Annotated in this window: 50 protein-coding genes and 1 pseudogene; 25 read left to right on the plus strand and 26 right to left on the minus strand. The window is 70.2% G+C overall.

Going from position 1 to position 56321, the window contains the following annotated elements; translation table 11 throughout:
• Window positions 1-306: 306 nt before the first annotated feature.
• Genes ACSDR0_RS24875 through ACSDR0_RS24885 form a run of 3 tightly spaced genes read right to left on the minus strand, consistent with a single transcriptional unit; the run spans window position 307 to window position 2594 of the window.
• The gene (locus ACSDR0_RS24875) at window positions 307-1530 is read right to left on the minus strand and encodes an IS701 family transposase (RefSeq protein ID WP_435291281.1); all 1224 of its coding nucleotides are present in this window, start codon (window positions 1528-1530) and stop codon (window positions 307-309) included.
• Between the two features lie 28 nt (window positions 1531-1558).
• Window positions 1559-1765, minus strand: coding sequence for a hypothetical protein (locus ACSDR0_RS24880; RefSeq protein ID WP_435291282.1), 207 nt, complete (start codon window positions 1763-1765; stop codon window positions 1559-1561).
• Window positions 1766-1799: 34 nt separating this feature from the next.
• Window positions 1800-2594, minus strand: a complete 795-nt coding sequence (locus ACSDR0_RS24885; RefSeq protein WP_435291283.1) for an alpha/beta hydrolase — start codon at window positions 2592-2594, stop codon at window positions 1800-1802.
• Between the two features lie 107 nt (window positions 2595-2701).
• On the opposite strand from ACSDR0_RS24885, the gene ACSDR0_RS24890 reads away from it, so the two are divergent.
• Window positions 2702-3307, plus strand: coding sequence for a TetR/AcrR family transcriptional regulator (locus tag ACSDR0_RS24890; RefSeq protein WP_435291284.1), 606 nt, complete (start codon window positions 2702-2704; stop codon window positions 3305-3307).
• A 478-nt stretch (window positions 3308-3785) separates the two neighbouring features.
• On the opposite strand, the gene ACSDR0_RS24895 is transcribed toward ACSDR0_RS24890, so the two are convergent.
• Window positions 3786-4616, minus strand: coding sequence for an alpha/beta fold hydrolase (locus ACSDR0_RS24895; protein ID WP_435291285.1), 831 nt, complete (start codon window positions 4614-4616; stop codon window positions 3786-3788).
• A gap of 195 nt (window positions 4617-4811) precedes the next feature.
• On the opposite strand from ACSDR0_RS24895, the gene ACSDR0_RS24900 reads away from it, so the two are divergent.
• From ACSDR0_RS24900 to ACSDR0_RS24910, 3 genes are all read left to right on the plus strand, one after another.
• On the plus strand, window positions 4812-5057 hold the full coding sequence (locus ACSDR0_RS24900) for a hypothetical protein (RefSeq protein WP_435291286.1): 246 nt from the start codon (window positions 4812-4814) through the stop codon (window positions 5055-5057).
• A gap of 112 nt (window positions 5058-5169) precedes the next feature.
• Entirely contained in the window at window positions 5170-5730 is a 561-nt protein-coding gene (locus ACSDR0_RS24905; RefSeq protein WP_435291287.1) for a carboxylesterase family protein, read from the plus strand.
• Window positions 5731-5752: 22 nt separating this feature from the next.
• A complete protein-coding gene (locus tag ACSDR0_RS24910; protein WP_435291288.1) occupies window positions 5753-6694 on the plus strand; it encodes a carboxylesterase family protein in 942 nt (313 codons plus the stop codon).
• 13 nt (window positions 6695-6707) lie between these two features.
• Here the strand turns inward: ACSDR0_RS24910 and ACSDR0_RS24915 are convergent, their stop codons facing one another.
• From ACSDR0_RS24915 to ACSDR0_RS24945, 7 genes are all read right to left on the minus strand, one after another.
• Window positions 6708-7808, minus strand: coding sequence for an MBL fold metallo-hydrolase (locus ACSDR0_RS24915; protein ID WP_435291289.1), 1101 nt, complete (start codon window positions 7806-7808; stop codon window positions 6708-6710).
• A 382-nt stretch (window positions 7809-8190) separates the two neighbouring features.
• Entirely contained in the window at window positions 8191-8694 is a 504-nt protein-coding gene (locus ACSDR0_RS24920; RefSeq protein ID WP_435291290.1) for a MarR family winged helix-turn-helix transcriptional regulator, read from the minus strand.
• Window positions 8695-8776: 82 nt separating this feature from the next.
• Window positions 8777-9205, minus strand: coding sequence for a CRISPR-associated endonuclease Cas3'' (locus ACSDR0_RS24925; protein WP_435291291.1), 429 nt, complete (start codon window positions 9203-9205; stop codon window positions 8777-8779).
• Window positions 9206-9207: 2 nt separating this feature from the next.
• Complete coding sequence (gene cas5, locus ACSDR0_RS24930) at window positions 9208-9915, minus strand: CRISPR-associated protein Cas5 (protein WP_435291292.1); 708 nt, start codon at window positions 9913-9915, stop codon at window positions 9208-9210.
• Window positions 9912-10949, minus strand: a complete 1038-nt coding sequence (gene cas7i, locus ACSDR0_RS24935; protein WP_435291293.1) for a type I-B CRISPR-associated protein Cas7/Cst2/DevR — start codon at window positions 10947-10949, stop codon at window positions 9912-9914. Before cas7i ends, cas5 begins: the two co-directional genes overlap by 4 nt.
• Window positions 10950-12437, minus strand: coding sequence for a hypothetical protein (locus ACSDR0_RS24940; RefSeq protein WP_435291294.1), 1488 nt, complete (start codon window positions 12435-12437; stop codon window positions 10950-10952).
• Between the two features lie 32 nt (window positions 12438-12469).
• The gene (locus ACSDR0_RS24945) at window positions 12470-13162 is read right to left on the minus strand and encodes a CRISPR-associated endoribonuclease Cas6 (RefSeq protein ID WP_435291295.1); all 693 of its coding nucleotides are present in this window, start codon (window positions 13160-13162) and stop codon (window positions 12470-12472) included.
• Window positions 13163-13729: 567 nt separating this feature from the next.
• Between ACSDR0_RS24945 and ACSDR0_RS24950 the strand changes: the two genes are divergently transcribed.
• From ACSDR0_RS24950 to ACSDR0_RS24995, 10 genes are all read left to right on the plus strand, one after another.
• Entirely contained in the window at window positions 13730-14944 is a 1215-nt protein-coding gene (locus ACSDR0_RS24950) for a hypothetical protein (protein WP_435291296.1), read from the plus strand.
• On the plus strand, window positions 14929-16524 hold the full coding sequence (locus ACSDR0_RS24955) for a Cas10/Cmr2 second palm domain-containing protein (RefSeq protein WP_435291297.1): 1596 nt from the start codon (window positions 14929-14931) through the stop codon (window positions 16522-16524). The genes ACSDR0_RS24950 and ACSDR0_RS24955 overlap by 16 nt, the downstream gene beginning before the upstream one ends.
• Window positions 16521-19073, plus strand: coding sequence for an RAMP superfamily CRISPR-associated protein (locus ACSDR0_RS24960; protein WP_435291298.1), 2553 nt, complete (start codon window positions 16521-16523; stop codon window positions 19071-19073). Before ACSDR0_RS24955 ends, ACSDR0_RS24960 begins: the two co-directional genes overlap by 4 nt.
• The gene (locus tag ACSDR0_RS24965; RefSeq protein WP_435291299.1) at window positions 19073-19855 is read left to right on the plus strand and encodes an RAMP superfamily CRISPR-associated protein; all 783 of its coding nucleotides are present in this window, start codon (window positions 19073-19075) and stop codon (window positions 19853-19855) included. The genes ACSDR0_RS24960 and ACSDR0_RS24965 overlap by 1 nt, the downstream gene beginning before the upstream one ends.
• Window positions 19855-20679 carry an RAMP superfamily CRISPR-associated protein gene (locus tag ACSDR0_RS24970; RefSeq protein WP_435291300.1) on the plus strand — a complete coding sequence of 275 codons (825 nt, stop codon included), beginning with the start codon at window positions 19855-19857 and terminating at the stop codon, window positions 20677-20679. Before ACSDR0_RS24965 ends, ACSDR0_RS24970 begins: the two co-directional genes overlap by 1 nt.
• Window positions 20680-20710: 31 nt before the next feature.
• The gene (gene csx19 / locus ACSDR0_RS24975; protein WP_435291301.1) at window positions 20711-21310 is read left to right on the plus strand and encodes a type III-D CRISPR-associated protein Csx19; all 600 of its coding nucleotides are present in this window, start codon (window positions 20711-20713) and stop codon (window positions 21308-21310) included.
• Entirely contained in the window at window positions 21310-23562 is a 2253-nt protein-coding gene (locus tag ACSDR0_RS24980; RefSeq protein WP_435291302.1) for a TIGR03986 family type III CRISPR-associated RAMP protein, read from the plus strand. Before csx19 ends, ACSDR0_RS24980 begins: the two co-directional genes overlap by 1 nt.
• A 182-nt stretch (window positions 23563-23744) precedes the next feature.
• Window positions 23745-25988, plus strand: a complete 2244-nt coding sequence (locus ACSDR0_RS24985) for a hypothetical protein (RefSeq protein WP_435291303.1) — start codon at window positions 23745-23747, stop codon at window positions 25986-25988.
• A 163-nt stretch (window positions 25989-26151) separates the two neighbouring features.
• Window positions 26152-27216 (plus strand): hypothetical protein, encoded by a 1065-nt coding sequence (locus ACSDR0_RS24990; RefSeq protein WP_435291304.1) that lies wholly within the window; start codon window positions 26152-26154, stop codon window positions 27214-27216.
• 106 nt (window positions 27217-27322) lie between these two features.
• A complete protein-coding gene (locus tag ACSDR0_RS24995) occupies window positions 27323-28192 on the plus strand; it encodes a TIGR02452 family protein (protein WP_435291305.1) in 870 nt (289 codons plus the stop codon).
• Between the two features lie 144 nt (window positions 28193-28336).
• On the opposite strand, the gene ACSDR0_RS25000 is transcribed toward ACSDR0_RS24995, so the two are convergent.
• Entirely contained in the window at window positions 28337-28978 is a 642-nt protein-coding gene (locus tag ACSDR0_RS25000; protein ID WP_435291306.1) for an NAD(P)-dependent oxidoreductase, read from the minus strand.
• 90 nt (window positions 28979-29068) lie between these two features.
• Here ACSDR0_RS25000 and ACSDR0_RS25005 point away from each other — a divergent pair, with 90 nt between their 5' ends.
• Entirely contained in the window at window positions 29069-29701 is a 633-nt protein-coding gene (locus tag ACSDR0_RS25005; protein ID WP_435291307.1) for a TetR/AcrR family transcriptional regulator, read from the plus strand.
• A gap of 223 nt (window positions 29702-29924) precedes the next feature.
• On the opposite strand, the gene ACSDR0_RS25010 is transcribed toward ACSDR0_RS25005, so the two are convergent.
• The 6 genes from ACSDR0_RS25010 to ACSDR0_RS25035 form a co-directional block, all read right to left on the minus strand.
• Complete coding sequence (locus tag ACSDR0_RS25010; protein ID WP_435291308.1) at window positions 29925-30599, minus strand: alpha/beta hydrolase; 675 nt, start codon at window positions 30597-30599, stop codon at window positions 29925-29927.
• 192 nt (window positions 30600-30791) lie between these two features.
• The gene (locus tag ACSDR0_RS25015) at window positions 30792-31874 is read right to left on the minus strand and encodes a sigma-70 family RNA polymerase sigma factor (protein WP_435291309.1); all 1083 of its coding nucleotides are present in this window, start codon (window positions 31872-31874) and stop codon (window positions 30792-30794) included.
• Window positions 31875-32092: 218 nt separating this feature from the next.
• Window positions 32093-32392, minus strand: a complete 300-nt coding sequence (locus tag ACSDR0_RS25020) for a hypothetical protein (RefSeq protein WP_435291310.1) — start codon at window positions 32390-32392, stop codon at window positions 32093-32095.
• 233 nt (window positions 32393-32625) lie between these two features.
• Window positions 32626-32871 (minus strand): hypothetical protein, encoded by a 246-nt coding sequence (locus tag ACSDR0_RS25025; protein WP_435291311.1) that lies wholly within the window; start codon window positions 32869-32871, stop codon window positions 32626-32628.
• Between the two features lie 62 nt (window positions 32872-32933).
• Window positions 32934-33254, minus strand: coding sequence for a hypothetical protein (locus ACSDR0_RS25030; RefSeq protein ID WP_435291312.1), 321 nt, complete (start codon window positions 33252-33254; stop codon window positions 32934-32936).
• Window positions 33255-33504: 250 nt separating this feature from the next.
• Window positions 33505-34542: a CPBP family intramembrane glutamic endopeptidase gene (locus ACSDR0_RS25035; RefSeq protein ID WP_435291313.1), complete on the minus strand. Its 1038-nt coding sequence runs from the start codon at window positions 34540-34542 to the stop codon at window positions 33505-33507.
• A 383-nt stretch (window positions 34543-34925) separates the two neighbouring features.
• Here ACSDR0_RS25035 and ACSDR0_RS25040 point away from each other — a divergent pair, with 383 nt between their 5' ends.
• Window positions 34926-35327: an SRPBCC family protein gene (locus ACSDR0_RS25040; RefSeq protein WP_435291314.1), complete on the plus strand. Its 402-nt coding sequence runs from the start codon at window positions 34926-34928 to the stop codon at window positions 35325-35327.
• A gap of 66 nt (window positions 35328-35393) precedes the next feature.
• Here ACSDR0_RS25040 and ACSDR0_RS25045 read toward each other — a convergent pair whose 3' ends face one another.
• Entirely contained in the window at window positions 35394-36554 is a 1161-nt protein-coding gene (locus ACSDR0_RS25045; protein WP_435291315.1) for a Glu/Leu/Phe/Val dehydrogenase dimerization domain-containing protein, read from the minus strand.
• Between the two features lie 108 nt (window positions 36555-36662).
• Here ACSDR0_RS25045 and ACSDR0_RS25050 point away from each other — a divergent pair, with 108 nt between their 5' ends.
• Window positions 36663-37142 carry an Lrp/AsnC family transcriptional regulator gene (locus ACSDR0_RS25050; protein ID WP_435291316.1) on the plus strand — a complete coding sequence of 160 codons (480 nt, stop codon included), beginning with the start codon at window positions 36663-36665 and terminating at the stop codon, window positions 37140-37142.
• A 134-nt stretch (window positions 37143-37276) separates the two neighbouring features.
• Here the strand turns inward: ACSDR0_RS25050 and ACSDR0_RS25055 are convergent, their stop codons facing one another.
• Window positions 37277-38164 carry an SMP-30/gluconolactonase/LRE family protein gene (locus ACSDR0_RS25055; protein ID WP_435291317.1) on the minus strand — a complete coding sequence of 296 codons (888 nt, stop codon included), beginning with the start codon at window positions 38162-38164 and terminating at the stop codon, window positions 37277-37279.
• Between the two features lie 34 nt (window positions 38165-38198).
• On the opposite strand from ACSDR0_RS25055, the gene ACSDR0_RS25060 reads away from it, so the two are divergent.
• Window positions 38199-38639 (plus strand): Lrp/AsnC family transcriptional regulator, encoded by a 441-nt coding sequence (locus ACSDR0_RS25060; protein WP_435291318.1) that lies wholly within the window; start codon window positions 38199-38201, stop codon window positions 38637-38639.
• Window positions 38640-38913: 274 nt separating this feature from the next.
• Window positions 38914-39738, plus strand: coding sequence for an NAD(P)H-binding protein (locus ACSDR0_RS25065; protein ID WP_435291319.1), 825 nt, complete (start codon window positions 38914-38916; stop codon window positions 39736-39738).
• Window positions 39739-39775: 37 nt separating this feature from the next.
• Here the strand turns inward: ACSDR0_RS25065 and ACSDR0_RS25070 are convergent.
• Both ACSDR0_RS25070 and ACSDR0_RS25075 read right to left on the minus strand, forming a co-directional pair.
• Window positions 39776-40732, minus strand: a pseudogene (locus tag ACSDR0_RS25070) (RNA polymerase sigma factor); the annotation flags it as partial.
• A gap of 357 nt (window positions 40733-41089) precedes the next feature.
• Window positions 41090-41605, minus strand: coding sequence for a hypothetical protein (locus tag ACSDR0_RS25075; protein WP_435291320.1), 516 nt, complete (start codon window positions 41603-41605; stop codon window positions 41090-41092).
• A 248-nt stretch (window positions 41606-41853) separates the two neighbouring features.
• On the opposite strand from ACSDR0_RS25075, the gene ACSDR0_RS25080 reads away from it, so the two are divergent.
• Window positions 41854-42999, plus strand: coding sequence for a sensor histidine kinase (locus ACSDR0_RS25080; RefSeq protein WP_435291321.1), 1146 nt, complete (start codon window positions 41854-41856; stop codon window positions 42997-42999).
• Window positions 42990-43634: a response regulator transcription factor gene (locus ACSDR0_RS25085; RefSeq protein WP_435291322.1), complete on the plus strand. Its 645-nt coding sequence runs from the start codon at window positions 42990-42992 to the stop codon at window positions 43632-43634. Before ACSDR0_RS25080 ends, ACSDR0_RS25085 begins: the two co-directional genes overlap by 10 nt.
• Window positions 43635-43763: 129 nt before the next feature.
• On the opposite strand, the gene ACSDR0_RS25090 is transcribed toward ACSDR0_RS25085, so the two are convergent.
• The gene (locus ACSDR0_RS25090; RefSeq protein ID WP_435291323.1) at window positions 43764-45374 is read right to left on the minus strand and encodes a serine hydrolase domain-containing protein; all 1611 of its coding nucleotides are present in this window, start codon (window positions 45372-45374) and stop codon (window positions 43764-43766) included.
• A gap of 420 nt (window positions 45375-45794) precedes the next feature.
• On the opposite strand from ACSDR0_RS25090, the gene ACSDR0_RS25095 reads away from it, so the two are divergent.
• Complete coding sequence (locus ACSDR0_RS25095) at window positions 45795-47633, plus strand: discoidin domain-containing protein (RefSeq protein ID WP_435291324.1); 1839 nt, start codon at window positions 45795-45797, stop codon at window positions 47631-47633.
• A gap of 146 nt (window positions 47634-47779) precedes the next feature.
• Here ACSDR0_RS25095 and ACSDR0_RS25100 read toward each other — a convergent pair whose 3' ends face one another.
• Complete coding sequence (locus ACSDR0_RS25100; protein ID WP_435291325.1) at window positions 47780-48640, minus strand: aldo/keto reductase; 861 nt, start codon at window positions 48638-48640, stop codon at window positions 47780-47782.
• Between the two features lie 108 nt (window positions 48641-48748).
• On the opposite strand from ACSDR0_RS25100, the gene ACSDR0_RS25105 reads away from it, so the two are divergent.
• Window positions 48749-49648, plus strand: a complete 900-nt coding sequence (locus ACSDR0_RS25105) for a LysR family transcriptional regulator (protein WP_435291326.1) — start codon at window positions 48749-48751, stop codon at window positions 49646-49648.
• On the opposite strand, the gene ACSDR0_RS25110 is transcribed toward ACSDR0_RS25105, so the two are convergent.
• Together ACSDR0_RS25110 and ACSDR0_RS25115 are read right to left on the minus strand one after the other, a co-directional pair.
• On the minus strand, window positions 49641-51584 hold the full coding sequence (locus tag ACSDR0_RS25110) for a serine/threonine protein kinase (protein ID WP_435291327.1): 1944 nt from the start codon (window positions 51582-51584) through the stop codon (window positions 49641-49643). The two genes, ACSDR0_RS25105 and ACSDR0_RS25110, sit on opposite strands and share 8 nt — an antisense overlap.
• Window positions 51581-53524 (minus strand): protein kinase domain-containing protein, encoded by a 1944-nt coding sequence (locus ACSDR0_RS25115; protein ID WP_435291328.1) that lies wholly within the window; start codon window positions 53522-53524, stop codon window positions 51581-51583. Before ACSDR0_RS25115 ends, ACSDR0_RS25110 begins: the two co-directional genes overlap by 4 nt.
• Window positions 53525-54084: 560 nt before the next feature.
• On the opposite strand from ACSDR0_RS25115, the gene ACSDR0_RS25120 reads away from it, so the two are divergent.
• Together ACSDR0_RS25120 and ACSDR0_RS25125 are read left to right on the plus strand one after the other, a co-directional pair.
• Window positions 54085-54909 carry a helix-turn-helix domain-containing protein gene (locus tag ACSDR0_RS25120; protein WP_435291329.1) on the plus strand — a complete coding sequence of 275 codons (825 nt, stop codon included), beginning with the start codon at window positions 54085-54087 and terminating at the stop codon, window positions 54907-54909.
• A 330-nt stretch (window positions 54910-55239) separates the two neighbouring features.
• A complete protein-coding gene (locus ACSDR0_RS25125; protein ID WP_435291330.1) occupies window positions 55240-56196 on the plus strand; it encodes a cyclase family protein in 957 nt (318 codons plus the stop codon).
• Window positions 56197-56321 lie beyond the last annotated feature (125 nt).

The raw sequence follows: 56321 nt of genomic DNA on the forward strand, positions 1-56321 counted from the left end.
TGGCGGTGCTGCGACCCCTCGTAGGGGCGATGAGGACCGCCGTAAAGGCGCTCCAACTCGCGGGACAACACTCGTTGCGACCCCTCGTAGGGGCGATGAGGACCAGTCCCAGGTACTACATCCGTAGATCGCGTGGTAGCGGGTCGCCTCGTCGGCGGTAGTGACTGATCAGAGCGCGGGTTTGGTGGGCTTGCCGGAATCTGGACCAGGTCAGGACGTGCTCGATAGCACTGGTGGCGGGCACGATGAGGCGGGCGAAGACACGGCGGATCTCAGCCACGGATGGCCGGATCAGCCGACCTGGAGTCAGCTGAGACTGTCCCGGTGTTGTGGGTCTTTTCCCTGATCAGCAGCGGGCGGAACCGGCTCGGGGGTGGTCTGGCCATCCAGGTCAGCGCGGCTGGCGGCGAGAAAGGCCAGGGCGAGCATGGCCGTGGTGACATGGCGGTGCCAGCCGTCCCACTTGCGGACCTGGTACTCGGTCAGGCCGAGCAGGTCCTTGCCGGTCTCGTTGTTCTCCTCGATCTTCCAGCGGAGCCCGGCAACGGTGATGAGCTCGGTGAGGGGCGTGCCGGCCAGGGCGTGGGCCAGGAAGAACTCGACGTCGGCAGGATCGCTGACGCTCCGGCGAATCAACAAGGTGTGCGTGTGACCGTCGGCCGGGAGCTGCCCCGCCGAGACCACCGCGACCGCCGCCCAGTCGTAGGCGCGGGTGCCCTTGGTGCCCTCGCCGCATGAGCGGCGCTCCCACAGGCTCGCACCGGCGTGAGCCGGCAGCCGGTCCAGCACGTGTCCGGCCGGCTCGCCACCACCGCGGACGGCCAGCAACGGCAGATCCATCGGGACGGCCATCACGTAGGCGATCTGATGGGTGTGGCAGTAGGCGCGCAGGCCCGGATCACGGCCGTAGCCGGAGTCCGCGGCCAGATAGCGAAACGGTGTGCCCGCCCGCCGTTCCTCCTCCAGCATGTCGATCACCTGTTGAGGCTTGGTCGCGAACGCCACCTGCTGCGGCACGCCCGCCACCCTGCGCCGTTCCGCGTCACCGGCCCAGTCTTCGGACAGGTAGAGCCGCCGGTTGATGAAGGCATGCCCGGTTGCGGAGGCGTAGGTGAGCATCGGCATCACCTGGCAGTTCTCGACCTGGCCGGTCAGCCCGCAATACTGGCGGGCCACCCCGACCGATCTGCCACCTTTCTTGATCGCTCGCGTGTCATCGGCGATCAGCACCCCATCCGTACTGCCCAGATGCTCCAGGACATAGGCGCGCACGTCATCGCGTAGCGCGTCGGCGTCCCACTTGGCCCGTGACAGCAGCCACTCAATCGGGTTGGCGGTCGGATGCCCGACGTGGTCGGCCAACTGCCAGGAGTTCTTGCGCGGCACATCGGCCAGCAGCCCGCGGACCAGGTCGCCGAAGGTCGCCTTCGGCTCAGGCCGTTTGAACAGTCGATCAGCGATCCTCGAGGTCACCGCCGTGAGCTCGGTATCCCAGGACACGACGAGATCGTAGGTGAGGCACAAGGTCACTCGCAGACCATCGCCGATAAACCCGCAGTCACGCAGGTGAACGGCTCAAAGATCTACCGATGTAGTACCGGTCGTCGATGTTTCCGCGGAAATGCCGCAGGAAGACGAGCGGGATCGTGCCAGCGTTCTGAGCGCCGAAACGGCGGTAGGCGTACCGGATGCCGTTGGCGGCCTCGACGAAGCGGTTGGACGCCGTCAACTGCGACGCCGCCGGAACGGCACTTGTGCCGGTCATGTTGTCGCGTTTTCCTCGTCGGGTTGGCGGGAGATCAAAGGTTGTTCTTCTTGAGCCAGCCAAGGGTGTAGTCGGCGATGTCGCGCCAGCCGCGGTCGATGACGAGGCTGTGTCCGCGGTCGGGGAATGACTTGAAGTTCGTAACCGCGGGCGACTCGGAGTACAGGTCGAACGCTGCTTTGGCCACTTTTTCGGGAACGGTATGGTCTTTCCCTCCGCTGATGAACAGGAGGGGGCCGCGATCACCTCGGCGGGTATCAACGGCTGCCGGCGATTTCCTGCTGAAGTTCGCTGCGGTCGCCTCGAAGAGGGGTTTTCCCGGTCCCGGGATCGTCCACTCGTCGAAGAGCGCATCGGACTCCTCTTGCGTGATCGCGTTACCGAAGCTGTACCGGAACTGCTTTTTGGTCAGGCTGACGGACTTGCGCTTGTTGCTGGGATTACCGAGGACGGGAAGTCCTGAGCGGACCTGCGCGAAGGGGACGGGTTTGACGCCTTTGATCTGCCCGGGGTCGATCGCCACTGCGGCGATCGCGGTCTTCGAGGCGAGGAGCTTCTGGGCGATGAGGCCACCGAAGGAGTGACCGATGACAATGGGGGGCCGGCCCAGCTGTCGAATGTGGGCGGTGTAGGCGGAGACGATGTCGTCGATCCCCTTGTCGGCGACGGCAGCGCTGTTCAGGCGGGTGGCGGCGACGGTGTCGGAGTCGCCGGGCCAGCCAGGTGCGGCCGCGGCGTAGTCGTGTTGGCCGAAGAGATCGATCCACGGGCTCCAGGCGCTTGAGTGGATCCAGAGACCGTGGATGAAGACAACGGGGGTGGTGGGCATACCCTGCTCCTTGGTAGACGTACTAGTTACTCTACTTGTTGCTTCCGTGTCGGCGCAAGGACCGTCCGGGTGCAACGTAGGATGCGAGCAACCATTTGGAGGGCAGCATGGACGGCATCGATCTGACACCGGCGGTCGCGGGGACGCGGAAGGTTCCGGCGCGAGAGCGAATTCTCATCACTGCGTCTGAGTTGTTTTATGCCGAAGGGCTGAGGGCCGTCAGTGCGGACAAGATCATTGCGCGTGCGAGCATCACGAAAGTCACTTTTTATCGCCACTTCCCTACTAAGGACGACCTCATTGTCGCCTACCTCGAGCGGCGGGCCGCGTGGGAACGTGAGGCAGTTCGTGGCGCATGGGAGGCCTCGAACGGGGACGTGTCCGGGACGCTGAAACTGATCGCTGACGGCATCGGGACAGAAAGCTGTTCGGCTGGATTCCGTGGCTGCCCGTTCATCAATGCGGCCGCGGAATACGCGGACGGCGAGAATGCGGTTCGCAAAGTCGTGGGCGCGCATCGAGCGTGGTTTCATGCCAAGCTCGCCGAACTCGTGGCAAACGCCGGAATCCCCGACGCCGAGACGACAGCCGACGAACTGGTGATGCTCCGCGACGGGGCGATGGTGTGCGGGTATTTGGGCGATCCGGCGGTGGTCTCCCGAGCGCTCTATCGAGCCGGCATGGCGATTGTCGGGCTGCCGGTCGCACTGTAGGTGCGGCTAGCGGTCCTGGGAGACGTATTTCACTTGTTCGTACTTTCTGCGACGAGTTCCGGGAAACCTGCGCCAGGCTGCCGGTGATCCTCAATGAGGCCGCGAGCGGCACAGTCACCCGGGACGTGGTGACCTGCCATCGGGCGGAGAGCGGGCGGCGTGACTTCGCGCAGCTGGACTGCTTTCCCGCGCGTCTGGCCGGCGTGGGTGACGCTGCGGCGTCGTTCGATCCGGTTCACGGACAGGGCATGAGTTCGGCCGCGCTGCGTGCTCCTGCCTGTCTTCCCGCCTCACCGGTGACCCCGACCTCCCACCGCGGCCACCGGCTTCTTCCGCCTTCGGCGGGTGGCGTGGGCGGCATCCGCCGGGGAAAACTCTGCCCGTCTCGATGCCGTGAACGGTGCGGCCGTGCCAGACGGAGTGCGCCGGCAGGATGGGTGGGGTGCGCGACGTCCCGCGACTCGCGCACCCCGGTTCTCTATCGTGCGGCCTTCGCCGCGGCCTCGATGACCTTGGTCACCGCCGCGGGCTTCGAAAGCATGGAGAGATGCGACGCCGACACCTGCGTGATGGACGCGCCTGCCCTCTGCGCCATCTGCGTCTGCGTCCTGGCCGGGAGCACCTTGTCCGCTGTGCCGACCACCGCCCAGCTCGGCGTGGTCTTCCAAGCGGGAACGCCCGAAGCCTCACTGACGGCACTCAGCGCGATTGGCCGCTGGCTTGCGGCAAGCACGTCGCGCACCTTCTTCGGAAGATCCTGAGCGACAGACGTACTGAAGACATCCGGCTTCACGTACGCGTCGGCGTCGCCACCGGGGAACCCGACGACGTTGTAGACCGATGTCGGCTCCTGCACGTTCAGTGCCGATTTTGAGCCGCCGACAATCTGACCGAGGGTTTCACCTTGATCAGGGATGAAGGCGTCGACGTAGACGAGGCCCTTGACGTCTGGATCGCTCACATTCGTTATGACGGAGCCACCGTATGAGTGGCCGACGAGGATCACCGGCCCCGTTGTGGCCTGTTGAAGATAGGCGGACAGGTACTCGGCATCGGAAGCGAGGCCGCGAAGTGGGTTCGCGGGGACGGCGACCTTGTATCCGTCCTGCTGGAGGAGAGCACTGACGGCTGCCCAGTTGGACCCGTCCTCCCACGCGCCATGCACCAGGACCACCGTTGGTTTGGCGCCGCCCTTCGAACCGCTGTCGGCTGATTGCGCTGCCGTCGCCGGCGACACCCCTGCAAGAGCGACGAGCGCGCCCGCGGCGACCGTGGCGGCCCCGCCACGAAGCAGTGCGGAAACTCTCATGATTCTCCTTCTCGGTGATAGCTCTCCGAACGATCACCATTTAAGTAGACGTACTAGTTCGTCTACTAGGAGTATCGACCTGAACCGGTCCGGGCGCAAGTGGACGGGTGAAAGTTCGCTCCGGCGACGCCTCGCTCGCTGATCATGTGTCAGGAGTTCCGAGCCGGGACTCTGCCCGCGCTGCCAGCGGGCGCCGTGCTCCTGTATGACCAGGCGCATAACGTGGAAGGGGCGGTCGTCAAGCATGCGTCCTCCGGATTGACCGTTCGTATACGAACGATTAGCGGACCGTCGAGTGAACTCATCACCGACAAGCTCGTCATCGACGCCACCACGCCGGTCGCGCCCGGCACGCGGGGCCACTACAGCCGGCAGGTCTGCGACCTCCCGGAGACCGCCGCGTGGACCGCCAAGATCACTGCGATGTTGAGTGCCCGGTGAGCACCGCGGCACCACGAAAGGAGAACGCCATGCGCTGCCCGCGCTGTGACCACGACGACATCATCGTCGCGGCGCCGGAGTCCCCCTCGATTCCGCCGCTTCGGGGCCGGTCGTGAGCGGCCCCGAGGTGACGACCCGAGGCGGACGCGTCCGGGGTACGGTCGACGCCGGGGTGAACATCTTCCTCGGCATCCCCTTCGCCAAGCCACCGATCGGCGCGCTCCGGTTGGCCGCCCCCGAGCCCGTCGAGCCGTGGCAGGGTGTCCGGCCCGCGGATTCGTTCGGACCGCCACCCCCACAGATCGTCTCCGCCGTCGCGCAGCCCGTGCTGGGGCAGCCCCGGAACGACGCGGCCCGCGAGACCGACCCGGGGTGGCTGACCGTCAACGTATGGACACCCGACCTCGGTGCGGCGCGACTGCCGGTCATGGTGTGGATCTATGGTGGCGGCTACCTGCAAGGCCATACCGCTGATCCGACCTACGACGGCGCCCGGCTGGCGAGAGAGGGCGGCCTGGTGGTCGTGACGCTGAACTATCGGGTGGGCGCGGAAGGTTTCGGGCTGTTCGCCGGACCTCCGCTCCGACGCCCTCGTCGCCGCGACCACCCGGATCGAGGAACAGATCCGGAAGGATCCAGGGCGCTGGAGCGCGGAAGCCAACCGGCCGGTTAGCCCGGTCGTCGACAGTGACGTGGTGCCACGGTCGCCCTGGGAGGCCCTGGCCGCCGGCCAGGGCTGCGACGTCACACTGATGGGCGGGCACACCCGCAACGAGTGGCGGACCATGATGGCCATGGCCGGTCGGCTGCGGGGAATCGCCGACTCGGCCGTCGACGCCGACCTGCGGGCGCTGACCCCGGACGGGGGCAAGGCCTACCGGGCCGCCTTCCCGGAAGCCGTACCGTGGCAGCTCTACGAGATGCTCATGACCGACTGGTCATTCCGGATCCCGATCCTGCAACTGCTGGACGCGCAGGTGACCGGCGGTGGCCGGGCGTTCGCCTACGAACTGGCCTGGACGGTGCCGGAGCTGGGCGGCACCCTTGGCGCCCCGCACGCCTCCGATCTGCCGCTCGTCTTCGGCAACTTGACGAAGGGAGCGGCGACACTCTTCCTCGATGGGAACGTGGACGAGGCGGAACGGCTCTCCGCACGGATGCGTGGTGCTTGGACGTCGTTCGCGGCCACCGGCAACCCCGGCTGGGACCCCTACGACACGACACGGCGTATCACCAGGGTCTTCGACTCCCGGCGAGGTGCATCGCCAGCTCTGGGCCGACTGCCCCTGTCAGCCGGTGCCGCTACCGCCAAGGTGACGCGAGCTTCACCTTGGGCACGGCGGGCATCTGTCCCGGCGACCAAGCGGGCGAGCAGCACCGGCGACTCCGCGACTCGCCCGCCGGATGCCCGCTACCGTGCCCGCACCGGCATCGAAGGCGTCGTCAGCCGGGCCTGCGCTTGTAGAAAATCTCATCCGTGCGGGTCAGGCGGCATAAGGGACAGCCCAGCACCATCAGCCGCGACCAACGTCCACGACACCCCACACACCGAATCTCACGTGGAGCGCGCCCCGGATCAGGTGGGAGACGGCTGTGACGATCGACGTGACCCTTGCCGCCATCGTGAGTTCCCTTGAGGTCTGGTTCCTTCTATTGGCGGATGCTGAACGGGCCCAGGACGCCGGCGTCGATGCGCATGGAGTTGACCATCGCCGCGGCGTTGTCCAGCGTGAAGACGTCCGCGGCCGCGAGCTTGCCGGTGTATTTGGCGACTACCGGGGCGGCGGCCATCTGGGTGACGGCGTCGAGGTAGGACTTGAAGATCGCCCAGGCGTTGCCGGTCGCACCGTATTTCTGGAAGAACGATGTTGGGTCGAGGGTGCTCAGAGCGGTGCGGGTGCTGGCCTTGAGATCAGTCATGTAGGCCTTCTGCAGCTGTACGTCGGTACGGGTACCGAGTCGGCCCAGGTGCCCGCCGACAAGCGTCTTCCATGAATAAGTCATCGCTGTGTCGTGTGCGGCCACCCAGCGGGGGATGTCCTGCGATTCGGCGAGGTTCTTGAAAGGTGTCCACCCCGGGAAGATCACGTCAACCACCATCAGGGTGGCGTAGTCCGGTGCATAGATGAAGATGTTGTCCGGGCTGTGATTGGGGCCGTGGTAGTCGAGCTCCAGCCGTTCGCCGCCCACGCGAAGCACGTAATGACTGTCGAAGGTCACCGTGGGCAGCGGCCGGTTCGGGTCGGCGGCCACCTTCAGTAGGCGGCGGGTCTCGGAGTGCGCGATCCGCTCGACGTTCTTGCCGAACACCGACGCGGCACCGATATGGTCAGCGTGGGAATGCGAGTAGACGAGGTGCGTGACCTTGGTCGGCCTGCCCTTGGCCCTGGCGACGTCCTCGATGGCGCGGAGCAGGTTCTTGCCGATGGTGGGAGGGGCGTCGACCAGGACGACGCCGTCCCTGGTGGTGAGGAACATGGCCTGGTAAAAAGTGTCGGTGACCCAGTAGAGGTTGCCGCCGATATGACCGACGTAGTAGCCGGAAGCGTTCGGAGTCGGCCCGAGCGAGCTCGATGGAACGGGCGCGTAGTCGGGCAGCTCGGCCGGTTCGGTCGCACGCGCGACACCATACGCCGGTGCGCCCAGCAGGCCCGTGGTTGCTGGTACCACGGCCAAGGCGGAGGCTTGACGCAGAAATTTGCGCCGATTCGTACTGCTAGAGGGCATTGGGTCCTCATGGTCTGTTGTCATGGCGATTCCCCTTGACGGTGTCGGATCCGGATAAGAGCTACTTCCACGCGAGGCAATATAAATTGCGTCTGCACGCAACTATCTGGTCGAGACAATCGGGTCATGGCTGACGCTTGCGGCTTCGGAGCGCCTGGGTCCCCATTTCGAGAACCAGCGTGTCCTGCTGTGGCAGGGATGTCATGAGACGTGCTCCGTTTTGCGGGCCAACGTGGACCGACAATGGTTCGACGGCTTCAGCATGACAGAAGTAAGTTGTGTACGCAAGCAACGATTTCTATGTGCCAACCATCCGGTTTCTGCACCGAGCGGACACCATCGGACGGCATCGATCGGAGGCGGAACACTCCGAGATGATCAACTAGGGACGGCTTGACTGGGCGACTCAGTCGCCGGCGAGGTCGCCACGCAGCACCTCGGCGACCCTGCCGAACGCGTGAGTGAACGTTCGGACCTCGGATTTGGTGAGGTGGTCAAGAACCAACCTGCGCACTCGTGCCAAATGGCCGGGGTAAGCCGACTCCAGCGCGCGCAGGCCATCATCCGTCAACACGGCGAACGAACTGCGCGCGTCGGTCTGGCACTTGCGCCGGGTCACCAGCAACCGCCGTCCCATGTCGTCGACGACACGACTGATCCGACTGCGGGACAGTGCGGTTACGTCGGCCAGTTCAGAGATTCGCAACTCGTGATCGGCCGCCTCGGAGAGAGCGACGAGCACGGAGTACTCGGTCATCGTCAGGCCGGTCTCGCGATTGAACTGCTCGTCCAACGCCCGCGGAAGCCTGGTCAGCACCTCGACGAAGGCGCGCCACATGGCCTCCTCTTCGCCACTGAGAGCCTCCGTCGCCACCACGGTGTCAACGTAGCTGAAGTTGCTTGCGTGCACAAATGCTCAATCACCGCAGTCGCCCGGCTCGCCGACCTGGAGGAGATCGTCCATGAGCGGCTCTCCTCACACGATGTGGCTGTCAGCGGCCTGCCCCGGGCCGCTCCCGCCACTCCTCCTCGGCAACGCCGCCGTACGCCAGGGTCAGCGAACCGCGTTCCCCCTCCAGCGACCGGTGATGGGTGGCCACACCGGTGGCCACCCAGCGCAGTAGCGACTCATCGCCGATCAGCCCGGGCAGGAAGCCCAGCGAGACGACCTCGTGCCGCTCGCCCCAGGACCGGACAGCTCCCCTGAGTATCGCCTGGAACCCGTCAGGGATCTTCCCGGCGTCGTGACACAGCCCGGCCAGGCAGGCGGCGGGCCAGAACAGGCCACCGGTGGCCCGCTCCAGCAGGGCGACCTTTCCGACGCGCCGCCGCAGGACGACGGCGCCCGCGAGCGTGGCCGCCAGGTGAGCGGTGAGCCTCTCCTTCGGCGCGCTCTTGGCGAGCATTTCCCGTAGCTCCACGCTCACGCTCCCACGGCGGCGGTGGCGAGCTGAGCGGGATGAACGGGCGGCAGGAACGCCACCGTCTGACCGGCTTCGTTCACCCGGTCGCCGGCGATCGGCGTCTCACTTCGCCCGGAGGGGTCGAAGCGGTAGCCGTCCCAGCGGGTCCGGGAACGGTCCAGGGAGACCGCCGTCGGCAACCGGAGCAAGGTCCCGCCGGACGCGGAGGTGATTCCCTCGGGCAGGACGGCATGCCCCTGGCGGCCGGGGCCGGTCCGCAGCGTGACGCGCCGGGTCGCCACCCCGACGAGATCCTGGCTCCGGCCCAGCCGCAGCGGCCACACCGGCCTGCGCAGCCTGCGTTCCCACAATTCGGCGTCGGCGACGAGCCAGACCGTCAGCGTCACACCGGCCAGGAACTCCCGTTCCCGGGGGGTCGGATCGGCCTTCTTCCCGGTGGCGTCCAGCGGATGGTAGGTCTCCAGATCGACCCCCTTGTCGCGCGCCCGGAACGCCATCGCGAACCGCGTCCCCGGGTCGACGGCGTCCCACCCTCCGGCCGCCGCGGCCAGCATGCCGCCCACGGTCGCCGGGGGAGGGCAGGGGAGGGCCACCTGCACCCCGGCGTACAGCGGGTTGCGGAAGGAGACGATCGGCGCGGTCACCGTCACCTCCAGCGCCTCGACGGCCCGCCCGTCCTCCTCCTCGAAAGGCCCGGCGGCGGTCATGCCTTGGGATCCTCGAACCAGGTGTCGTGCTCGCCACGCTCGATCCGCTCGGCCAGGCCGCCCAGCAGTACCCGAGGATGATCGATCACCAGGTGCTCGGCCTTCACCAGGTCGGCCAGCTCGGCGTGCACCTGGTCCCGCTGCTCCCCGAGGAACCCCGGCGCCCAGCCCAGCAACACCGGACCGTCCAGCTCGTCGGCCCAGGCCTCGATCTCGGCACGCAGCACCCCGGCGTCGAACCGCGCCCGCTCGCCCCGGACACCGACCACCCGCGTGAAGGGGTTGACACCACCCCTGACCGGCGCGAGCAGGATCAGCGCCGGAGCCCGATCCCCGTAGTGCATCGACTGCTTGGCGCCACCGCGCACCGCCGTCAGAGTACGCAGCAGCAGCAGCGCCGCCCGGCGGCGACGCTCGGCGATCGCCAGCCGCAGTGCCGAGGACCCCCGGAACGTCACCGGCTCCGCGCCGTTCTCCCGCGCCTCCTTGGCGGCCGGTTCCGGAAGGGCGACCTTCAGGCCGGTCCCGTCGGTCTCGAAGACGCCGATCCGCGGCAGGTCCAGTAGCACATCACCGGCCAGCTCCGCGCTGTAGAACTCGTGCCCGTGCAGCACCGGGTTCTCCCCGGCGCCGAAGCCTCGGCTCATCGTCCCGAAATCCCGCTCGGGACGGCGCGGGGCCACCGACACGAACGTGCCGGTGGCCAGCACCGTGTCCCGCTGGCAGGTCTTGGCCTTGTCGCCCTTGACCGCGACCATGTAGCCGAACAGGTCGTCGTCGAGATATCGGTCGGGACGGCCGTGCGTGTACGCCTGCTGCTTCTGACCGCTGCCCGAGCGCACCACCGGCGACACCGGCTCCGACGCGGGCAGCGAGTCGCGTACCCAGCGGCGGAACGCCTGCGCCGAGACGTACGGATGGACGTCACGCCCGACGCGCAGCTGCTTCACCCGGGCGACGTTGTCCTCGCCCAGGCCGTTGTTCGGCGCCCCGGCCACCACGTCCAGGACGATCTTTCCGACCAGGTGGCTCATCTACGACTCCTCGCCTTTCATGTAGCCGATGTCCTCGGGATGTTCCTTGTCCTCGTCCGCCATCGCGGCGGCCACCTCGGCGCGGTCCTCGGGCTTGAACCCCAGCTCGTGGAGCCGCTGCACCACCGACACGACGAGCAGCTGCCGGTGGAGCCAGGACTGCTCCACCTCCGGGTCGAAGAGCAGCCGGAACTGCTCCTCGGTGACCAGCGGGCCGTCGATCCGGTCCGATGTGTCCAGCAGGGCGTCGATGTTGCGGCGCATCAGCCAGTGCCGCATCCGCTTCTGCTCCTTCAGCGTCGCGTTGAACTCCCGGAGTCTTCCGGCGGAGTTCTCGGCCTTCAACCAGGCCGCCACCTGTGCCCCGGCGGTTTTGATCTCGTCGACCTCGTTCTGGTTCATCCGCATCACCTCGATCGTCAGTGAGAAGCACAGCTCGGCCAGTTCGGCCGTGTCGTCACGGATCACGCCCCGGTCGAGGCGCGCGGTCAGATAGCGGCCGCACGCTCCGACGATCCGGTCCGGCGACCGGAAGGCGTTACGCGCCAGCCCGACCACGCCCGGCCTGTCGGGCGTCGCGTGCGCGCGCAGCAGAGCGGGGAAACCCCGCTTGCGCGGAGGCCGCGACGAGTGCCGCAACCACTCGGCGACCGGCTGCTCCATCGTGTGGATCTCCAGCGTCTGGCCCCGGTTGTTGTTGCTGAAGACCAGCAGCTCCACACCCGCGGTCAGCCGGTCCTCGTGGTCACGCAGGGCGTGCAACGCCAGCACCTCCCGGGCGGGAATCCCTCGCGGGTCGGCCTGGCCCAGGGCGATCAGCTGCCGGTTGCGTTCCACCCGCCGCGACAGCGTCCGCGCCATGAAGGGCTCGTCCCAGCTGTGCAACGCGATCGACGGCCCGCCCGTCAGGCGGCAGCCGTACGGCAACGCGTGGAAACTGCACAGGCACGGCCAGCACAGGGCCATCCCGGCGTGCCCGCGCGGCGTGTTGTTGCGATAGAGATCGCTTTCGGCCAGCGGAACGTCGACCTTGCCGAAGAACCCCACCGCGCCGCGCCCGCACAGCACGCAAGCCACCGCCGGCCGGGCTTGCGGCTTCGGAAGCCGACGCCATTCCCGTACGGCATCGCCAATGGTGTCGGCGTCCTTCTTCGCGTTGCTGAGATGGTTCATCTTGGAGTTCGGGAAGAAGGACAGGCTCGACTTGAGCCAGAAGCCCTTGTCGCTTTTCGTGTCGCGTACCAGAGCCGCCCGTACGGCGTCCTCGGTGACCCGGTGCACCGCCTTCTCGAACGCGTCCGGCGCCAGCCGCTCCGGTGACGGTGCCTTTCCCAGGTGGGCCAGAGCGTAGGCACCGACGCGCTGCAGCGGATGCGCGCTCAGCACCAACCGCGACTGCTCGCCGTCTTCACCCACCTGGCCGTCCGGCCTGCCCGCTTCGCTCACCGGGCCGTCCGCTTCGCTCACCCGGCTGTCCGGTTCGCTCACGCGGCCACCCAGCCGAAGCCGGCCGCGTTGGCCTATCCCAGACCCCAGCTCCAGATGGCCTGGAGCGTCTCCGGCGGCCCGGTCAGCTCCACCTCGACCGGCGCTCCGGGTTTCGCGCCCTGGCTTACCGAGAAGGAACGCTTGGACCCCACCCAGGAGATCTCCGTCAGCGACACCTCCGGGTCCAGCCCCAGCGTCTCGGCCTTCCGCCGCAGGTTGCGCTGGAAGAACACCGGAAACTCCTGGTCCGTCGGGAGCAGCCAGGCCTGCCTGGTGGTCCGCTGCCCGGACTCGTCCCGGCCGGTTCCCTTCATCACCACCGGCGTACTCGTCCGGAACCGACCTCGCCCCGACTCGAACCCCGGGGGCTCCACCGCCACGACGTTCAGCACCCGGAACGCCACACCGCCCCAGTCCAGCAGCTCCCGCTGCTTGATCCCCTGCGCCAGCACGGCCACCACGTCGAAGAGCGGGCTGCCCAGCTCCACCCAGCCCCGCCCGCCGACCGCGTACGCTCCCCGCTGCCTCTTCGCCTGAGGAAACACCGGAGCCCCGTGCCCCAGCGGCACCATGCCGTACGGCCCCGCTCCCTGGTTGTGCAACTGCCGCCCGAGCGCCGGAGCCTCCCGGGCGAGCACGTCGTACGCGAGCGACCGCCCCGGCGCCAACACCTTCGCCCACGCAAGCTCGGTAGCCGCCGTAGCGACCTCGATCCGCAACCTCACCTTTTCCCTCCCGCCTTGGTTCGTCTCTCACCTACTACAGATGGACGACGGCTCCGGCGGGGAAGCTTCTGATGCATTTGCGCAGCTCAGGCGATTGACAGGCACTCGGGAGCGATGGCTCGTAACCTTGGGTGGCAAGCCTGGGCCAATCTGCGCTCGACACGGAGGGGCCGCCTCCAGATGAAGGCCTTTATGATCATGCTTTTGCGGCAGACCTCCGGAGTTTTCCGCACGACCGGAGGTTCGCTGCAAAACACTGGCTTCGGTCTTCGATATTGTGCTGATTCACCTGCGGCTTTACCGTGGGTTCTCATCGCCCCTACGAGGGGTCGCAACCCCGTGTTCAGCTTGTTCCACTGGTCGGCCTTCGTGGTTCTTATCGCCCCTGCGAGGGGTCGTAACCGGTGTGGGTCTAGCAGCTCCCGGGTGCGCTGGAGCGTCCTCATTGCCTCTGTGATGGGTTCTACCTGCTGTTTTTCCGTCGTCCATCTGTATTAGGTGAAGGCGAAAAAAGAGCAGGAAGGGCGGGCGGATGGGGTTTGCAGGGCTGGGGCGGGGACGGGCGGGGTGAGAGGGCTGTGGGAAGGCGCCTCGCGGTGGATGGTGGCGGCGGTGGCCGGGGTGGCGGCGGCGGTGGCCGCCGGGACCGTGCCGGATGTGATCAAGGGGTGGCTGGGTGACCAGCGGCTGCTTCTGACGGTGCTGTGCGTGGCTGCGGCCGTGATGTTCGCCGGTATCAACCTGTGGCAGCAGCGCAGTAAGGGCGTGGGCATCGTCATCGCCCTGCCGCGAGCGAACTGGCGGGCGCCGTGGAGCGCCCAGTGGATCGGCGCGGCCACCGATCACGCCCGACGCAATCACGACTCCTGCTTCGTCGTACGACGTGATGTCGAGGGGGTGGGGCCCGGGGCCGACGCGGACGAGAGGGCGGCGGCTCGGGAGGCTCGCAGGGACACCCTGGATCTGGCCTACGAACTGGTGACCGCGCGGCTGACCGAGCTGTCGGAGGCCGACCCCTCCACGCCGGTGTCGCTCTACGTCAACGCCGCGCTGCCCGATGCCTTCGAGCTGGGTACGCGGTTCAAGTTCAACGTGCAGCGGGAGTTGCGGGGGGTCAGCGCCACTCGGGGGGAGCGGGCGGGGGGAACGGAGACGGCCATCGCTCCCGTGCTGCCGCAGCGTTCGGAGAGTGGCCGGTCCGACTTCTTCACGGCGGTACGGATCAGCGGACGGATGAAGGAACCGTTGAGCCTGGCGGAGGCCGCACGGGCGGCACGGCTGGCCAGGGTGGTCGAGGAGCCGGAGTTCGAGGGGGACGAGGAGGGGCGGGCGGTCGCCTTGGTGGTGCACCTGTCGGACAACCCGATGATGGTCGCCCAGGCGCTGCGTGCGGCGGGTGACGGCTGCGCGGACACCGATGGACGCTGGGAGCGGTGCCGGGCGGCCCTCGTCGTCGACGGGGGGCCAGCCAACCTTCCGGAGGCGGCCGTCGACTTCGAGCCGGCCGTCCGGCATGTCTACGCGGCGTGGCAGGCGTGGGTGGCGGCCAGGCCGCAGTACGCCGCCCTGAGCCCCCGGTTGTTCATCGCGGCCCCGGCCAGCGTCGCCTTCGCACTGGGCTGGCTGCTCGGCCACGCGATGAAGGCGGTTCCGCATCCGTATGAGACCGATTCACACGAGGCCGGGCCGCGCGGGGCCGAGCTGTCCGGGACGGGCACGGACGGGAGCGAGCCGCGTGAGGGCGGTACGGACGAGACGGGAGAGTCATGTACGTCGTCATGATCGGTACGGCGGGCAACCAGCGCTACATCTTCTCCTCGGGGAAGCGGCAGGAGATCGTCGGAGCGTCCGATCTGATCGCCAGGGTGGACGGGACCTGGGCCGACGAAGCCCTGGAGAAGGTGTTCCGCGGGTTCGTGAAAAGCGAGTGGCGTATCGAGAGCCACGACGCGGAGCTCCTGGTCGCGGGAGCGGGCGGGATCACCGTGCTGGTCAGGGACCAGGAGGCCGGGCGGCGGCTGGTGACGGAGCTGACCCGGCGCGCGCTGAAGGAGGCGCCGGGGCTGGACGTCTGTGGTGTCGTGGTCGAGTACGTCCCGGGTGAGCTGGCCGACGCGATCGGGAAGGCGCGGACGGAGCTGGCGGCCGTGCGAGAGGCCAGGCCGGGACCGCAGGCGCGGTTCCTGCGGTTGCCGCTGGTCGAGGACTGCGCGTCGAGCGGGCTGCCCGCAGAGGCGATCCGCTTCGAGGGAAAGGGAGAGCCCGCGCAGCCGAGGTCGGCGGCGGCGATGGCGAAGCTGGCCGCCTACCGGCCCGCCCTCGACCGGTTGGCCCCGGTGAAGGACGCTCACACCGGCTGGCGGGCGATGCGAGGGATCGTCGACGAGCTTGGCCTGAACGCCGAGTGGGTCGCGGTGGTGCACGCCGACGGCAACGGGCTCGGAGAGCTCTTTCGGACGTTGGGCGAGTCGGTGCGAGGTGAGGGCGACCGCGCCTACGCGGACGCGCTGCGAGCGTTCTCCCTCGGGGTGGACCGCTGTGGGAAAGGGGCGTTTCAGGAGGCGCTGCGCCGTACCGCCGAGGAGCTGGGAAGTGAGGATCCGCTGCCGATTCTTCCGCTGGTGCTCGGTGGCGACGACCTGACCGTGGTGTGCGCGGGTGAGGTGGCGTTGCCCTTCACCCGGCACTACTTGGAGGCGTTCGAGGAGGAGACTGCGACCGAGCCCCTACTCGGCCCGATGCTGGCCAGAAGCGGTCGTACGAACCTGGGAGCGGGCGCCGGTGTGGCGATCGTCAAGCGCAATTACCCGTTCCACTTCGCGTACGAGCTGGCCGAGAAACTGACCGAGGTCGAGGCCAAGGGGGTCAAGAGCTGGGGATCCGCGCTGGCCTTTGTCGTGCTGTTCGAGAGCGCGGCCCCCGACCTGAAGCGGATCCGCGCGTCGGTCACCCTGTCGGGTGGTTCGGGAGGAACGGCCTCGCCGTACCTGGTGGGGGAGGGCAGCAAAGACGGCCGGGCGCGGGGGCGGCGCTGGGCGGATCTGCAACGGCGGATCGATGCGCTGAACCTGTGTGAAACCGGGTCGAAGGAGCCGCTCATTCCCCGGAGCGCGGCCCATGACCTCCGCGAGGGGGTGTGCCTGGGCGAGGAGGTCGCCGCGTCCCGGTTCGGCCTGCTGCTGCGGCGGTTCGAGAAGGACCGGGAGCGCAGGGAAGCGCTCATGAAGCTGACGGAGGAGGGCGAGCTGCTGTGGACCGATCACGTTTACGGCGACCACGCCCACGGAGCGAAGAAGGTGACGGGCCTGCTGGACGCGATGACGGCGCAGCGGTTCCTGAAGGTGAAGGAGGAGGCGAGGTGAACGAGACCGGGAGTTTCGCGATCTCGCTGTTCATGGTCAGTGACTGGCGGGTGGGGACCGGGACGGGGATTCAGGGATACGCCGACCGGCTCGTCCAGCGGGACGGTGAGGAGGCGAGCCGACCCGTCCTGCCCGGGAACAGGGACAGGAACGAGAACGGCGACGGGACTGTCCGGCAGGACGGTCTGGACGGTACGGAGGCGTCTCCCGCTCCCGCCGCGCCGATCGTGCCCGCCAAGACGCTGGTCGGGGTCTGGCGCGACTCCTGCGAGCTGGCGGCGCACGCTCTGGACAGCGGTCCCAGCGGTGTCTGGCACGACTGGGTGGGCTTCCTGTTCGGTGGCAGGTTCGACGGGAAGGCGCCCCGGCCCGCCGCGCTGGTCGTCGAGGGCCCGCTGCGGTTTCCCGTAAAGCTCGCCCGGCTCCTGCGGGCGAGGCCGCAGGTCGCCTGGGCGGCGACGTTCCGCAAGCCGGGGGTGGCGATCGACGTCCGTACCGGCACCGCCGAGGCGGAGATGCTGCGATTCGAGGAGATGGCCCGCGCGGGGGTCACGCTGACGGGCCGAGGGCGGATCGAGGGCTTCGCGGAGCTGGACCAGGGCCAGCGGGACGTCGCCGTGGCGCTGCTGGGGGCGGGGGCACGGCTGCTGGAAGGCATCGGAGGCAAGCGCCGCCGGGGATCGGGGCGGTGCGCGATGACCGTCGAAGGGGCAGGGTTCGCTCCCGTCTGGTCGATGCCGCCCCCCGAGCGGGTGGTGCCGCCCCCGGCGGGCCCGGCGTACGCGGTCGCGGACCGGCCCGTTCCCGTGTCCCGGCCGACGCGAGCAGGCTGGGAGCGCGCGGAGCTGGTCATCACGGTGCAGGAGGCGGTTCTCGCCGCGGCCACCGTCCTGGGCAATGTCGTGAAGGGCGCGGGCCACGTTCCCGGCTGGTGCCTGATGCCGGAGGTGGCCCGGCGGCTCGGTGGCGGCGCGCACGCCCTGGTCCGTACGGGGGATCTGTTGGTTACGGCCGCCACCCCGGAGTCGGCCGGGGGCGCCCGCACGCTGCCGGTGCCCAAGGTCTTCGTCCACGAGAAGGGGAAGCCGGGCACAGTGACTGGAAACCGGATGGCCGGCGCCGTGTCGTCCGGCAAGCCGTACCGGGGCGGATACGTCGTACCGGACGGTGAGGACGTGCACGAGGTCGTCGATCCTCCGTCCATGCTGCGCATGCACAACAGCATCCGTGACGACGTCCAGCGACCCACCCGGGACATCGGCGGTGTCTACGTCTACCGGGCACTGGCCGCCGGGACCGCGCTCCGTGCCGAGGTGCGTGTCAGGGCGGGCGCGCTGGAGGAGGGCTGGGAGGAGAGGTTGAACGGACGGTGGCGGGTCGGCCGGTCCTCCAAGGACGACTACGGACAGGTGGAGGTCGTGGCCCGGCCGGTCGCCGAGGGGCGGCGAGCGGCGGGGGGTGGAGATCTACTGCGGGTGTGGTTGCTGTCGGAGCTGCTGGTCCGTGACCTGAGACTGCGACCCAGTACGGAGGTCGAAGACGTGAAGCGGGCACTGGAACAGGCTCTGGCCAAGGCGGGGGCCTCCGGAGTGAGCCTGACACCCGTGATCGGACGCCGGGACGGGCGAGTCGGTGTCGCGCTGGGCGTCCACCGGACGGAGAGCTGGCACCGCGGCTGGGGCCTGCCCCGCCCCACCCTGTACGGCCTGGCCGCCGGGAGCTGCCTGACCTTCGAGGTGACCGGCGGCCCCATCGCCCCGGACGTCCTGGCCGAGGTCCGGGCCGCGGGCGTGGGGGAGCGCAGGGCCGAGGGATTCGGGCAGGTGGAGTTGGATCACGATCTCCTGCTGCTGCCCGTCGAGGCTGCGGGTTCTCATGGCATCCGGTCTTCGGCCGTCGCCCCGATCGAGGACAGCCCCTCCGGCCCGCTCGCCGTCGCGCCGGACAACGCGTCTCCTGCGGAGCTCACCGTCGCATCGGACGAGATGCTCTCCGCGGCGTCCCAGGTCGCGTCCGCCGGAACGTCCGTGCCCAGACTCCTCACACCGGGCGAGGACGGCTACGACACCGCGAGGATCTTCGAACGCGCCGCCTGGCGGGCAGAGATCCACCGGGCCTGCGAGCGGATCAAGGGAGACCGGGAGAGTCGGTCGCGAGTCGTTCCCACCGGCGTCCCCAGCACGCAGCTCAACGCGCTGCGCGAGATCGTCCGGGAGCCGTCGCGGGAGCGCGCGAAGAGCCGCCTGCTCTGGCTCACCCGGACCAGGGCAGGTCGACCTGACTGGCCCCGGGAGGCGGTGACGCGGCTGCTTGACCTGCTCACCACTACGGATCCGGTCTGGGCGCTGCTCGCCCTGCCGGAGGAGAGACTCGTCGTGACCGGGGACGGGGTCGCGACCCTGCGGGCCGAGCTCCACTGCGAGGCGGTACGGGTCCTGGTCAGCGCCTGCCTGGCCGCGCACAGCCGCGACGAGGCGGCGGGCAGCCGCGAAAGAACCACACGGAACGGTGACGCCGGGACCGTCACGGCGACCGTGGGGAGAGAGTGATGAGCGCCAGAGTGGGACGGCACGTGACCAGCAGGATCCGGGCGCGCGGCTGGCTGCGTACGGAGTCACCGCTGCACGTCGGAGGTCTCGGCCACGACCCTTCGGAGCCGCTGCCGATCGCCCTGGACGGCCTGGGCCGTCTCTACGTCCCCGGCACCACGCTGGCCGGGGTCCTGCGGAACTGGTCGCGCGGGACCGGCGAGGCCTCTCCGCTCCTCGACAGGCTGTGGGGTTTCGTATCCAAAGATGACTCCGAGGAGGGCAGCGCCAGTCGGATGATCGTCGCCGACGCGCTGGTCACGACCGATCATCGTCTGGACGAGCGAGGGCTGCCCGCCAGCCCTCTCGACCCCATCGGACTGGAACTCAGGCAGTCGGTGGGCATCGACCGGGTGACGGGTACGGCGGCCCAGGAGTTCCTGTACGGCAGGACCGTCGTGCCCGCCGGGTGCTACCTGCGGCTGGAGATCGACGTCGAGTCGCGCACGGACGACGCCACCGGTGACGAGGCCCGGCTGGGAGCCCTGCTCGCCGCGCTGAGCGCGGGGGAGGTGCGGATCGGCGCCGCGACCGGCCGGGGGCTGGGGCGGTACGACTGCTCGACGACCCGTTCGAGCTGGTCGTGGACCGGTTCGACTCCCCGGCCGGCCTGCTGGCCGTGTTGCGGGACGACCCGGCCCGAGCCCGGACGACGGCGTCGTTGCGGTCCGCCGACGCGGGGCTTCCGCGACGCCGAGAGGTTCTCGACGTCCGCGTCACCTGGACTCCTCGCGCTCCGGTGATGGTCAGGTCAGGCTCTAGGGGCCTGGTCGTCGACACGCTGCCGCTCACCACGCGCGTCGACCGCCGTCACGTCACGCTGGTCCTGCCGGGCGGGTCCATCAAGGGAGCGCTGCGCGGCCACGCCGAACTGGTGGAGCGCACCGCGCGGAACGACATCGACGCTCCGTCGGCCGAGCCGGGTGCGTCCCCCAATGAGCACAGCGCCGCGTTCCGGGCGCAACTCGACCAGCTGCGCGTCGTACGGGCACTGTTCGGCTCCGCTCGCGACGACGCCGATGACCGCCGGGCGGGAGCGTTGCGCGCCGAGGAGTGCACCGCCCTGCTGACCGTCCCGGACACCCTCTGGGAGTCCGCCACCACGGGGGCCTCGCTTTCTGGGGAGGACGGAGACGGGGACGAGCGCTTGCCCGTGCTCAGCGACTCCGTACGTGACCGGTTGGAGGATCTGGGCATGGCGCAGGCCGACCACGTCGCGCTCGACCGCTGGACCGGCGGGGCGGCCGATGGGCGTCTGTTCAGCGTGCTGGAGCCGCACGCGGTGGAGTGGGAGCCCATCCGGCTCTCGGTGGACCTCACCCGGCTGGGCGACGAGCGAGACAGCGGGCTCACCCTGCTGCTCCTCACCCTCCGGGACCTCGCGGACGGGCGGGTCCCGCTTGGGGCCTTGGTCAACCGGGGGTTCGGCGACGTCGACGTCACCGAGATCACCCTGACCGGCGGTCCCTGGTCCGAACCGGTCACGCTGCCCCGGGCGATGAGCGGGCCGGAGATCTCGCCCATCACCCGGGCCTGGGCCGACTACCTGGCAAAGGAGTCGTCATGACCTTCTCCCCACGAGCTCTGGAAGGAGTGCGATGACCTTCCTGTACGGCGCCGCGACCACCGGGGTCACCTTGGCGGATGCGCTGGAGGCGACCGGCGTCGCCGGAGGATGCGCTCTGCTGACCGCGCCCTCGGCGTACCACGTAGGCCGCGTCGAAGGGCGCGGCTGCGTCACCTCGGCCGGTCTTGTCGATCTGTCCACCATTTACGAGGCGAGGGTCTTCACCTCGGAGGTGGAACTGCGCTGGGTGGAGGCCGGGTACGCGGTGGTGCTCACCGAGGACGAGAGCCTGCTGCCCGCGTCCTTCGGCGATTCGCTCGACGCGCTGCCCGTCGAGACGACGCTGGAAGCCCGCTACCTCGTCTGGGGCAAGGTCACCGCGCCGCCCCCCACCTCACCGGCCGCCGCGTCCGTGCCCGGCTGGGTCACGCTCCGCTCCGCCCGGATCGGCGCCGTCACCGTACCGATGACGACCCCCGCCACCCAGGACCGGGTGCGGCTGACCGCCCGCGAGTACGTCGTCACGGACCGGGTCCACGGCAACGCCTACGTCGCCGAGGAACGCCTGACCGGGTTCGAACCCTACGCCCCGGAGACCGGGCTCGAAACCTACGCGGAGGAGGTCGCGTGATGAGCGGCGACGCGAAATTCCTGAACCCCTACACGTTCGTCCCGGCGTTTCCCCGGGACGGCCTGCCCGAGCCGCTTCGCGACGGGCCGCCCCCCGCCCGCGACCGATTGCGTCCCGGCTGCTGGACCGGTCGCGTCGGCGTCACGCTCACCGTCGAGACGCCGCTGCTCCTCCTGGACACGGCACGAGGGACTCCGCCCGCCGAAGGTGTGGACGGTCACCTGGTCTACCCCGTCCGGCTCAGAGACGGGCGACCGCACCTGCCCGCCACTTCGGTCAAGGGCATGCTGCGCGCCGCCTACGAGGCCGTCACCAACTCCAGGTTCGGAGTCTTTGACAGCCACGACGCCCCGCTGGGATTCCGTCGCAGTGCCGATTACGCCCTGGACATGGTCCCCGTACTCGTCGGGGCGGGAGGAGTGATGTTCCGGTTCCAGCATGCGGCACTCAAGATGTACGACCCGAAAACTGGAGAAAGCCTCTATCCACGCCAGGGTCAGGAAGCTCCCCGCCATCTGGAACGAATTCAGGCACTGATCAGGAGTGAACGGGGGAAAGCGACCAGCGTGGTCGGATTCGCGCGCAAGGGCACCACCGAAAGGCTGATCCCGGAGAACGGGGAGCGGCTGGTGGAGGGGATCGCCTACGTCACCGGTCCCAACATCGAAGGCAAATCCTCGGAACGCCTGTTCTATGTGGAGTCGGGCAGAGAACCCGCGAAACTCCCGCTGGCCAGACCGTGGAGTGAGCTGGAGAAGCAGTGGAACGACCTGATCCGCGACTACAGGAATGCGCACGACGGCGCGGAACTGCACGAGCGGCGGCGCCCGGACGGTTCTGTCGCCGGGCCGGGGGAGCGGGTCGGCGCCGGTCCCGGGCAACTCGCCTGGAGCCCCCACCTGTACGACAAGACCTGGCAGGTGCTCAGAGGGGGGATGCTCTGCTACGCCCGCCTCGTTGACGGCCGCGTCGACCGCCTTTACCCGGTCCTGGTGCCGCGGGACATCTATCCCGTCGCCCCTTCGGAGCTGCTGCACCCCTCACTGGCTCCGGCGCCCCGCTACGACGAGCTCTCCCCCGCGGACCGAGTGTTCGGCTGGGTCGCTCCCCCCAACGGCTCCGGCGTACGCCCGGCCGCCTATCGCGGCAGGCTGCGTATCGGTCCCGTCACCTGTGAGCAGGACGCGGAGCGGGCTGTGGAGCGGTTCGGCGGCGACGGCCTGCCGCTCGCGATCCTGGGCCGGCCCAAGCCTCAGCAGGGACGCTTCTATCTCGCCGAGTCTCCGGTCAGGCCCGATCTGCCGGTGAGGGACGGGACGCCCAAGGAGAAGCTGTACCAGCCCGGTCAGGGACTGCGCGGCCGGAAGGCGTACTGGCACCACGCCGGGCTGGACCGGAGCCAGCACTGGAGCGAAGGTCAGGGCAAGCTCGACCCGGCGCAGGTTCGCATCAGCGGCTACTACCGCGAATACCGGCGGTCCCGCACCTCACCCGGCGACAGCGGCGATCCGGATCCCGACGGGAAGCGTTACCTGACGGAGCCCCCCGAGCAGCGCGACACGCAGAACCGTTCGATCGGCGGCTGGGTGCGCCGCGAGACGACCTTCCGGTTCACCGTAGAGGTCCACGATCTCGACGACCACGAGCTGGGAGCGCTCGCCTGGCTGCTCAGCCTGCCTCAGGGGCACTTCCACCGGCTCGGCTTCGGCCGGCCCCTCGGGTTCGGCAGCGTGCGGCTCGACGTCGACGCGGAGAACACCGAGCTGCACTCCGGAGCGGAGTACGTCGCCTACTACCGCGACCTCTCCGGGACGTTGCCGGACACCGATGGCCTGAAAATCCTGAACGGTGCACGCGAGACGTTCGAGCGCATGGTGAACGGTGTGCCCGACCTGTCCACGGTCCGCGACGCGATGCTCGCGGTCTTCCAAGGCGATCCGGAACTCCCGGTGCACTATCCCCGTACGCGGCCGGAGTGGCTGAACGAGGGCGTTCCTGGGCCGCCGGATCCGCGCGGCAGGAACTACGAGTGGTTCACCGAGAACGAGAAGCAGGAGAGCAACAGGATCGTTCCGGGACGTGGGCGCTCGTTGCCCCGCCCGGTGGACCCTGTCGCACCGCTTGGCGTTTACCCATCAAGGAAGGGGGAGGACAACACGGGCGGTCGTAAACCGCCCGCAGGTTCTTCCCGTCGTGGACGTGACGGAAAGGGACGGGGAAACGAACGCGGAAACGGCGGAAAATCACGATAGTTTCGCTGTTTCATCGAGAATGTCACTGGCGTGGGTTACCGTCGGCGCGATCGGTCGCGTTTCGGTAGCAGCGGGAGGACGCAATTCTGGAAAGGACGGTTCCGGGAAACACGGTTCCGGAGAAGACGGAGGGCACGCTGCTTGTCCATGCGGTCGGTGGCGGTGATCTGGGGTTCGCCGGGATGCGCGCGGACGACCCGGAGATCGCGGGCTCGTGGACTTCCGACACGGCGGTCTTCGAGGGTGACCCGAGGGCGACGGGCAAGGACCGTCGCCCTCTGCGCAAGATCTTCGAAGGCCTGGCCGCAGGCGACACCCCGATCTCCCTACTTGTCCTGCTGGGGACGACCAATCCCGGCGCGCCCGGAGGCGGGACGTTCGCCGACCACGCCGACACCATGCGGAGGCTGCTCACCTCCGAGGCCGGGATGTGCGGGGCCCGTTTCGAGCCGGGCGCGGTCTCGGTGGTCAGGCTCGGAGACCCCGCGCTGAGGGACGCCGCGGGTGCCATGAGCCGGTGGCTGGCGGAACACCACCCCGACGACATCCTGATCAGCTGTGGTTCGGGCGCGTTCGCGCTCAGCGTGGGAGCCCTGTGCGCGGCGCTGGAGACGCGCCGCCCCACGCGGATCGTCCACCTCGACACCCCGGACCGGCCGTACTCGCTGGACAGGCCACGCGACATGGACGCCCATCTGGCGGCCTGGCTGCTCCGCTACCGGTTCTGGGACGGTCTCGCCGAGGTGGACCCGGCCAACCAGATGCTCTGGGAGCTGCTCGCCGCCCGGCAGGCCGGAAACCTGGAGGTCGCCGCACGATTGCGGGACCGTTCCCGGACGGCCGAGATTTCCGGCCTGACGCCGGGGAAGGCCGACTGGTTCACGAAGGAGTGGCCCACCGTGCAGGCCGCTCTGTTCGAGCGGATCGGGCGGGGAGAGGCAGCCGACTACGGTCTGCTACGAGCATGGTTCGCGGAACAACTCCGCAGGTCGTTCGAACGCGACCAGGACAAGAAGGTTCTGACGGCACGCACCGAACGCGAGATCGGGAGACTCGTCGCCGCGTTCGGTGACCGGGCCGGTGGAGCCGGCAGGCTGTCCGCGCTTGTTCGTGCGGCCGCCCGCACCGTCGAGATGGGCGGTGACGCCGCCTGCGTTCAGATGATCAGGGACGACGCGCTGACCGGCCTTTACACGGCGGCCTCCACCCACCGGGCGCACCTGATGCCGGAGCGTCTGGAGCCCGGGCCACTGCCGCAGACCCTGCTCAGGGCCGCCGACCGCTGGGAGAAGGACGACCCCGGATTCCAACTGGTCGCCGCCACCGGCAGAACCGGATGGCCCGTCCTGGGCAGCGGTGACGTTCTGGGGCTGCTGGCCGTCGGACTGGATCGGGAAGGCAGGGACGTCGAGGATCAGACTGCGCTGGAGACGGTTCTCGCCGGGCTGCGGGAACGGCGTGGGTTGCTGTCCCGCCGCGGGATTCTGCGGCTCAGGCTGCTCGCCAGCGAGGAGACACGGGAGCGGGCACACCGGCTCGCCCGGTGGGCGGCCGAGACCTCCGGAGAGTCGGTGGACGCGCGAGTGATCGAGGGCGTCTCGGGTGACCTGCGATCGATTCACGATGTCGTCGTCACCGCGCTGCGGGCCGAGGCGCCGCCGACCGGTCGCACGGGGTCGGGCAGCCCGCGCGATGTCGACGAGGTCGTCCTCGTGCTCAATCCCGGGCCGCCGATGACGAACTACGGCATGATCGCGGCCGGGGTGGAGTGGTCGCTGACCGCCGCCTGCCCGCTCTGGGTGACGGAACTGGTCCGCGTGCCGGGTGCCGCCCCCCAACTGCGCACCGGCCGGCCGGTGGCGGCGCGTCTCGGTGCCGACCGGGTGCTGGCAGGGCTGGCGATGAGCGCCGTCAGGCGTCTGGACCTGCGGACGGGGCGTCGGCTGGTCGAGCGCGGCTCCGGCCTGCTGCGTGCGGCGCTGCCCGGTCTGGCTGCCCTCGAAATGGAGCTTTTCGGCCCGGCCCCGGACGACTGGACGATGAAGGAGCGCTGCTCCGCCGCCAAGCGGCGCCTGCTGCTGGTCGCCGAGGCATGCGGCGAGCATCGCGAACTCGCTGCCTACCTCGCGGTGGAGGCGATCCGTCCGGCGCTGTTCACCTGGCGAATCTGGACGGAGCTGCGTGCGGGGCATCCGGCACTGGACGCTCTCGCGAAGCTGGCGAATTCCGCTCTGCAGGGACACGCTCTCGATCAGCGGGATCGCGGAGGGCGCCGCCAGGTGGGGGGTGACCGTGGTGATGTGCGGAAGCTGGTCCGCGGTGCCGCGGATGAGCTGGACGGAACGCGTAGAAGCGATGACGAGCTTATTAAGCACTACAAATCAGTCATAAATGGACTTAGTCGAGCGTATCGCGAAAGCGGTTGACGCTGATCATGCCTCCTGCCACTCTGGTTCCGTTCAACGGCTGTCGCCTGCGAGCTTGAGCGATTCATGTCGCTCCTTCTGAGGGCCTCGGACTTCGAGGCCGATGTCGAGAGACCGTCCTATTCGGACGCGTTCTCCTGTCATGCCTTGGAAGGACGCAGCCATGAACCTCGCCGCCGTCGCCGCAGCACCCGAGCCGGTCGCTTTCCTCGCCTATTTCTCGCTGGTCTCCCCGGCTATGAGAGACGTCGCGCGCGGACCGCTACGCAGGGCCCGCCACGGTGGCAGACCTTGTAGTGGAGCCGACGGGACGCGCTGGTGCGACGAGTGTGAGCGGACGATCGACGACCATCTCCTCGGCGGATACACCAGGCTGCGCGAAGCCCTGGCGGGAACGCCTCCCCGGACGAGGGCGGGGGAGGCGGTCCGCGAGATGGACACGGTCGCCCGCTGGGTGACCTCGCCGGAGGCCGCCGTCAACGAAATCGATCTCATGGCGCGTCTGATCCGGCGGCGGCCCAGCGGCGGGGAACCCGCCGGAGTCCGCGCGGTTCGTGCCCAGCTCGTCCATCACCCGCTGCGCAACATCGAGGCGCGAACGTGCCGTGAGGACGCGATGGGGCGCGGCGCCTCCGCGCAGCCGCTGCGCGACCTCGGGAAGTCCGACTGGGCGCGGCCACTCCGCGACGAGGAGACGTCCTTCGCGCTGCTGGCCGACGCCGTCACCCGGCTGCGGAACGGGGCCCGCGACCCCTACGACATCCCCGCAGATCTGCTCGACCGCCACCACCTCGACCCGCTCGCCGCTCGCCGCTCGCTCCGCGCAGCCCTGGACCGGCTTTGTGAGCTGCGGCCCGGCTTCTTCATGGCCAACGTGACCATTCACCTGGAGCAGGGGGAGTTCTTTCCCGAGCTCTTCCCCACACTGGATCACAACCCCGAGGACCTGCTCATCCTCGGTGAGGAGAGGGAGTTCGCCCGCCGCACCCTGTCCACGCTGATCGCTGGTGAACGTACGGCGAACCGAAGCGTCCACCACCGGGTGCTGCTGGCCGGTATCTGCGCGGACGTCCCGACGGGCGGCGCCGAGCTGGTGGCCCGCGCCGCGCGCGACCTCGGAATCGGTCCCAGGGCCGCTGACAGGTTCGTACGAAGGCTCATCTCGCTCGTCTCCCTCGTGGGCCAGGACTGGGTCGCCCGCCGCTTGCCGGGGGCGGAAGACTCGTGATCCGGGCCAGGAGGCCAGAGGACGCCCGGATTTTCCATGTCTTTCTCGTATTGAGAATTTCTCACTGTGAGGATAACTTGGGCCCGGAAGGAAGCCGGGAGGAAAGATGACGCAAGCACGCCGGGCGCTCGCCGCGCAGACCGTGGAGATCCTGGAGCGCGGCTGGTACGACCACCCTTCGGAGGGGCGGGTGTCCATCGCGGGAGAGCTCGCCGGTGCCGTCGCGGGCACGCGGTCGTGGGGAGCCGGGGAGCCGGTCGGCCCGCTCGCCGCGTTTCCGGCCGTCGCGACCTCGGTGGAGGTCGTCAACGAGACGTCCCTGTCGGCCGCCCGCCGCATGGTCGGGGCGGAGAGGGACGGCGGAAGCGGCGAAGGCCGCGAAAGTGGCGGGGGTGCCGTCGGCTGCCTGAACTTCGCCTCGGCGAAGAATCCCGGGGGCGGTTTCCTGCGGGGGACCCAGGCGCAGGAGGAGAGCCTGGCGTACGCGTCGGGGCTCTACCGCTGCCTGCTCGAGGCGCCCGACTTCTACGCCTTCCACCGGAGGCGGCGCGATCCCCTCTACAGCGATCGCGCGATCTTCTCGCCCGGGGTCCCGGTGTTCAGGGACGACAGGGGTGGCCTGCTCGCCCGTCCGTACCCCGTCTCGTTCCTGACGGTGGCCGCGCCGAACGCGGGTGCCATGGACGAGAACGACGAGCGGCGCGCCCTCCTGCCGGAGGTGCTGTTCGAGCGTTCGGGGAGAATTCTGAGCCTCTTCGCCGCCTCGGGGCTGCGCGGCCTCGTGCTGGGGGCGTGGGGGTGCGGGGTGTTCCGCAACTCGCCCGCGCTCGTGGCGGCCTGCTTCGCCACGCACCTCGGCCCCTCGGGGGCCTTCCGCGGGCGCTTCGAGCGGGTGGTCTTCGCCGTGCTCGACGACGCTCCAGGAACGCCCACTTACGACGCGTTCGCGCGGGCACTCGCCGACGAGCCCGAATAGGGCACCGGGCCCGGCGTCCTGGACGCCGGACCCGGTGCCATCCCCCCGGGATGGTCTGGTCGGGTTCGGATGAGCGCGAAGAACGCCCGGCGCCGGTGGCGCCCCTCCCGGCGCCCGTATCACGGAGGGGCGGGCGGCGGGGGTTCAGTACGCGACGCCGACCACCTGCTCCACCGTCGCGGGGTTGTCCAGCAGGGCGAGGATCGCGTGGGCCAGGTCGGAGCGGGCGATCGTGTGCCCGCCGGGGACGTTGCCGCCGATGGCCAACCGGTATTTCCCGGTGAGCGGCTTGTCCAGCAGGCGGGGCGGCCGCATGATCGTCCACTCGGCGTTGCTGCCGCAGATGCTCTTCTCCATCGCCCTCAGATCGGTGTAGACGTCACGCAGGGCCCGCCGCACCAGCGGGGTCACGATCCTGCGGCCGAGGAAGGGTTCGCCCTGCGGCGACGGGCCGACCGGGGCCGCGCTCACCACGACGAGGCGGCGCACCCCGCAGGAGTCCATGCTGGCCAGGACACTCCGCGTCGCCGTCGCGACGACGCCGTCGCGGGCGATTTTCCTGCTGCGCGGGCCGATGCCCGAGATCACGGCGTCCCGTCCCTCCATCGCGGAGCGCAACGACTCCGGGGCGGACAGATCGGCCGTCACCACCCGCACGCCGGTGAGGATCTCCGGCAGCCGCGCGGGATCGCGCACCACCGCCGTCACCTCGTGCCCCGCTTCCAGCGCCTGCCGCACGACCTCCTGCCCCGTGCCGCCCGTCGCTCCGCAGACGGTCAGCTTCATCGCGTTCTCCCGTGGCTGGGTTGGTAAATGCTTACTAACCACTATAGTGAGTGTTCACCCACCATCCGTCAACCCCAAGGAGCGCCCAGTATGAAGCCGACGCGGGTCCGGATCCTGGATGCCGCCGACCAGCTGATGCGGACCATCGGTCTGGCCCACACCACCACCAAGGAGATCGCCCGCGCCGCTGGATGCTCGGAGGCCGCGCTCTACAAGCACTTCGAGAGCAAGTCGGAATTGTTCGTTTTCGTCCTCAAGGAACGGTTGCCCCGGTTCGCCCCTCTCCTTGTCGAATTGGAGACCGGAGGGCCGAGGGACGCGGACGACATCGAGGAGACCCTGGTCGAGATCGGCCGGCAGGCCGTGGCGTTCTACATGTCGACTTTCCCGATCGGCGCCTCCCTGTTCTCCGATCCGGTGCTGCTGCGGCGGCACGGTGACGAGCTGGCCAGGCTCGACATGGGCCCGCACAAGCCGCTCGACGCGCTGACCGCCTACCTGCTCCGGCAGCGCGCCGCCGGGCGTGTCCGCGCCGGCGCCGACCCCGCGGCGGCGGCGGCCCTGTTCCTCGGGGCGTGCTTCCAGCGCGCCTTCCTGCACTCCTTCGCCGGGGAGCGCCCGCAGCTGGGCTCGGCCGCCCAGCCGATCGACGAGTTCGCCGCCACCCTGGTCAGGACCCTCCTGGAGGGCATCGGGGAGCCGGAGCCACCCGCCCGGCCGTGATCACCGCCTGGCTGTGTACGTGATGACGGGCAGCCGGTCATCACGTACACGGGGTGCTCGGTCCGGACCGCGCCACACCGCGCGTCCAGTGTGGCTCGGTCCGGACCGCGTCACGCCGCGCGTCCGGTGTGGCTCGGTTCGGGACGCGCCACGCCGCGCGTCCGGTGCGTCGCGGCTCGGCCCGGTGCCGGATCGCGCCGGCGTCACGGCGCACCCGGCCGGCTCACCTCCGGCGATACGCCTCCAGACGGTCGGCGAGTTCCCCGGGACGGCTGAGGGCGACGTTGTGGCCCCCGCCCATCTCCTCGGGGACCACTCCCAGGCGTTCCCTGACGAGGCGGCGCATGAACTCGGCGGGAAGATAGCGGTCGTCGCGGCACAGGAGGAACGCAGTCGGCACGGACGGCCAGGCGGCGAGCGGCCACGGGTCGGCGAAGGGGGTGGACGACTGGTCACGGACCCTCTTCCCGGCCTCCACCACCAGGCCGGGCGGGACGTCGTGGAAGAACAGGGCGGTGTCGTCGTCCGGTGCCCGGCCGTCGTGCTCGTCGCGCTCCCGCCTCGCCCGCTCCCAGCCGGTGTTGGCCCACCAGTCGCCCGGCGGTTCGCCCGGCGCCGGGATCATGGCCGTCACCAGCACGAGGAGTTCCACCGGTACCCGCCGGCACACCAGCGGCGCGGTGAACCCGCCGAAGGAGTGGGCGACCACGACGAGGCCGGTACGGTCGCCGACGGCGTCGACCACCGCGTCGGCGTACTCGGAAAGCCCGGCCGAGTCGTCGTCGCAGGGCAGGTCGGGCGTGACCACGCCATGACCGCGCGCACGCAGCTCGGCGGCCGTCAGATGCCAGTACCACGAGTCGGCCGCGGCGCCGGGTATCAACACGTAGGTGGTCATGCCGAGCGGTCCTCCCGGCGGGTGTCCGCGAGCGGGCCCCGTGCCACGCCGCCGTCCGGCGGGCGTACGTCGCCCGGCGGCGTCACCACGGCTTCGTGATCGTCGATCGTCATCGTGCGTGCTCCTCAACGGCGGTCGACCGCGCTCGTCGCGGTCGTTCACCGTTGAGACGGGAGAGGTTCCAGAAAGGGGTCACTGTCCGGCGACAGGGTTGGCGGCAGTGCCGGTGGGGGTGCCGGTGGGGGGTGCCGATGGCAAGGTCGGCGGCAACCCGAACGCGGCCAGCAGGCGCGGTTCGAAGACGACGATCTCGGTGATCCTCCCGTCCGCGATCCTCAGCACGTTGAGCACCTGGGCCCGATAGGCGGACTCGCCCGGCAGCCGGATGTAGCCCGCCACCGCGGGCTGCCGGTTCGCCCGGGTGGGCACGCTCCGCCACCGCCCCCCGTGCAGCGGCGAACCGGGGCCGAAGGCGTGTACGGCGAAGGCCTCGACCGCGTCGCGACCGGAGAACCAGAACGGAAGCGGAGGCATCGTCATCCGCACGTCCTCGCTCAGCAGCTCCGCCAGGGCGGCGGGGTCGGCTCTGTCGTGGGCGTCCATGAAGCGTCGCAGCAGCTCACGCTCCTGAGCGGTCGGAGCCGTCGACGGCGCCCATTCGAGACGTCGTTCCGGAAGGTGGGTCCTCAGGGTCGACCGCGCTCGTTTCAGGGCGCTCTTGACCGAGTCGACACTGGTCTCGAGCTGCGCGGCGGTCTCCCCGGCGGACCAGCCGAGCACATCGCGCAGAATCAGCGCGGCCCGCTGCCTGGGCGGCAGGTGCTGGATGGCGGCGAGGAACGCCAGCTCGATGGTCTCCCTGCCCACCACGGCCGCGTCCGGCTCCATGCCGTCGGACGCGATCGGCTCCAGCAGCCGATCCGGGTAGGGCTGCAGCCACGGGACATCCGCCGGCGGCGAGCCCGGCCGCGGGCGCCGTACCGGTCCCGCGTCATGAGGCCGGGGGTGGCGGGGGTGCCGGTCGAGGAAGTCCAGGCACGCGTTCGTCGCGATCCGGTAGAGCCACGCGCGGACGGTGGAACGGCCCTGAAAGGTCCCGCGCCCGCGCCACGCCCGCAGGAACGTCTCCTGCACCAGGTCTTCGGACTCCTCGAAGGAGCCGAGCATCCGATAGCAGTGCACCCGCAACTCCCGCCGGTGGCGCTCGACGAGCCCGGTGAACGCCCGGTCGTCGCCCGCCAGGGCAGCCGCGACCAGCGCGCCCTCTTCGGTCATCGCCTCGTCCACGCTCCGCCCGAGTACATGGACGACACGTTAGCTCCACCGGGTCGGGGGCGCTCTCCCGAACGTGGCCCCATCCCCGGCCTCGTCGGTGACAGGGCGGTCCGGGACCGCCTCCACCGCGCGGGGGCCCTGAGCGCCGTGCCTTCCGCCACGTTCCCGGACGGTGGCCGGTGACGGGCACCTCCCTGACGGCGCCGGACGGCCAGGCGTCAGCCCAGGCGGCGCTCGTACAGCTCGCGCAGCTCCTCGACGCGGCCCTCGGGCCGGGGCCGGGGCTCGCCCTGGACGGTCGCGAAGAACACCTCCAGGTGCGCCTGCCAGGCGGCGAGCGCCCTCGCGCGGAGATCGGCCGGTCGCGCGGGAACCGTCCGCGTCAGCACGACCCGGGTGCCCCGCGCGGGGTCGTGCGCGAGCTCCCAGCGCACCCGTCCCGCGGGCTCGCCGTCATGGAGCCACTCGTACTCCAGGACGTGCGGCGCCCCGGCCTCCGTGACCGGGCCCGCGGGCACCTACGAGTTCGTGAACCGCGCCGGATACGGAAGTGCCCGGATGTGGACGTCCAGAAGGTCCGGGTGATCCGTGGTGTGTGAAGTTGTCGTCGCCAACCGGTGGACGCGTCGTTCGTCCGGCGAGGGAGATGGGAGTGCGGGACGCCGACCGGTTTTCCACGCGGCCGACAGGGCGCCGACACGGAAGGCGGGCGATCGCGGGGCGGATCACTCTGACGCGGTGCGCCTGTGGGTCAGGGGTGGTGGTAGATCGAATGATCGCCGACCCGGCGCCACAGTAGGACGGGCTCACCGTCATCAGCGGTTTCGAAGCGGAAAGTGGCGCGCCCGTCCGGGGAGGTGAAGTTCCATGTCAGCGAATAGACGTCGGTGTCCGTGAGTTTGTGGACGCGTAGCCTCGCAGGCCATGGCACACGGCCGGTGTGTGCCCCCTGCTCGATGGCGGGGAGAAAGTATTTGTAGACGGCGTCCTTGAACATGGCGTAGTGCTCGGGGGGAAGCCGTGACGCGTCCCGCAGAAAGGACGCCGTGCGCGCGTATCTCACCGTGGGTCGTCTCCGCGGACGGCGTCGATCTCGGCGAACATGTCGTCCGTGCTGTCGAACGTTCGCACGCGGCCCTCCCGGGTGTCCGCGTCGGCCTCGGCCTCGGCGGACTGCCAGCCGGAGGTCCAGTACCAGGCTTCGTCGGCGGGGACGATCGCCGCCACGCGGCGGCCATGATCGGTGAGGTAGGCGATGGCGTTGCGCTCGGCCGCGGCACTGATGACATCGGGCAGGTGACCGTCTGCCTCGTCCAACGGGACCTCGAACGCGTTCTCGCCCATGCCGTGAGTGTAGGTCGTCACCTGGGTGGGGGGCATGCCCTCAGAGTAGTGGAATGAATGCGTTGAGTAATCGTCTTTCTTGTTGGAAAGTCGAAACACGCTGCGCCCTGTGAGATGCCTCCCCGCCGGCCCTCTCAGCGGGTTTTGCCGGACCCGCGATCTAGGGTGGGTCTCCCTCGCTCCGGGGATGGGCGATTCCAGGTGGCCGTCGCCGGTCCGCCGTGGGTGATTTCAGGAGGTGGCCATCGCTCCGCCGTGAGCGATCCGAGCGGCGGTCGCCGGGGCGTCAGCGGGAGATCGTCTCGATTCTCCGCCTTCTGACCATGACCAGCACCACGATCGCGTAGAGGCCCAGCTGCACCACCGTGCCCGCCAGGGTCTGCCAGGGCACCGACCCCTGCTTCAGCGCCTCCGACAGGCTCCCGTCGGCTCCGCTGACCCCGAACGCCAGCACGTTGTTGACCACGTGCAGGGCGATGGCGGCCTCCAGGCCCCCGGTCCGCACCGCCAGCCAGCCCATCAGCAATCCGAAGGCGAAAACGTCAAGGATGCCCCAGTCGATATAGGCGTGCACCGCGGTGAAACCGGCGGCGCTCAGCAGGATGCCCGGCCACGGGTTGGAGAGGAAGGCGCCGAACGCCTGGATGAGCCACCCCCGGAAGACGTACTCCTCGGCCGCGGCCTGGAAGGGCACCAGGAGCAGGGTGACGATCAGGGCGGGCAGGAAGCGCTCCCAGCCGACCCAGCCGAACAGGTCGCCGAGGTCCTCCCCGGTGGCGACGTAGGTGACGGCGACCGTGGCCTGGCCCAGCACCACGGCGCCGGTCGCCACCGCCATGCACCACGCCATCCATCGCCACCGCAGGCGGCCCGTGACCGAGGAGAGGGTGCCGGGCGGGCGCCGCTGGATCCAGGCCACCACGCCGTACACGATCGGCAGGACGGCCGCGATCGACAGCAGGTTGATCCCCAGGTCGAGCACCGGGTCGGTGAAGATCTGCCCGTCGGATCCGCCCATCTCGGCGCCCACGATCACGCCGAGCGTCGCACCGCCGAGGATGACGGCGAGTCCGGCCAGCATGAGGCCCGCGAGGCCCGCGACCGTGCCCAGCACCGGCCGCCACCAGGCGTGCAGGCGGGTGCGCGCCAGCCGGTCGTAGCTGCTGCCCGGCGGTGCCGCCACCAGCCAGGGGCCGGGCCGCGGCGGGGGCGGGAAGTACCCAGCGGGAACGCCGGACGTGTCGGGCGCACCGGGCCGGTAGGGCGGTGGGCCGGGAGGCTGGAGGGGCGCCGCCTCGGGCCGGGGGTCCTGGGGGACGTGCATGGCTTCATTCCGTTTCGATGGATTCACGGAGTTTATGAGGTCAGTGGTGGGACGTGCCTCATCGCGCTCGACGCTCCCTCCCCGCGCCACGATCTCCTCGCGCCACGATCTCTCCGTGCCACGATCTCGGTACCTCTCCCCGCACAACGACACCCGCCGCCGTTCGGTTCCGCCGGACGCCCGGCTTCGCGCCGTTCCTCCAAAGGGTGTCAGAGGCGCTCGGCGGGCGATCCCGGTGAAGGCCCCGCACCCTCCGGATCTGGTTTGACCTGCGCTTTCGTGGATGGACCCCGCGAGGTGGGGTAGGTCGTCGATCAACGTCCACGACCGGCGGGCAACCTTCCCGGGGCCGAAGCCGGAGTCTCCACACCGGAGGGATCGAGATGAGCGAATACCAGCGTTCCCGTACGATCGCCGCGCCGCCGGAGGTGGCGTTCGACCGGGCGAGCGACCTGGACAGCCTTGACGAGTGGCTCCCGCGCGACCTGCACGTACAGGCGGAGGATCCGCCCGCGGTGACGGTGCACGAGGACGCCGCCGGGCAGGACTTCCGCGCGCTGCTGCGCACCGAGCGCGACCAGCTCCGGATGGAGTGGGGCACCCGCGACGACGGCAGCTACGCCGGATGGCTCCAGGTGGCCGGCATCGGCGACGCCGGGAGCGAGGTGACGATCCACCTGTCCTTCTTCAACGAGGAGCACGCCCCGCCGGGGGACGCCGCCGACAGGGCGCTCGACGACAGCCTGGAGCGGCTGGCCGGCCTGGTGGACCGGCAGGGTGGTTGATCCTCGGCCGGCACGACCGCACACCGGACCGGTTCAGTGGCCGGCATGACCGCACACCGGACCGGTTCAGTCCCGGCGGGCCTTCTCGGCGACGGCGTCGTGGCTCGGGCGGACGGCGGCGTGGTATCCGCGATCACCCATGGCGGGCTGTCGCCTCTCACCGGTGGGGCCGGGCCGGGAACGGTGCGAGGCGGCGGCCGCGCGCAGGCGGAGCCGGGCCAGTTCGGACGCGGCCCGGGCGGGGGTGGTGCCTGCGCGTTCGGCGTTGGCCAGCAGGACGCTGACGGTCTCCTCGATGTTCCGGACGCGGGTGAGTGCCTCGTCGGCGGTGCCGTTGCCGAGCTCGACGGTGAGGGCGTGGATCACTCCGCCCGCGCCGGCGACGTAGTCCGGCACCCAGATGATGCCGCGGCGGTGCAACAGGTCGGCGACGGTCTGGACGGTGAGCTGGTTGTTCGCGGGCCCCGCGATGGCGGCGCACCGCAGGTCGGGCACGATCTCCTCGGTGAGGACGCCGCCGAGGGCCGCGGGGACCAGGATGTCGACGTCCGCGGTCACGACCCGCGCGGGCTCGCCCCAGGTGGCGCCGACCTCGTCGGCCAGTGCCCGTTTGCCGGGGTCGATGTCGCCGACCAGGAGTTCGGCTCCCTCGGCGGCGAGCAGGCGGACGAGTCTCTCGCCGACGTTGCCCAGGCCGACCACGGCCAGGCGACGGCCGGTGAGGCTCGGGGTGCCGTGGATCCGCCGGCTGACGGCGCGCAGCGCGGCGAGCGTCCCGGCCGCGGTGTGCGGCGAGGAGTCGCCGCTACCGGCCTGTCGCTCCGGCCTGCAGAACACGTGGGGGGTGCGCTCGCCGATGACCGCCATGTCGGCCGGCGTGGTTCCGACGTCCGGGCCGGTCGCGTACCGGCCGTCCAGGGAGTCGATGACGTCCGCGACGTCGTACAGCACGTGACGGCGGCGGACCGGGTCGAGTTCGACCCCCGCGGGTACGGCGACGACGGTCTTGCCGCCGCCGTTGGCCAGTCCGGCCACCGCGCACTTGGCGGTCATGCCGGCCGACAGGCGCAACGCGTCGGTGAGGCCGTCCCGCCAGTCGGGGTAGTGCCAGATCCGGCATCCGCCGACCGCCTGGCCGAGCGCCGTCGAATGAACGGCGACGATGACGGGCAGGCCGGAGCGCGGCCCGGTGTGAACCGCGACCTGCTCGTGGTCGAACTCAGGCATGTGGCACCCCTTCATGTGAGCGACGTCAGGGTCCAAGGGTCGGGCATTCGGTCGCGGACCAGGGTTCCGATCGAACGCATGGCCGGAATGACCGGCAAAATACCGGTCATGGACGAACTTGATTCGGAGATCATCCGGCTTCTCCAAACGGATGCGCGGCAGTCCAATCGTGAGCTGGCCCGCAAACTCGGGGTCGCGCCCTCGACCTGCCTGGAACGCGTGAGGGCGCTCACCCGCCGCGGGGTGATCCGCGGCTATCACGCCGACATCGACCCCGCGGCTCTCAACCGCGGTGTCCAGGCTCTGGTCTCCGTGCAGGTGCGCCCGCTCAGCCGCGCCGTCATCGACACCTTCAAGGACTCCGCGAACGCCCTGCCCGAGGTTCTCAGCGTCTTCGTGCTGGCCGGTGGTGACGACTTCCTCCTCCACGTGGCGGTCCAGGACCTCGACCACCTGCACGCCTTCCTTCTGGACCGGCTCAGCAAACGCCGCGAGATCGCCGGATTCCGCACGTCGGTGATCTTCCAGCAGGTCCACGACACCGCCCCGGCCAGGCTTCCCGACGTATCGCCCACACCCGCGAGCTGAGCGCGGGGCCTCCGCCGGGGGAGTACGGGCTCATCCGGCCACACGCATGTCCCCGCCGCGCGCGACCCGCCCCGCGCCGTCGCGGGATGGGTCGCGGGAGGCGTTCCCGCCATCCCGGCCCCGCCCGGGAAGGATCACGCTCCGCGGACGTTGGTCATGATCGCGTAGACCGAGCTGGAGGCCGTCATGAACAGCCAGTTACGCTTGAGGCCGCCGAAGACCAGGTTGGAGGTCTTCTCGGGAAGTTTGAGCTTGCCGATCAACGTACCGTCCGGGTCGAAGCAGTGCACTCCCTCGTGTGTCGCCGCCCAGATCCGGCCGGCGGTGTCGAGCCTGATCCCGTCGAAGCCGCCCGCCGAGCATTCCGCGAGCACCTCGCCGTTCTCCAGCGCGTCGCCGCGTACGTCGAAGACCCGCAGATGCCTGTGATGGGTGTCGGCGATGTAGAGCCGGGACTCGTCCGGCGAGAAGGCCAGGCCGTTGGGGCGGGCGAAGTCGTCGGCCACCACCGTGACCTCTCCGCTGCCGGGATCGACGCGGTAAACCTGGTCGTCGCCGATCTCGCTCTCGGCGCGGTGCCCCTCGTAGTCGCTGGTGATGCCGTAACTGGGGTCGGTGAACCAGATCGAGTCGTCCGATCTGACCACCACGTCGTTGGGGCTGTTGAGACGCTTGCCCTCCCATCTGTCGGCGACGACCGTGATGGAGCCGTCGTGCTCGGTACGGGTCACCCGCCGGTTGCCCTGCTCGCAGGAGACCAGCCGGCCCTGCCGGTCGAGGGTGTGGCCGTTGCTGTAGCCCGCGGGGGTGCGGAAGGGGCCCACGTTCCCGGTCATCTCATCCCATCGGAGCATCCTGTCGTTGGGGATGTCGCTCCACAGCAGGTAGCGACCCGCCGGGACGTAGGTGGGACCTTCGGCCCATCGGCAACCGTGGTAGATCCGCTCGATCCGCTCGTCGCCTCCGACGCCGACGAATCGCTCGTCGAGCACCTCGAACTCCGCCGGAATGGATTCCATCATGCGACCCTCCTTGATCACGGAATATGATACGGCTATGGATGATATAGACAAGATGTTGATTGGTCTTCTTCAGGCCGACGCCGGCCAGGCCTACGCCGCGCTCGGCGCCGCGGTGGGGCTGTCGAGCGGCGCCGCGCATGAGCGGGTGCGCAAGCTGCGCGAACGCGGGCTGATCCGGCGGACGACCATCGAGGTCGATCCCGTCGCCGTGGGCAGGGGAGTGTTGTCGTTCGTCCTCGTGGAGGGGAGGACGTGGATGGGCGCGACGGGCGAGGCACTGCTGGCGATTCCCGAGATCGAGGAGGCACACGTCGTCGCGGGCCCGGCGTCACTGCTGGTCAAGGTGCGCACGGCGAGCACGCGGGAGCTGCAGGACGTGCTGCGCAGGATCTTCGAGATCGAGGGCGTGGCCGGGACGCGGACCATCATGGTGCTGGAGAGCTTCTTCGAGCGTGGCCTGTACGTCCCTCACTAGGTGCGCGAACGGTCCCCGGAGACCGGACGACCGCCTTCCGCGGGGGGGCGGGGGTGCGGGGGTGCGGTGGCGGGGTGGTGCGGTGGCGGGAATTAAATCCGAGGCGGCCGGTATGCCTTCGCCGGTACGCTCCCCGGGCATCTCCCCGCCGTCGCCGACGGGCCGTCCGCGCGGAACCGGCACGGGACCGGAGCGGGATCGGCACGAAATCAGCGCGGAACTGGCGGGAAGGCCGCGGGGAAGCCGCAGAAGAGAAGAGGAAACACCGTTGACCATGATCGCTGTAACCGGTGTCACGGGCAATCTCGGACGTCTCGTCATCGAGGACCTGCTCACCAGGGTCCCTCCCCGCGACCTCGTCGCGCTCGCCCGCGCCCCGGAGAGGGCGGGGGACCTGCCGGGCCGTGGCGTCGAGGTGCGGCACTGCGATCATGACGACGCCGCCTCCGTCGACGCCGCGCTCGCCGGGGTCGGCGTGCTGCTCTTGGTGTCCGGCTCGGACATGACGCCCGGGGTCCGCGTGCGGCAGCACCGCACCGTCGTCGACGCCGCCGTCCGGGCGGGGGTGCGCCGCGTCGTCTACACCAGCGGCGCGGGCGCGGAGGACGGCCGGGGACCCATCGCCGACCACACGGTGACGGAGAGGGCGCTCCGCGAGGCGGGGTCGGCCTACACCGTGTTGCGCAACGCCCTCTACTCCGAGGCGTTCCTGGGCGCCGCGCTGGCGCAGGCGGGGCAGAGCGGTGAGATCACCTCCTCCACCGGCGGGCAGCCGCTCAACACCGCGAGGCTTCGTGATCTGGCGCTGGCGGCGAGTGCCGCCCTGACCGGCTCCGGGCACGAGAACGCGACCTACGAGTTGCGCGGCCCGCTCTGGACCTACCCGGAGCTCGCCGAGGTCCTCACCCGCGCCCTGGGCAGGCCCGTCGAGCATCGGGAGATCACCGACGCGGAGGCCGGTTGGCTGGGGGGCGTGTTCCCCGCGGTGCGCGCCGGCGCCCTCGCCGCGACAGGCCCCGACCTCGCGCGCCTGCTGGACCGGCCGCCGTCGGGCCTGGAGGAGACGGTCACCGCCCTCATCGCCCGTACGGCCGGCTGAGCGGCCAGGCTCAGGTGCCGGGAGGGGCCGGGGCCGATCAGGTCAGATAGTCGCGCAGGGCCCGCGAGCGCGAGGGGTGGCGCAGCTTGGTCATGGTCTTGGACTCGATCTGCCGGATGCGCTCGCGGGTCACCCCGTAGGCACGTCCGATCTCCTCCAGGGTCTTGGGCCGCCCGTCGCCGAGCCCGAACCGCATCGCCACCACCCCGGCCTCACGCTCGGACAGCGCCTCCAGGATCGTGTGCAGCTGCTCCTGCAGCAGCGCGGAGGCCACCGCGTCCTCGGGGGTGATCGCCTCGGAGTCCTCGATGAGGTCGCCGAACTCGCTGTCGCCCTCGGTGCCCAGCGGGCTGTGCAGGGAGATCGGCTCCCGCCCGTATCCCTGGACCTCGACGACCCGCTCCGGGGTCATCTCCAGCTCCACGGCCAGCTCCTCGGGGGTGGGCTCGCGGCCCAGGTCGGTCGTCATCTGCCGGTGCACGCGCGCCAGCTTGTTGATGACCTCGACCATGTGCACGGGGATGCGGATGGTGCGGGCCTGGTCGGCGAGAGCCCGGGTGATCGCCTGCTTGATCCACCAGGTGGCGTACGTGGAGAACTTGAATCCCTTGGTGTAGTCGAACTTCTCCACGGCGCGGATCAGCCCCAGGTTGCCCTCCTGGATCAGGTCCAGGAACAGCATGCCCCGGCCGGTGTGGCGCTTGGCCAGCGACACCACCAGGCGAAGGTTGGCCTCCAGCAGGTGGTTCTTGGCGCGGTGGCCGTCTTCGGCGAGCCATTCGAGCTCCGCGCGCACGTCGGGCTGGAGCCGGTCGCCCTCGTTGAGCCGCTCGGTGGCGAACAGCCCGGCCTCGATGCGCCGGGCGAGCTCGACCTCCTGCTCGGCGTTGAGAAGGGGGATCCTGCCGATCTGCTTGAGATAGTCCTTGACCGGGTCGGTGCTCGCTCCGACGCTCGCCTCCAGGGCTGCGGGCATCTCGTCGTCGTCGGTCAGGACGACTTCTTCTTCCTCAGCCTCGACAACTTCAACGGTGCCTTCCACGGTGGCGGCTTCCATGGCGTTCACACCTTCCCCAGGTCTGATCAGATACAACAACCCGTGCAGTTCAAGGTACGTCCCGTGGCGGTGTGCTGTGGCGCCTGGCTCGCCGTCGTGTTCTTCGCTGGGAGCGGATAGCTTACGCCGCCGGAAGCGCTTGCGAGGAGCGGGGCCCGCCCGTCCGGCGCCGGGCCGCCCTTCCGGCTGGGAAGGACGGCCCGGCGGCTCCTCCGGCGACACTGCGGGCGTTGCCGTGGTGACGGGGCGTACCGGGCGTACGGGGTGGGGGAGCGGGGGCCGGACCTCGCCGGATCAGGCCGGGAAGTCGTTCGGGTTGACGCCGGTCGTCCGGGCGGTGCCGCCTATGACGGGGTTGAGGGTCAGGGTCCAGATGGTCGAGCTGGTGGCGGTCGTGGTGAACCTCAGCCGGCTGGTGAAGCGCTGGTAGGAGGGGGCGCGGGTGAACCTCCTCTTGGAGGTGTCGAAGCTGTGGCCGGAGGTGAAGAAGATGGTGTAGGTGCCGTCCCTGACATCGGAGATGGAGGCGGTGGACCGGGCGCGAATGTAGATGCTGATCGCCTTGGACCTGCCACGGACCAATGTGACGACGGCGTCCCTGCTGGTGCCGTTCTTGACCTTCAGCTTGCCTCGCCCGCCGCTGATGCGGTCGTAAAGGATCTTCCCGTTACCCGGTCGCGCGGTCGTCCCGGTCGAGGAGACGGCGACGGTTTCCCGGGTCGAGGCGGCCGCGGCCGCGGGGGCGGCGACGGAGCCGGTCAGCAGGACGGACGCGAGGATCACTCCCACGAGGGGACGTCGATGAATCATTGCGCAAATATGACCAATCCCTGGTGGCCGGTCAACGTGATTTGTGGCTACGGATGCCTTTCGGATCTTTCGTATAGGTGTAGGCCTTCCGGCTCCGAGCCGTGGCCTCGCCTGGTTTCGGTGGTCAACGCCGTTTTCGGCGTCATTCGGAGACCGAAGGAAGGTCAATACAATTCATCTGATGTCAATGACGCCGAGGACGAACGCCGCGCCACGACCGGCGCGTCACAGGCCTGGCCGCGGGGATCGTGACGGGCGCCGCCGGGTTCGGCTTCCTGTGCGTCGCGGGCGTGCTGGTCGCGATCCTGTGGGCGTGGCCCGCGGGCCGGCGCGCCGCCCGGCGGTTCGCGGCGGCGGGGACGGCGCGGCTGGTCGCGCTGGAAGGCGCCCGGCTGGCGGCGTGGTTCGACCACGACGCCCACGCGGTGCCGGTGAGGAGCGGGTACGGCTATCTCGCGCTGCGGGCGACGTTCGGCACGTTCGCGAGCTATCTGACCTTCGTCGGTCTTTTCGTCGGCCTGCTGTTCCTGTCCGGCGGTGTCGGGGGACTGCTCTCCGACGCGTCGTACGAGGTCCCGCTGAGGTATCCCGGCGTGCGCCTGACGGTCGACAGCGGGCCGCTGGGCACCGCCTACGGGCTGGTCCTGCTGGGGCTGTCCGCTCTGTGGGGCGCGGCGACGGTGGTCGCGGAGCGGCGGCTGGCCGCGTACTTCGCCGGTCCGGGGGAGCGGGAGGCGATGCGCCGCCGCATCGCGGAGCTGACCGCCACCCGCAGCGGCATCGTGCGGGCCGTCGACGACGAGCGGCGGCGCATCGAGCGCGACCTGCACGACGGCGTCCAGCAGAGGGGCGTGGCCCTGGGGATGCTGCTGGGCCGGGCGCGGCACGGCGCCGACCCGGCCGCGGTCACCGCCCTCGTGGACCAGGCCTACGCGGAGTCACGCCGCCTCCTCGACGAGCTGCGCGACGTGGCCTGGCGGGTCTACCCGGCCGCCCTGGACGAGCTGGGCCTGCGCGCGGCCCTGGCCGGGGTGGCGGAACGGGCGGGCGTGCCGGTGACCGTCCGCCACGGCCTCGCGGAGCGCCCGATGTCCGAGATCGAGACGGCCCTGTACTTCGTGGCCCGCGAGGCCATCGCCAACGCCGCGAAGCACGCGGGTGCCCGGCGCGTCCTGGTGGTCCTGAGCGAGGACGAGCACGCCGTGACCGCCGAGATCTCCGACGACGGCCGGGGCGGAGCGGATCCCGCCGGTGGCGGGCTGTCCGGGCTGGAGCGGCGGGTCCTGGCGCTGGACGGCGTCTTCGAGGTGGACAGCCCTCCGGGTGGCCCGACCAGGATCACGGCGACGCTGCCCCGCGGCGGGTCCGAACGCCGGGAGCCGCCGTGCGCCTGATCCTCGCCGATGACTCCGTGCTGTTCCGCGAGGGCCTGGTCCGCCTTCTGGAGGAGGCGGGTCACGAGGTGGCGGCGGCGGTGGGCGACTCCGAGGAGTTGCTCAGGGCCGTGGACGAGCACCGCCCCGACGTGGCGATCGTGGACGTGCGCATGCCGCCGGGCCAGGCGGGCGAGGGGTTGCGGGCCTCACTGACGATCCGGGAGCGCTGGCCGGACGTGGGCGTTCTCGTGCTGTCGCAGTACGTCGAGACGACCTACGCCGCGCGGCTGCTCGCCGGAACCCCCGAAGGGCTGGGATACCTGCTCAAGGACCGGGTGACCGAGGTGGGCGAGTTCCTGGAGTCGCTGGAGCGGGTCCGCGCGGGCGGGGCGGTCTTCGATCCGGAGGTGGTCCGGCGGCTGCTCGCCCGCACCGTCCGCGCCGACCCGCTGAGCAGGCTCACCCGGCGGGAGACCCAGGTGCTGGAGCAGCTGGCCCAGGGCCTCGTCAACGCCGCGATCGCCGAGCGTCTGCACGTGTCGCAGAGCGCGGTGGAGAAGCACGTCAACGCGATCTTCGACAAGCTCGGGCTGTCCCGCACCCCCGGCTACAGCCGGCGCGTCCTGGCCATCCTGCGCTACCTGGACGGCTGAGCGGCGCCGTGATCGCCTTCCCCGGAGCCCGGAGCCCGGAGCCCGGAGCCCTGTGCCGTCGCCTGGCGCGCGCCCGTGCCGGCGGACCAGGCCCGCCCGCGTCCGTCAGGGGGACCGTCCGCGCCCGCGTCAGGGGCCGGCGGGCGCGCCGGGTGAGGGCGTCCGGCGCGCTCGTACCAGGTGGCCGGCCCGTACGAGGATCAGGGCCACGCAGGCCCCGGTGGCGAGGACGAGCCAGATCATGAAGGACGGGTAGAGGTAGGCCACCTGCGTCCAGGTGATGTCCTTTCCCCTGGCCAGCAGCCCGAAGACGTCGGTGATCGTCAGGCACAGCACCCCCGGCGCCGCGTACGGCAGCAGCCGCGCCGCCGCGCGCCACACCGGACGCCCGGCGCGCCGCGCCGCCCACCGGCGGGAACGGGCCAGCCCGCGCCCCGCCAGGAGGAGCGTCACCGCGACGGCCGCCGCGATGGCGAGATCGATGACGAGGGACGGGGAGACCGAGGGGGGCGCCTCGGGCTCCTCTCCCTCGGCCATGGCGACCAGCGCGTCCGCGATGGCGTCGCTGTCGGCGTACGCGGTGCCGGTGTTGGCCATGACCACGACGCCGTATCCCGACCGGGGCAGGAGTGTCTGCTGGGCCGTCGCGGTGAGCAGGTCGCCGCCGTGCCCGACGACCGGTGAGCCCTTCGCGGTCGTGCCGATCGCCCAGCTCAGGGCGTAGGAGTCGTTGATCTTGGACGGGGTGCGCATCTCCGCGACGCTCGCGGCGGAGACGACACGGACGCCGCCGGGACCGACCCCCTCGCCGCTCTGTGTGATCATCCACCGGGCCATGTCCCTCGCGCTGCTGATCACCCCGCCCGAGCCGTTGCCGAACCCCGGGGGCTCGGGAAGGGCGAGCGTGGCGCCGAACAGGTGGAGATGACCCCGCGCGCTGGCGGGAAGGTCGCGCTCGGTGTCGATCGTGGTGCTGTTCCGCATGCCGAGCGGGCCGAACACGTGCGCCCGGAGGTAAGCGGCGAAGGGCATGCCGCCGGCGACCTCGACCAGTCGCGCGGCGACCTGAGCGTTGGTGTTGTGGTAGCTCCACCGCGTGCCGGGGTCGGCGGCCAGCCTCGCCCCCCTCAGCCGCGCGACGGCCTCGCGGAGTGAGCGGGGCTGGGGCAGGCTTCTTTCGGGAAAGGCCTGGTCGGCCATGCCCGAGGTCTGGTTCAGCAGCTGGCGGACGGTGATGCGCGCCGCCCGGGGATCGGCCATCACGAACTCGGGGAGCCGGACGCGCACCGGCTCGTCGAGCCTGACCGTTCCCTTCTCCACCAGCTGCATGACGGCCATGGAGGTGAAGGACTTGCTGAGCGACGCGATCGCCATGGGGGTGTCCGCCGTGACGGGGGCGCCGGAGGCGGTACGGCCGTATCCGGCGACGTGGACGACCTCGTCCCCCTTGGTGACGGCGACCGCCACTCCCGGCAGGCCGGTCGCCTCCCGGTAGGCGTTCACGAAACGGTCGACGGACGCGGGACCGACATCACCGGTCCCCTCGGTTTTTCCGGTTTCCCGGGTCTCCCCGGTGGCGGGACTCGTCCCCGCGAAGGCCGCCACCGGCGCGGTCGTCGCCGTCGCCGTCACTGTCACCGCCGTCAGGAGGGTCGCCGCGAGCGCGGCGGCGCGGATCGGGGGGAGGCCTCTCGCGACGCGCCAGGGGAGCGGGCTGTTCATGGTCTTGAATTCGGGCACCGGTCGACGCTACAAACGCCGCCTCGTCCGGACCATTGCGAGATCCCTCCGCGTTCCCCTGCGAAAAACCACAGGTCCCAGGGTGGGGACGCGCCGCCGCTCCGCGGGCTCCGGTGGCGAGCGTGAGGTGAAACATCGGGCCGTTCCAGGGCAAGTGTTGTCCTCGTCCGCCTCGACTGTCACACCTGTCAGTCTCTACCGGTGGGTTCATCGTGCAAAGCCGTGCAGTAGGCGTATTTTTGCGAAAAGAAGTAGAAACATTGCGGACACCTATCTGCCATCTTATGGTGTGCACAACGCCGTCCACCGATCTCCCCGGTGACGGCGGTAGCCTCTCCGCCCCCCACCCGGCTGGATCGCGGTGACCCGCACGCCCCGCCGACCGCGGCGATCCGGCCCCGCGTGACGAAGGGTCAGCCGATGAAGACATCCGACCAATTTGCCGGCCGCTTACGCCATACCGGGCGACGCGCCCAGATCGTCCTCGCACTCCTGCTGGCCGCCCTGTGCTGGGCCGGAGCCCAGGCACCGCTCCCGGCGCGCGGCGCGGCCGTCCCCGAGCAGTCTTCCAACGTCCACCTGTTCTACTACTCCTGGTACGGCAACCCCCAGACGAGCGGCGACTGGCGGCACTGGCAGCAGGGCGGTCACACCCCGCCCAACGATGTGGGCGCCGACCTGTATCCCACCCTGGGCGCCTACGACTCGGGCGACTACGCGGGCGCCGTCACCAGGCACATGCAGTGGATCAAGCAGGCCGGGGTCGGCGTCATCGTCTACAGCTGGTGGGGCCGCGACAGCTTCGAGGACAGGCTCACCCAGGGCGTGATGGACGCCGCCGCGCAGTACGGCGTCAAGGTCGCCTGGCACCTGGAGCCGTACGGCGGGCGCACGGCGGCCTCCACCGTCGAGGACATCCGCTACATCAACACCCGCTACGGCTCCCACCCGGCCTTCTACCGTGACGCCGAGCACGGCGACCGGGCGGCGTTCTACGTGTTCGAGAGCCTGAGGATCACCGACTGGGCCGTGCTCGACCAGGTCACCGCGGGCAACATCGTACTCGCCCAGACCACCGACACGTCGAAGATCGCGCATTTCTCCGGCATGTACACCTACGACGGGATCGCCGGCGCCACCGCGCCCGGCTGGGCCAACGCGAGCGCGTACGCCAAGCAGAACAACCTGATCTGGGCGCCCTCGGTGGCCCCCGGTTACATCGACGACCGCGCGGTGCCCGGCAACACCACCCCGACCCTCGGCCGCGCCAACGGCGCCACCTACGACCTGGAGTGGTCCAACGCCCTCGACCCGGCCAAGGGCGGCCTGCCGACCTGGGTCTCCATCACCTCGTTCAACGAGTGGCACGAGGGCAGCTCCATCGAGCCCGCCGACTCCACCCCGCCCGCCGGATTCGGCTACCAGACGTTCGACGGCGCGTACGGCAGGACGGGGACCGCGGCGGAGACCGCGTATCTGGACCGGACGAAGTACTGGGCGACGGAGTTCGAGACCCGCAGGGCCGGCGGCCAGCCGGACACCCAGCCTCCCACCGCGCCGGGCGCCGCGCGCGCCGTCCCCGCGTCCGGCACGAGCATCACGGTGGGCTGGAACGCGGCCACCGACAACGTGGGGGTGACCGGCTACGACGTCTACCGTGAGGCGGGTGCCACCGACGTCAAGGTGGGCAGCACCGCGGGAACGTCGTTCACCGTCACCGGTCTCACGCCGTCGACCTCCTACAGCTTCTACGTGGTCGCCAGGGACGCCGCGCAGAACACCTCGCCGCCCTCCGGCACGGTGACCGCGACGACCGGGCCCCCGCCCGGGTGCTCCCCGGGCACCGGCGACCTGGCACGGAACAAGGTGATCACCGCCAGCAGCACCACGCAGAACTACGTGGCGTCCAACGCCGTCGACGGCAACGCGAACACCTACTGGGAGAGCGCCAACAACTCCTTCCCCCAGTGGATCACCGTCGACCTCTGCGCGCAGACCCCCGTCGGGCGCCTGGTGCTGAAGCTGCCGCCGTCCGCCGCCTGGGGCACGCGCACCCAGACGCTGTCGGTGCAGGTCTCACCCGACAACCACTTCGAGACCGTCGTGCCGTCACGGGGCTACGTCTTCAACCCGGCCACCGGCAACACCGTGACCATCACCATCCCGACGACGACGAAGAGGTTCGTGCGGCTGAACATCACCGGCAACACGGGCTGGCCCGCCGGGCAGCTCTCCTCCTTCGAGGTCTATCCCTCCTGACGCCCCGTACGGGGCCGGTCAGGACGGACCGCCGTTCCTGACCGGCCGCAGGGGTGAGGCGCCCGGCCCGGCCGATGGGAACCGGCACCGAACCGGCGGCGGACCGGCACCGAAGTGGTGCCGGTCCGCCGCCGGAGCGCGTCTCGTCAGGCCGCGTCGAGGCGGGCCAGCTCCTCGGCGGACAGCTTCACGTCGAGCGCGGCGACCGAGTCGCGGATGGTCTCCGGACGCGAGGAGCCCGGAATCGGGATCACCACCGGCGCCTTGGCGAGCATCCACGCCAGGCACACCCGCTGCGGGCTCACCTCGTGCGCCCGCGCGACGTCCGCGAACACGGCGAACCGCGAACCCAGCTCGCCGGCCTGCGAGATCCCGCCCAGCGGGCTCCACGGCAGGAACGCGATGCCCAGCTCCGCGCACAGCTCCAGCTCGGGCTCGCTGGAGCGGAACGCCGGCGAGAACTGGTTCTGCACGCTCACCAGCCGCCCGCCGAGGATCTCGTTGGCCAGCCGGATCTGGTCGGGGTCGGCGTTCGAGACGCCCGCGAAGCGGATCTTGCCCGCGTCGAGCAGGTCGCGGATCGCCCCGACCGACTCCGCGTACGGAACCTTCGGGTCGGGCCGGTGGAACTGGTAGAGCCCGATGGCCTCGACGCCGAGGCGTTCGAGTGACGCGTCGCAGGCCCGCTTCAGGTGGTCCGGGGAGCCGTCCAGGGTCCACGAGCCGTCGCCGGGGCGCACGTGGCCGCCCTTCGTGGCGATCAGCACGTCGGACGTGTCGCCGCCGTAACCGGCCACCGCGCGGGCGATCAGGGACTCGTTGTGGCCGACCTCGTCCGCGCCCACGTGATAGGCGTCCGCGGTGTCGATCAGTGTCACGCCCGCCTCCAGCGCGGCGTGGATCGCCGCGACCGAACGCTGCTCGTCGGGGCGCCCCTCGATCGACATCGGCATACCGCCGAGACCGATCGCGCTGACCTGGACGTCGCCGATGCGGCGTGTCTGCATGGGAGTTCCTCCTCGGAGATCGGTTGGTACAGCCCTCACCCTCTCCTGCCCCGATTAAGCTGTCCAATAGAAGAAACTGATGCCTTTAAGCGATCCCGGTGATGAATCATGGAACTACGGCAGCTGGAATACTTCGTCGCCGTCGCCGAGGAGTGCCACTTCACGCGGGCGGCCAACCGTCTGCGCGTCGCCCAGTCCGGCCTGTCGGCCTCGATCCGCTCGCTGGAGCGCGAGCTGGGCACCTCGCTGTTCCTGCGCAGCACCCGGCAGGTCGAGCTGACCCCCGCGGGCAGGGCGCTGCTCGTCGAGGCCAGGCGGGCGCTGTCGGCGACCGACGCCGCGCGGGACGCCGTCGCGGCGGTGCGGGGCCTGCTCCGCGGCAGCCTGGCCATCGGCTCGCTGCAGTGCCTGCACGCGGTGCACCTGCCGGCCGTGCTCGCCCGCTTCCTGGCCGCGTACCCCGGTCTGGAGATCCGGTTGCGCCAGGGGGGATCCGGCGAGCTGATCGAGCAGGTGCGCGCGGGACGGCTGGACCTGGCGTTCGTCTCCCGCCCGTCCCGGCGCCTCGACGACGTCGTGGTCGAGCCGCTCGCGGGCGAGCCGCTCGTGCTCGCCTGCGCGCCAGAGCACCCGCTCGCGGCCAGGGAGAAGGTCGAACTGCCGGAGTTGGGGGCGGAGCGGTTCGTGGACTTCCAGCCGGACTGGGGCACCCGTGACCTGGTCGACGACGTGTTCGCCGCCACCGGCGTCGAACGCCACGTCTCGCTGGAGGTGAACGACGTGCACTCGCTGCTCGACCTGGTGACCTTCGGGCTCGGCGTGGCACTCGTGCCGCAGTCTTTCGCGGTCAAGACCGACCGGGTGCGCTTCGTCGGGCTCGCCGGGGCCGTGCCGTCCTGGGAGACCGTCACCGTGACGGGTGACCCGACGAGCGCGGCCGCCGCCGCGCTGCTGCGCGAGGTCCACGAGGCGAGGAGCGGCCGGACCGCTGCCGAGCCGGTCATTTGAGCGTGTAGTAAAGGCTGATCTCCCTCAGCTCCGCGGCGGGGCCGTCCGCGAGGACGCGCACGATCTTTCCCCGCAGGTCCAGCATGACGACCTTCGTGGTCTTCCTCTCGGTCACGGTGCCGAGGAAGTGACGGTCGCCCAGCCAGCCGTTGAAGGTCATCCCCTTCTTGATCGGGACGACGGCCTCGCGCGTCGCCGTGGTGGCGTCCCACAGGCAGGCGTCGCGGGGCCTGTCGTGGCAGCGCGTCGTGAAGACCTTTCCGAGCGAGGTGTCCCTGACGTCGTCCCTGACCAGCTCGCCCACCTTCGGGACCGTTCGCAGCAGCGTGCCGTCCAGGCGGTAGAAGCGCACCGACCCGTCCGGCCCGGAGTGGATGACCGAGGCCGAGTCGGCGCCCCAGAGGTAGTCGGAGCGGTGGTCGTCGCCCGGCACCCGGGCGACGCGGGCGGTACCCGAGATCACGTCCACGATCACGAAGCCCCTGGAGCGCTGCTCCTCGTCCAGGCCCTCGTAGATCGTCAGCAGGATCCTCGTCCCGTTCCGGTCCCAGCGGGGACTGTAGGTCTTCAGCGGGGTGTCGACGGTCCTGATCCGGGTCTCCGGCCCTCCCGCCGGATCCACCACCCTGATCAGGTCGAACTCCTCCGGAGGCTTGTAGTCCGGGTTGACGGCGACGCGCGCTCCCCCCGGCGCGGCCAGGGCGGTCATGAACGTTCCCACGAACTTGAACTCCGAGGTGTCGCCCCGCCGGAGATAGACGGGGCTGCCGTTGGCCTCCCCGCGCGAGTCCCGGTAGCTGGTGACCCGCTCCGGGTCCGCGGGGTTCTCCCTCAGGGTGATCTTCGTTCCCGGGAGCCGCAGGTCGGTCGTCGAGGTGGTGGGCATCGTCCCGATCGCCGGTCTCGCGGGCGGGGAGGGGGTGCCCTCCGTACCCCCCGCGACCACCTTCGCGGGCTCCTCCGTCCCCGCGGCCCGGACCGCGAGGACCGCGACGCCGGAGGCCGCCGCGAGCGCCAGCGCGGCGAGGGCGGCGATCACCGGGCGCGAGGCGCGCCGCCGTGCCGTCGGGGGAGCGGCCTGCTTCCTGCCCTCGCCGAGCACCTCGTGACCCGTCCCGTACGACGGCTGCTCCGCCGGATGGCCTAGCAGCCTCAGCAGCGCAGGCATGGCCGCCGGGCGCGCTCGCGGGTCCTTGGCCAGGCACTCGCCCACCAGTTCGCGCAGCTCGTCGTCCAGGGAACCGAGTACGGGCTCGGCGTTCAGGATCCGGTGGATCACCGCGGGCAGCGGGCCGGTCCCGAAGGGCGGTTCCCCCGTCGCCGCGCACACCACCGTCGACGCCCACGCGAACAGGTCGGCCGACGGTCCCGCCTCGCGACCGTCGAACTGCTCGGGCGCCATGTACGGAGGGGTGCCGACCAGGTGGTCGGAGAGCGTCGCGGTGGCGTCCAGCGCGCGGGAGATGCCGAAGTCGATCACCCGGGGGCCGTCGCGGGCGAGCAGCACGTTCGCGGGCTTGAAATCGCGGTGCACGACGCCCGCCCGGTGGATGGCGGCCAGCGCGGTGACGGTACCGATCGCCAGCCTGCGCAACTCGGCCCCGCGCAGCGGCCCCCGCTCGTCGATGACCTGGGCGAGGCTGGGCCCGTCGACGTACTCGCTGACGATGTACGGCATGCCGCCGGCCTCGCCGTGCTCCAGCACCCGCGCGGTGCAGAAGGCCTCCACCCGGCGGGCCAGCTCGATCTCGCGGTGGAAGCGCGTCAGGGTCTGCTCGCCGCCGCCCCTGCCGAGCACCTTCACCGCGACCCGCGCCCCGGAGGGGGACTCCGCCAGGTACACCGTCCCCTGCCCGCCGCGGCCGAGCCTGCCGGTGACCCGGTGCGGCCCGATGCGGTCGGGATCGCCGGGAGCCGGGGGCAGGATCCTGGTCATCCGGCCGCCGCGGTGAAGCTCAGGAAGGCCGTGTCGCCCTTTTTGAGGTCGGCGAGCACCCGGACGGATGCGCCGTACAGGTCGACCACCTCGATCTTGGAACCCTTCTTGGCCGGGTTCTGGATGAGCAGGTGATTGTTGTTGAACCAGCCCAGGATCCGGGCGTCGTCGCGGACGGCGAGCGTGTAGCGCCGGTTGCCGCTCACCGAGTCCCACACGCACACGGCGCCCCCCTTGGGGCACACCGTGGAGAAGAGCTTGCCGGAGGGGGAGAACCAGCTGGTGGAGCGCGGCTGGCCGACCCAGTGCATCGTCCGGATGACCTGCCCGTTCGGGCCGTAGAAGTCGACCCCGTAGCTCTTGCCGTCGTAGTATCCCCGCGCGACCGAGCCGTCCGGCGCGAACGTGAAGGGCAGGGTCTCGGCGCCGATGGACTCGGTGCGTACGTAGGTGGCCCTGCGCGCCGCCACGTCCACCACCACGAACCCCTCGGACCGTTCTTTGTCCGGCTCCCGTACCGACAGCAGGACCTTGGAGCCGTCCTTCGACCACACGGGACTGTGCCCCTCCAGCGGCCGCTCGACGGTCGGCACGTTGAACTGGGAGCCGTTCCTCAGGTCGTGGATCCTCACGTAGTCGAAGGACGACTCGGCGAACTTCCCGAACGGGTTCAGCGCCACCAGGTCGCCCTGCGGTGACAGCACCGGCTGCAGGGCGCTGGTCACCTGCTTGAAGGTCTCCTTGCCCTTCTCCCTGGCGAACGAGGAGAAGGGCGACTTGGCGTGCAGGTAGCCGCCCAGCCTGATCGTGTCCTTCGGGTTCTCGTGCAGGGTGATGCCCGTCCCCGGCAGTTCGATGTCCTTGGTGGCCTTCTCCACCGATTCCCAGGGCGCCTCCGTGACGTTCGGGCTGAGCTGGGGCTGGGGGGTGAAGGCCGGGGCGAGCGCGCCCTGCGCGGTGCTCCGGGCGGGGCGCGGAGCGGCCACCGGCGCCGGGTCCCCCGACACCGCCAGGTAGACCGCGCCGCCGGAGACGAGGGCGACGGCCAGCGCGCCCGCGACCAGCAGCGCGGGGCGGGTACGCCGCAGCGGCCGGGTGGAGGGGGCGTCGGGCGCGGGGAGATCGGGGGGCACCTGGTCGGAGGTCAGGAACCCGCCGACCAGGCGGAGCAGGGCGTCGCTCGCGGTCGGCCGCGGCGCGGGGTCCTTGGCGAGGCAGGCCGTGACCAGCTCGCGCAGGTCGTCGGGGAGCGCGCCGAGATCGGGCTCGTCGTTGACGATGCGGTTGACCGTGCCCGACATCGTCTCCGCGTCGAAGGGGGAGCGTCCCGAGGCGGCGAAGACCATCGTCGCCCCCCACGAGAACAGGTCTCCCTCGGGGCCGGGGGAGGTGCCCATGAGCCTCTCCGGCGAGCTGTAGGCGGGGACGTCGACCTTGCGGGTCGTGCTGGACGCGGTCGCCTCCAGAGCTCGCGCCATGCCGAGGTCGATCACCCGTGGTCCGTCGGGACCGAACACCACGCTGCCGGGACGCAGGTCGCCGTGGACCGTACCCGCCTGGTGGAGGGCGACCAGGGCGGTCATCGTCCCGACGGCCAGCCGGTGCAGCGCGGCCGCCTCCAGGACGCCCTCGGAGGCCACGGCCTCCTCCAGGGTGGGGCCGTCGACGTACTCGCTCACGATGTACGGCCTGTCGCCGTCCACCCCGCCGTTCAGCCCGCTGTCCAGAACCTGTGCCGTGCAGAAGGCGGGTATCTCCCGCAGCGGCTCCATCGCCTCCCGGAACCGCTCGGGGCTCACGTCCCCGGGGAGTAGCCGCACGACCACCCGGTCCCCCGAGGGGGCCGTGGCGAGGTAGACCTCCTCTCCCAGCCGTCCTGCGACCTGGTACTCGCCCACGCGTTCGGGATCCCCCGCCCGTACGGGGCCGATATCGGGCATGCCCTGGCTTCCTCTCGGAGGAGTCCATTAGAGATCACTAATTATGAGGATCTAGCCGCATAAAGTGGAGAACTCGGGAGAAGAGATGCGAACTTCTGCGAGTGCCGAGTGCGGTTCCGGGGCGGTGTGGCCCGGGGTGTGGCGTATGGTCTGGTCCGCGGTGTGGCGTGGCTCGATGTATGGTTTTGTGCAGTGTGTGGCGTGTGGTGTATTCCGGCCTTGTATATGCGGCGCGGTACGTTATGTGGTGCGGTGCAGTGTCCAGTCCGGTGTGTGCGGTGTGATGTGTGGGCGGCGGGCGCGGTGACCTGCTCGGCGGGACCTTCCGGGTTTCCGTCCAGGCTTCCGCGATCTCGCCGTTCCGTGGGGGAACGGCACCGATTCACTCTGCGGAGTCCGTGTCTCACTGCGGGAAAGGGCCTGGACGTGAAAGTCTTGAAGACTCATAGGCTGGCCATTCGCGGTTAAAGGGAGCGAACTTGCGCATTGTTCGGGCGACAAGCGAACAAGCCGACGGTCAGAACCCGGATCACCGGCAGGCCGGGCCCACCGTGGTCCGCATGCTGGTGGGAGCGCAGCTCCGCCGATTGCGCGAGAACGGCCACATCACGCGCGAGGAGGCCGGGGAGGCGATCCGCGCGTCGCACTCCAAGATCAGCCGCCTGGAGCTGGGGCGGACCGGTTTCAAGCAGCGCGACGTGGCCGACCTCCTCACCCTCTACGGGGTCGTCGACGACGACGAGCGCGCCCCGCTGCTCGCCCTGGCCGCGCAGGCCAACAGGCCCGGCTGGTGGCACGCCTACGCCGACGTGGTCCCCTCCTGGTTCGACGCCTACCTCGGGCTGGAGCAGGCCGCCTCTCTCATCCGCAGCTACGACGTCCAGTTCGTCCCCGAGCTGCTGCAGACCGAGGAATACGCCCGCGCCCTCATCAGGCCCGCCTGCGCCGGTGCCCCCGAGTCCGAGATCGAGCGCCGCGTCGCCCTGCGGATGGAGCGCCGGCGGCTCCTCACCGGGCAGGAGCCCGCCACGCTCTGGAGCGTCTTCGACGAGGCGGTGCTGCATCGCCCCGTCGGAGGCCCCAAGGTGCTGCGTGACCAGATCCGGCACCTCACGGAGGTCGCCGAGCTCGGCCACGTCACCCTCCAGGTCATGCCGTTCAGCGCCGGGGCGGCCGCCGCGGCGACGGGCACCACCGCCATCCTGCGCTTCCCCGAGGGGGAGCTGCCCGACATTGTCTACCTCGAACAGCTCACCGGCGCCCTCTACCTGGACAAGCTCGCCGACGTCGAGCGCTACTGGCACGTCATGAACCGCCTGGGAATCGAAGCCGAGCAACCGGCCGCGACGACGGCCCTCCTGCACCGCGCCCTCAAGGAGACCTGAGCCTCCCGGCCGCCCCGCCGAGAGAAAGAGGACGCGCGGCTCGCAGTACGGGCGCCGGAACTCCCGGCTCCGGCGGTCGCGGACGACGAACGCCGTTGTCGCCTTTGGTCTCGTCGTGCCGTAGGAGACCGGTTCCAAGCGCCTATCCAGAAGTTCCGCGCGTAACGGGTGGTGAGTCGCCGAGGCGGATGGGGATTGACATGGGCCTCGCCGGGGGATCGAGGTTGCTCACACCGTCTCTCCGGTCCCGGCGAGGTCATGTCAAAGGAGAGGGCGGGATACCCTGCCTGCGGTGCCTCGAACCACGTGACCGGAGGAGTCGATGCTGGGATGACGGCAGGGCGACCGATACCCACACAGGACGACGTGCTCGGGTACTTCGACACGCTGTCGAACTGGGGACGGTGGGGCGACGACGACGAGCTCGGCACTCTGAACCACATCACCGACGACGTCCGGCTGGCGGCGGCGCGGGCCGTGCGCCACGGCAGGAGCGTGTCGTGCGCATGGGAGGTCGCCGTACCGGAGGACATGGAGCGGTCGACGACGACGTGCCCGTGCGCCGCCGACATGCCGGGTGCCGAGGACATGCCGGTGCCCGGATTCCGCAGCGACCGGCGCTGGGGCTTCTCGTCCGAGCGGCTCGGCGTCACGTTCCACGGCAACACCCTCACCCACGTCGACTCGCCGTGCCACATCTTCTGGGACGGCACGATGTACAACGGGCGGCCGCACTCGCTGGTCGACGCCGCGACGGGATCGGCGTGGGCGTCCGTCACGGCGGCGGCGAACGGGATCATCACGCGTGGTGTCCTGCTGGACATCGCGAGCGTGCGGGATGTGCCGTGGTTGGAACCGGGGCAGGGTGTGTTTCCCGACGATCTCGAGGAGGCCGAGCGTCGCCAGGGTGTGCGGGTGCGACCCGGCGACGCGGTACTCCTGCGGACCGGCTATGGCCGCGTCCGGCACGAGACCGGTGCGGTCAGCGGTTTCACGCAGGCCGGGTGGCACGCGTCCTGCCTGCCGTGGCTGCATGAACGGGAGGTCGCGCTGATCGGCGCCGACACCCCCCAGGACGTTCAGCCATCGGGGTACGAAGGCGTGTTGATGCCGGTTCACGCCGTGAGCCTCGTCGCCATGGGTCTGTGGATGCTCGACAACTGCGACCTGGAGGCGTGCGCGACGACGGCTGCCGAGCTCGGCCAGTGGGACTTCCACCTCGCGGTCGCGCCGGTCCGCTTCGCCGGTACGTCCGGCAGCCCGGTCAACCCGATCGCCACATTCTGACCGCGGTTCACGAGGAGGTGCGACGCCATGAAGGACCTGGCCCGCACCTGGAACGCGGTCGTGGTCGTGGTCGGTGAGAACACGCCGTGCTGGTCGGGAACCAGGCGGCACGAGCGCCTCAAGGC

Source organism: Streptosporangium sp. G11 (genome assembly GCF_051192615.1).
Classification (GTDB): Bacteria; Actinomycetota; Actinomycetes; order Streptosporangiales; family Streptosporangiaceae; genus Streptosporangium.

Excerpts from the sequence above, each read along its gene's own strand:
- ACSDR0_RS24880 (WP_435291282.1), bottom strand. The coding sequence starts at position 1,765 with ATGACCGGCACAAGTGCCGTTCCGGCGGCGTCGCAGTTGACGGCGTCC.
- ACSDR0_RS24885 (WP_435291283.1), bottom strand. The coding sequence starts at position 2,594 with ATGCCCACCACCCCCGTTGTCTTCATCCACGGTCTCTGGATCCACTCA.
- ACSDR0_RS24890 (WP_435291284.1), top strand. The coding sequence starts at position 2,702 with ATGGACGGCATCGATCTGACACCGGCGGTCGCGGGGACGCGGAAGGTT.
- ACSDR0_RS24895 (WP_435291285.1), bottom strand. The coding sequence starts at position 4,616 with ATGAGAGTTTCCGCACTGCTTCGTGGCGGGGCCGCCACGGTCGCCGCG.
- ACSDR0_RS24915 (WP_435291289.1), bottom strand. The coding sequence starts at position 7,808 with ATGACAACAGACCATGAGGACCCAATGCCCTCTAGCAGTACGAATCGG.
- cas5 (WP_435291292.1), bottom strand. The coding sequence starts at position 9,915 with ATGACCGCCGCCGGGCCTTTCGAGGAGGAGGACGGGCGGGCCGTCGAG.
- cas7i (WP_435291293.1), bottom strand. The coding sequence starts at position 10,949 with ATGAGCCACCTGGTCGGAAAGATCGTCCTGGACGTGGTGGCCGGGGCG.
- ACSDR0_RS24955 (WP_435291297.1), top strand. The coding sequence starts at position 14,929 with ATGTACGTCGTCATGATCGGTACGGCGGGCAACCAGCGCTACATCTTC.
- ACSDR0_RS24965 (WP_435291299.1), top strand. The coding sequence starts at position 19,073 with ATGAGCGCCAGAGTGGGACGGCACGTGACCAGCAGGATCCGGGCGCGC.
- ACSDR0_RS24970 (WP_435291300.1), top strand. The coding sequence starts at position 19,855 with ATGGTCAGGTCAGGCTCTAGGGGCCTGGTCGTCGACACGCTGCCGCTC.
- csx19 (WP_435291301.1), top strand. The coding sequence starts at position 20,711 with ATGACCTTCCTGTACGGCGCCGCGACCACCGGGGTCACCTTGGCGGAT.
- ACSDR0_RS24980 (WP_435291302.1), top strand. The coding sequence starts at position 21,310 with ATGAGCGGCGACGCGAAATTCCTGAACCCCTACACGTTCGTCCCGGCG.
- ACSDR0_RS24985 (WP_435291303.1), top strand. The coding sequence starts at position 23,745 with ATGCGCGCGGACGACCCGGAGATCGCGGGCTCGTGGACTTCCGACACG.
- ACSDR0_RS24990 (WP_435291304.1), top strand. The coding sequence starts at position 26,152 with ATGAACCTCGCCGCCGTCGCCGCAGCACCCGAGCCGGTCGCTTTCCTC.
- ACSDR0_RS24995 (WP_435291305.1), top strand. The coding sequence starts at position 27,323 with ATGACGCAAGCACGCCGGGCGCTCGCCGCGCAGACCGTGGAGATCCTG.
- ACSDR0_RS25000 (WP_435291306.1), bottom strand. The coding sequence starts at position 28,978 with ATGAAGCTGACCGTCTGCGGAGCGACGGGCGGCACGGGGCAGGAGGTC.
- ACSDR0_RS25005 (WP_435291307.1), top strand. The coding sequence starts at position 29,069 with ATGAAGCCGACGCGGGTCCGGATCCTGGATGCCGCCGACCAGCTGATG.
- ACSDR0_RS25010 (WP_435291308.1), bottom strand. The coding sequence starts at position 30,599 with ATGACCACCTACGTGTTGATACCCGGCGCCGCGGCCGACTCGTGGTAC.
- ACSDR0_RS25015 (WP_435291309.1), bottom strand. The coding sequence starts at position 31,874 with ATGACCGAAGAGGGCGCGCTGGTCGCGGCTGCCCTGGCGGGCGACGAC.
- ACSDR0_RS25025 (WP_435291311.1), bottom strand. The coding sequence starts at position 32,871 with ATGTTCAAGGACGCCGTCTACAAATACTTTCTCCCCGCCATCGAGCAG.
- ACSDR0_RS25030 (WP_435291312.1), bottom strand. The coding sequence starts at position 33,254 with ATGCCCCCCACCCAGGTGACGACCTACACTCACGGCATGGGCGAGAAC.
- ACSDR0_RS25035 (WP_435291313.1), bottom strand. The coding sequence starts at position 34,542 with ATGCACGTCCCCCAGGACCCCCGGCCCGAGGCGGCGCCCCTCCAGCCT.
- ACSDR0_RS25040 (WP_435291314.1), top strand. The coding sequence starts at position 34,926 with ATGAGCGAATACCAGCGTTCCCGTACGATCGCCGCGCCGCCGGAGGTG.
- ACSDR0_RS25045 (WP_435291315.1), bottom strand. The coding sequence starts at position 36,554 with ATGCCTGAGTTCGACCACGAGCAGGTCGCGGTTCACACCGGGCCGCGC.
- ACSDR0_RS25050 (WP_435291316.1), top strand. The coding sequence starts at position 36,663 with ATGGACGAACTTGATTCGGAGATCATCCGGCTTCTCCAAACGGATGCG.
- ACSDR0_RS25055 (WP_435291317.1), bottom strand. The coding sequence starts at position 38,164 with ATGATGGAATCCATTCCGGCGGAGTTCGAGGTGCTCGACGAGCGATTC.
- ACSDR0_RS25060 (WP_435291318.1), top strand. The coding sequence starts at position 38,199 with ATGGATGATATAGACAAGATGTTGATTGGTCTTCTTCAGGCCGACGCC.
- ACSDR0_RS25065 (WP_435291319.1), top strand. The coding sequence starts at position 38,914 with ATGATCGCTGTAACCGGTGTCACGGGCAATCTCGGACGTCTCGTCATC.
- ACSDR0_RS25075 (WP_435291320.1), bottom strand. The coding sequence starts at position 41,605 with ATGATTCATCGACGTCCCCTCGTGGGAGTGATCCTCGCGTCCGTCCTG.
- ACSDR0_RS25095 (WP_435291324.1), top strand. The coding sequence starts at position 45,795 with ATGAAGACATCCGACCAATTTGCCGGCCGCTTACGCCATACCGGGCGA.
- ACSDR0_RS25100 (WP_435291325.1), bottom strand. The coding sequence starts at position 48,640 with ATGCAGACACGCCGCATCGGCGACGTCCAGGTCAGCGCGATCGGTCTC.
- ACSDR0_RS25105 (WP_435291326.1), top strand. The coding sequence starts at position 48,749 with ATGGAACTACGGCAGCTGGAATACTTCGTCGCCGTCGCCGAGGAGTGC.
- ACSDR0_RS25110 (WP_435291327.1), bottom strand. The coding sequence starts at position 51,584 with ATGACCAGGATCCTGCCCCCGGCTCCCGGCGATCCCGACCGCATCGGG.
- ACSDR0_RS25115 (WP_435291328.1), bottom strand. The coding sequence starts at position 53,524 with ATGCCCGATATCGGCCCCGTACGGGCGGGGGATCCCGAACGCGTGGGC.
- ACSDR0_RS25120 (WP_435291329.1), top strand. The coding sequence starts at position 54,085 with ATGCTGGTGGGAGCGCAGCTCCGCCGATTGCGCGAGAACGGCCACATC.
- ACSDR0_RS25125 (WP_435291330.1), top strand. The coding sequence starts at position 55,240 with ATGACGGCAGGGCGACCGATACCCACACAGGACGACGTGCTCGGGTAC.